General features: G+C 56.2%; 53 protein-coding genes, 4 tRNA genes and 2 pseudogenes (1 of these 59 cut by a window edge). 44 read left to right on the plus strand and 15 right to left on the minus strand.

Annotated features, from left to right (window positions below; all coding sequences use genetic code 11):
• Positions 1–80: 80 nt before the first annotated feature.
• The 6 genes and pseudogenes from F3G95_RS00005 to F3G95_RS00030 all read left to right on the plus strand — a co-directional run.
• Positions 81–1,403, plus strand: a pseudogene (locus F3G95_RS00005) (relaxase/mobilization nuclease domain-containing protein); the annotation flags it as partial.
• Positions 1,404–1,415: 12 nt separating this feature from the next.
• Positions 1,416–2,351 (plus strand): hypothetical protein, encoded by a 936-nt coding sequence (locus F3G95_RS00010; protein WP_149793262.1) that lies wholly within the window; start codon positions 1,416–1,418, stop codon positions 2,349–2,351.
• A 138-nt stretch (positions 2,352–2,489) separates the two neighbouring features.
• A complete protein-coding gene (locus F3G95_RS13915; protein WP_243130225.1) occupies positions 2,490–2,867 on the plus strand; it encodes a hypothetical protein in 378 nt (125 codons plus the stop codon).
• Between the two features lie 389 nt (positions 2,868–3,256).
• Positions 3,257–3,541 (plus strand): hypothetical protein, encoded by a 285-nt coding sequence (locus F3G95_RS00020; protein WP_015538118.1) that lies wholly within the window; start codon positions 3,257–3,259, stop codon positions 3,539–3,541.
• 164 nt (positions 3,542–3,705) lie between these two features.
• Positions 3,706–4,170 carry a hypothetical protein gene (locus F3G95_RS00025; protein ID WP_112120869.1) on the plus strand — a complete coding sequence of 155 codons (465 nt, stop codon included), beginning with the start codon at positions 3,706–3,708 and terminating at the stop codon, positions 4,168–4,170.
• A gap of 83 nt (positions 4,171–4,253) precedes the next feature.
• A complete protein-coding gene (locus F3G95_RS00030; RefSeq protein WP_243130226.1) occupies positions 4,254–5,891 on the plus strand; it encodes a recombinase family protein in 1,638 nt (545 codons plus the stop codon).
• Positions 5,892–6,080: 189 nt separating this feature from the next.
• Here the strand turns inward: F3G95_RS00030 and F3G95_RS00035 are convergent, their stop codons facing one another.
• The 3 genes from F3G95_RS00035 to F3G95_RS00045 form a co-directional block, all read right to left on the minus strand.
• A complete protein-coding gene (locus F3G95_RS00035; protein ID WP_149793264.1) occupies positions 6,081–6,638 on the minus strand; it encodes a hypothetical protein in 558 nt (185 codons plus the stop codon).
• A gap of 98 nt (positions 6,639–6,736) precedes the next feature.
• The gene (locus F3G95_RS00040; protein ID WP_149793265.1) at positions 6,737–6,967 is read right to left on the minus strand and encodes a DUF6061 family protein; all 231 of its coding nucleotides are present in this window, start codon (positions 6,965–6,967) and stop codon (positions 6,737–6,739) included.
• A gap of 152 nt (positions 6,968–7,119) precedes the next feature.
• Positions 7,120–7,197: transfer RNA gene (locus tag F3G95_RS00045), tRNA-Pro, on the minus strand.
• Between the two features lie 216 nt (positions 7,198–7,413).
• On the opposite strand from F3G95_RS00045, the gene spoIVA reads away from it, so the two are divergent.
• Positions 7,414–8,910: a stage IV sporulation protein A gene (gene spoIVA / locus F3G95_RS00050; protein ID WP_149793266.1), complete on the plus strand. Its 1,497-nt coding sequence runs from the start codon at positions 7,414–7,416 to the stop codon at positions 8,908–8,910.
• 45 nt (positions 8,911–8,955) lie between these two features.
• Here spoIVA and F3G95_RS00055 read toward each other — a convergent pair whose 3' ends face one another.
• Both F3G95_RS00055 and F3G95_RS00060 read right to left on the minus strand, forming a co-directional pair.
• Positions 8,956–9,507 (minus strand): DUF4364 family protein, encoded by a 552-nt coding sequence (locus F3G95_RS00055; protein ID WP_015564157.1) that lies wholly within the window; start codon positions 9,505–9,507, stop codon positions 8,956–8,958.
• A gap of 51 nt (positions 9,508–9,558) precedes the next feature.
• Positions 9,559–10,494 carry a S1 RNA-binding domain-containing protein gene (locus F3G95_RS00060; protein WP_015564156.1) on the minus strand — a complete coding sequence of 312 codons (936 nt, stop codon included), beginning with the start codon at positions 10,492–10,494 and terminating at the stop codon, positions 9,559–9,561.
• Between the two features lie 161 nt (positions 10,495–10,655).
• On the opposite strand from F3G95_RS00060, the gene F3G95_RS00065 reads away from it, so the two are divergent.
• The 6 genes from F3G95_RS00065 to F3G95_RS00090 all read left to right on the plus strand — a co-directional run bounded on the left by F3G95_RS00065 (position 10,656) and on the right by F3G95_RS00090 (position 15,913).
• The gene (locus tag F3G95_RS00065; protein ID WP_149793267.1) at positions 10,656–10,844 is read left to right on the plus strand and encodes a DUF951 domain-containing protein; all 189 of its coding nucleotides are present in this window, start codon (positions 10,656–10,658) and stop codon (positions 10,842–10,844) included.
• Between the two features lie 51 nt (positions 10,845–10,895).
• Positions 10,896–11,981, plus strand: a complete 1,086-nt coding sequence (gene prfA / locus F3G95_RS00070; RefSeq protein ID WP_149793268.1) for a peptide chain release factor 1 — start codon at positions 10,896–10,898, stop codon at positions 11,979–11,981.
• A 70-nt stretch (positions 11,982–12,051) separates the two neighbouring features.
• Complete coding sequence (locus tag F3G95_RS00075; RefSeq protein WP_149793269.1) at positions 12,052–13,077, plus strand: L-threonylcarbamoyladenylate synthase; 1,026 nt, start codon at positions 12,052–12,054, stop codon at positions 13,075–13,077.
• Positions 13,074–13,682 carry a dephospho-CoA kinase gene (gene coaE / locus F3G95_RS00080; protein WP_149793270.1) on the plus strand — a complete coding sequence of 203 codons (609 nt, stop codon included), beginning with the start codon at positions 13,074–13,076 and terminating at the stop codon, positions 13,680–13,682. The genes F3G95_RS00075 and coaE overlap by 4 nt, the downstream gene beginning before the upstream one ends.
• The gene (locus tag F3G95_RS00085; protein WP_149793271.1) at positions 13,670–14,254 is read left to right on the plus strand and encodes a lytic transglycosylase domain-containing protein; all 585 of its coding nucleotides are present in this window, start codon (positions 13,670–13,672) and stop codon (positions 14,252–14,254) included. The genes coaE and F3G95_RS00085 overlap by 13 nt, the downstream gene beginning before the upstream one ends.
• 255 nt (positions 14,255–14,509) lie before the next feature.
• Entirely contained in the window at positions 14,510–15,913 is a 1,404-nt protein-coding gene (locus F3G95_RS00090; protein WP_149793272.1) for an aminopeptidase, read from the plus strand.
• A gap of 63 nt (positions 15,914–15,976) precedes the next feature.
• Here the strand turns inward: F3G95_RS00090 and F3G95_RS00095 are convergent, their stop codons facing one another.
• Positions 15,977–16,828 carry a polysaccharide deacetylase family protein gene (locus F3G95_RS00095; protein ID WP_149793273.1) on the minus strand — a complete coding sequence of 284 codons (852 nt, stop codon included), beginning with the start codon at positions 16,826–16,828 and terminating at the stop codon, positions 15,977–15,979.
• Between the two features lie 183 nt (positions 16,829–17,011).
• Between F3G95_RS00095 and F3G95_RS00100 the strand changes: the two genes are divergently transcribed.
• Positions 17,012–17,095, plus strand: a tRNA-Leu gene (locus F3G95_RS00100).
• Between the two features lie 520 nt (positions 17,096–17,615).
• Here F3G95_RS00100 and F3G95_RS00105 read toward each other — a convergent pair.
• Positions 17,616–17,695, minus strand: a tRNA-Leu gene (locus F3G95_RS00105).
• A 106-nt stretch (positions 17,696–17,801) separates the two neighbouring features.
• Here F3G95_RS00105 and spoIVB point away from each other — a divergent pair.
• From spoIVB to F3G95_RS00200, 19 genes and pseudogenes are all read left to right on the plus strand, one after another.
• Complete coding sequence (gene spoIVB, locus F3G95_RS00110; protein WP_149793274.1) at positions 17,802–19,037, plus strand: SpoIVB peptidase; 1,236 nt, start codon at positions 17,802–17,804, stop codon at positions 19,035–19,037.
• Between the two features lie 116 nt (positions 19,038–19,153).
• On the plus strand, positions 19,154–19,912 hold the full coding sequence (spo0A, locus tag F3G95_RS00115; RefSeq protein ID WP_149793275.1) for a sporulation transcription factor Spo0A: 759 nt from the start codon (positions 19,154–19,156) through the stop codon (positions 19,910–19,912).
• Positions 19,913–20,201: 289 nt separating this feature from the next.
• Positions 20,202–20,936 carry a LytTR family DNA-binding domain-containing protein gene (locus tag F3G95_RS00120; protein ID WP_015564147.1) on the plus strand — a complete coding sequence of 245 codons (735 nt, stop codon included), beginning with the start codon at positions 20,202–20,204 and terminating at the stop codon, positions 20,934–20,936.
• On the plus strand, positions 20,936–22,204 hold the full coding sequence (locus F3G95_RS00125; RefSeq protein WP_149793276.1) for a sensor histidine kinase: 1,269 nt from the start codon (positions 20,936–20,938) through the stop codon (positions 22,202–22,204). The genes F3G95_RS00120 and F3G95_RS00125 overlap by 1 nt, the downstream gene beginning before the upstream one ends.
• A 125-nt stretch (positions 22,205–22,329) precedes the next feature.
• On the plus strand, positions 22,330–22,818 hold the full coding sequence (locus tag F3G95_RS00130; RefSeq protein WP_149793277.1) for a hypothetical protein: 489 nt from the start codon (positions 22,330–22,332) through the stop codon (positions 22,816–22,818).
• A 377-nt stretch (positions 22,819–23,195) separates the two neighbouring features.
• The gene (gene rpmE, locus F3G95_RS00135; protein WP_005926533.1) at positions 23,196–23,396 is read left to right on the plus strand and encodes a 50S ribosomal protein L31; all 201 of its coding nucleotides are present in this window, start codon (positions 23,196–23,198) and stop codon (positions 23,394–23,396) included.
• 204 nt (positions 23,397–23,600) lie between these two features.
• A pseudogene (locus tag F3G95_RS00140) lies at positions 23,601–24,221 on the plus strand (ABC transporter ATP-binding protein); the annotation flags it as partial.
• A 109-nt stretch (positions 24,222–24,330) separates the two neighbouring features.
• Positions 24,331–25,203: an ABC transporter permease gene (locus F3G95_RS00145; RefSeq protein ID WP_149793279.1), complete on the plus strand. Its 873-nt coding sequence runs from the start codon at positions 24,331–24,333 to the stop codon at positions 25,201–25,203.
• A gap of 13 nt (positions 25,204–25,216) precedes the next feature.
• Entirely contained in the window at positions 25,217–26,662 is a 1,446-nt protein-coding gene (locus tag F3G95_RS00150; protein ID WP_149793280.1) for a Gldg family protein, read from the plus strand.
• Positions 26,663–26,673: 11 nt separating this feature from the next.
• On the plus strand, positions 26,674–27,636 hold the full coding sequence (locus tag F3G95_RS00155; RefSeq protein WP_149793281.1) for a DUF4340 domain-containing protein: 963 nt from the start codon (positions 26,674–26,676) through the stop codon (positions 27,634–27,636).
• Between the two features lie 369 nt (positions 27,637–28,005).
• Positions 28,006–29,052: a spermidine/putrescine ABC transporter ATP-binding protein gene (gene potA, locus F3G95_RS00160; RefSeq protein ID WP_015564143.1), complete on the plus strand. Its 1,047-nt coding sequence runs from the start codon at positions 28,006–28,008 to the stop codon at positions 29,050–29,052.
• Positions 29,053–29,058: 6 nt separating this feature from the next.
• Positions 29,059–29,874 carry an ABC transporter permease gene (locus F3G95_RS00165; RefSeq protein ID WP_149793282.1) on the plus strand — a complete coding sequence of 272 codons (816 nt, stop codon included), beginning with the start codon at positions 29,059–29,061 and terminating at the stop codon, positions 29,872–29,874.
• A complete protein-coding gene (locus tag F3G95_RS00170; RefSeq protein ID WP_149793283.1) occupies positions 29,874–30,722 on the plus strand; it encodes an ABC transporter permease in 849 nt (282 codons plus the stop codon). Before F3G95_RS00165 ends, F3G95_RS00170 begins: the two co-directional genes overlap by 1 nt.
• The gene (locus tag F3G95_RS00175) at positions 30,719–31,951 is read left to right on the plus strand and encodes a spermidine/putrescine ABC transporter substrate-binding protein (RefSeq protein WP_149793284.1); all 1,233 of its coding nucleotides are present in this window, start codon (positions 30,719–30,721) and stop codon (positions 31,949–31,951) included. Before F3G95_RS00170 ends, F3G95_RS00175 begins: the two co-directional genes overlap by 4 nt.
• 57 nt (positions 31,952–32,008) lie before the next feature.
• A complete protein-coding gene (locus F3G95_RS00180) occupies positions 32,009–32,761 on the plus strand; it encodes an acyl-ACP thioesterase domain-containing protein (protein WP_149793285.1) in 753 nt (250 codons plus the stop codon).
• Positions 32,762–33,230: 469 nt separating this feature from the next.
• Positions 33,231–34,745 carry an IMP dehydrogenase gene (locus F3G95_RS00185; protein ID WP_149793286.1) on the plus strand — a complete coding sequence of 505 codons (1,515 nt, stop codon included), beginning with the start codon at positions 33,231–33,233 and terminating at the stop codon, positions 34,743–34,745.
• Between the two features lie 305 nt (positions 34,746–35,050).
• Positions 35,051–36,568, plus strand: a complete 1,518-nt coding sequence (locus F3G95_RS00190; protein WP_149793287.1) for a nicotinate phosphoribosyltransferase — start codon at positions 35,051–35,053, stop codon at positions 36,566–36,568.
• Between the two features lie 75 nt (positions 36,569–36,643).
• Positions 36,644–36,730, plus strand: a tRNA-Leu gene (locus F3G95_RS00195).
• 174 nt (positions 36,731–36,904) lie between these two features.
• On the plus strand, positions 36,905–37,156 hold the full coding sequence (locus tag F3G95_RS00200) for a DUF6061 family protein (protein WP_097774000.1): 252 nt from the start codon (positions 36,905–36,907) through the stop codon (positions 37,154–37,156).
• Between the two features lie 310 nt (positions 37,157–37,466).
• Here the strand turns inward: F3G95_RS00200 and F3G95_RS00210 are convergent, their stop codons facing one another.
• The 5 genes from F3G95_RS00210 to F3G95_RS00235 form a co-directional block, all read right to left on the minus strand.
• On the minus strand, positions 37,467–38,405 hold the full coding sequence (locus tag F3G95_RS00210; RefSeq protein WP_097774053.1) for a hypothetical protein: 939 nt from the start codon (positions 38,403–38,405) through the stop codon (positions 37,467–37,469).
• On the minus strand, positions 38,402–39,967 hold the full coding sequence (locus F3G95_RS00215; protein ID WP_097779153.1) for a relaxase/mobilization nuclease domain-containing protein: 1,566 nt from the start codon (positions 39,965–39,967) through the stop codon (positions 38,402–38,404). Before F3G95_RS00215 ends, F3G95_RS00210 begins: the two co-directional genes overlap by 4 nt.
• Entirely contained in the window at positions 39,939–40,373 is a 435-nt protein-coding gene (locus F3G95_RS00220; protein ID WP_097779154.1) for a plasmid mobilization relaxosome protein MobC, read from the minus strand. Before F3G95_RS00220 ends, F3G95_RS00215 begins: the two co-directional genes overlap by 29 nt.
• 685 nt (positions 40,374–41,058) lie before the next feature.
• A complete protein-coding gene (locus F3G95_RS00230) occupies positions 41,059–42,327 on the minus strand; it encodes a GHKL domain-containing protein (RefSeq protein ID WP_149793288.1) in 1,269 nt (422 codons plus the stop codon).
• Complete coding sequence (locus F3G95_RS00235; RefSeq protein WP_097774010.1) at positions 42,324–43,022, minus strand: LytTR family DNA-binding domain-containing protein; 699 nt, start codon at positions 43,020–43,022, stop codon at positions 42,324–42,326. The genes F3G95_RS00230 and F3G95_RS00235 overlap by 4 nt, the downstream gene beginning before the upstream one ends.
• 179 nt (positions 43,023–43,201) lie before the next feature.
• Between F3G95_RS00235 and F3G95_RS00240 the strand changes: the two genes are divergently transcribed.
• The 4 genes from F3G95_RS00240 (at position 43,202) to F3G95_RS00255 (ending at position 46,884) form a co-directional block, all read left to right on the plus strand.
• A complete protein-coding gene (locus F3G95_RS00240) occupies positions 43,202–43,789 on the plus strand; it encodes an accessory gene regulator B family protein (RefSeq protein WP_097774011.1) in 588 nt (195 codons plus the stop codon).
• 12 nt (positions 43,790–43,801) lie between these two features.
• Positions 43,802–43,972, plus strand: coding sequence for a hypothetical protein (locus tag F3G95_RS13710; RefSeq protein ID WP_005924488.1), 171 nt, complete (start codon positions 43,802–43,804; stop codon positions 43,970–43,972).
• Positions 43,973–44,331: 359 nt separating this feature from the next.
• Complete coding sequence (locus F3G95_RS13920) at positions 44,332–45,069, plus strand: DUF3658 domain-containing protein (protein ID WP_223386544.1); 738 nt, start codon at positions 44,332–44,334, stop codon at positions 45,067–45,069.
• Positions 45,070–45,267: 198 nt separating this feature from the next.
• Positions 45,268–46,884, plus strand: a complete 1,617-nt coding sequence (locus tag F3G95_RS00255) for a recombinase family protein (RefSeq protein ID WP_243130227.1) — start codon at positions 45,268–45,270, stop codon at positions 46,882–46,884.
• 67 nt (positions 46,885–46,951) lie between these two features.
• Here F3G95_RS00255 and F3G95_RS00260 read toward each other — a convergent pair whose 3' ends face one another.
• Together F3G95_RS00260 and F3G95_RS00265 are read right to left on the minus strand one after the other, a co-directional pair.
• Positions 46,952–47,818, minus strand: coding sequence for an ATP-binding protein (locus F3G95_RS00260; RefSeq protein ID WP_149793289.1), 867 nt, complete (start codon positions 47,816–47,818; stop codon positions 46,952–46,954).
• Positions 47,819–47,838: 20 nt separating this feature from the next.
• Positions 47,839–48,963, minus strand: a complete 1,125-nt coding sequence (locus F3G95_RS00265; RefSeq protein WP_149793290.1) for a cysteine desulfurase family protein — start codon at positions 48,961–48,963, stop codon at positions 47,839–47,841.
• Positions 48,964–49,321: 358 nt separating this feature from the next.
• On the opposite strand from F3G95_RS00265, the gene F3G95_RS00270 reads away from it, so the two are divergent.
• Together F3G95_RS00270 and F3G95_RS00275 are read left to right on the plus strand one after the other, a co-directional pair.
• The gene (locus F3G95_RS00270) at positions 49,322–50,683 is read left to right on the plus strand and encodes a uracil-xanthine permease family protein (protein WP_149793291.1); all 1,362 of its coding nucleotides are present in this window, start codon (positions 49,322–49,324) and stop codon (positions 50,681–50,683) included.
• 210 nt (positions 50,684–50,893) lie between these two features.
• Positions 50,894–51,445: an NADH peroxidase gene (locus tag F3G95_RS00275; RefSeq protein ID WP_149793292.1), complete on the plus strand. Its 552-nt coding sequence runs from the start codon at positions 50,894–50,896 to the stop codon at positions 51,443–51,445.
• Positions 51,446–51,529: 84 nt separating this feature from the next.
• On the opposite strand, the gene F3G95_RS00280 is transcribed toward F3G95_RS00275, so the two are convergent.
• Positions 51,530–52,156 (minus strand): nucleotidyltransferase family protein, encoded by a 627-nt coding sequence (locus F3G95_RS00280; RefSeq protein ID WP_149793293.1) that lies wholly within the window; start codon positions 52,154–52,156, stop codon positions 51,530–51,532.
• Positions 52,157–52,283: 127 nt separating this feature from the next.
• Between F3G95_RS00280 and F3G95_RS00285 the strand changes: the two genes are divergently transcribed.
• The 5 genes in view from F3G95_RS00285 to selD are tightly spaced (at most 10 nt apart) and all read left to right on the plus strand, a layout consistent with a single transcriptional unit that may run on beyond the window.
• Positions 52,284–53,066, plus strand: a complete 783-nt coding sequence (locus F3G95_RS00285; protein ID WP_149793294.1) for an FAD binding domain-containing protein — start codon at positions 52,284–52,286, stop codon at positions 53,064–53,066.
• 10 nt (positions 53,067–53,076) lie between these two features.
• A complete protein-coding gene (locus tag F3G95_RS00290; protein WP_149793295.1) occupies positions 53,077–53,550 on the plus strand; it encodes a (2Fe-2S)-binding protein in 474 nt (157 codons plus the stop codon).
• On the plus strand, positions 53,547–55,844 hold the full coding sequence (locus F3G95_RS00295; protein WP_149793296.1) for a molybdopterin cofactor-binding domain-containing protein: 2,298 nt from the start codon (positions 53,547–53,549) through the stop codon (positions 55,842–55,844). Before F3G95_RS00290 ends, F3G95_RS00295 begins: the two co-directional genes overlap by 4 nt.
• A complete protein-coding gene (yqeC, locus tag F3G95_RS00300; RefSeq protein ID WP_149793297.1) occupies positions 55,844–56,542 on the plus strand; it encodes a selenium cofactor biosynthesis protein YqeC in 699 nt (232 codons plus the stop codon). The genes F3G95_RS00295 and yqeC overlap by 1 nt, the downstream gene beginning before the upstream one ends.
• Positions 56,542–56,746, plus strand: partial view of a selenide, water dikinase SelD gene (gene selD, locus F3G95_RS00305; protein ID WP_149793298.1) — the 5' portion only. It continues 836 nt past the right edge of the window; 205 of the gene's 1,041 nt are visible here — the first part of the coding sequence; its start codon is at positions 56,542–56,544; its stop codon lies off the right edge, out of view. Before yqeC ends, selD begins: the two co-directional genes overlap by 1 nt.

A 56,746-nucleotide genomic window follows, 5' to 3' on the forward strand; every position in this document is an offset into this window, starting at 1 on the left:
TTAATGCTTTTTAGGCCTAGCGGAGTGAACAGTAACCAATCCTGACATCCAGTTGCCGTGTCATTTGTTGAATACTGTTTTACGAACAGTCTGCGGACGTGAAGACCCACCATTATATCATCAGCTTCGACCCGAAGGACGCAGTAGAGAACGGCCTGACCATGGAGCGGGCGCAAGCCCTTGGCTTGCAGTTCTGCAAGGACAACTTCCCCGGTCATCCTGCCATCGTCTGCACTCACCCCGATGGGCACAACCATTCGGGAAACATCCATGTCCACATCGTGATCGGCAGCGTCCGAACGCGAGAAGTGGAGCGCAAGCCCTATATGCAGAAGCCCCGCGATTGGCGCGAGGGCATGAAGCACTCCAGCACCGCCCAGACCATGCGGCACCTCCGTGTCGAGGTCATGGAGCTGTGCGAGGGTGCCGGATTGTACCAGATCGACCTGCTCAACGGCTCGAAGGAGCGTGTCAGCGAGGCCGAATATTGGGCAAGGCGGCGTGGGCAACAGAAACTTGATCTTGCAAACGCAGCCCTCACCGCAGCCGGACAGCCGCCCAAGCAGAAGAAGTTTGAAACCGTAAAGAACATCTTGCGGAAACAGATTTCTTCGGTGCTGTACCGTGCTACCAGCTTTGAAGATTTTTCTGATAGGCTTATGCAACAGTATGGCATCACCGTCAAGGAAAGCCGTGGACAACTCAGTTACTTGCCTTCCGGCAGAACGAAGTTCATCCGGGCGAAACATCTCGGTGACAAATTCGATAAGGCGGCAGTGCTTGCCACGTTGCAGGCAAATACTGAACGCAAACCCGAGGTGCAGTTCAAACAGGATACCATCGGGAAACTGATCGACATCCAGTCGAGGATGACCGAGGGCAAGGGCATCGGCTATAAGCGTTGGCTCACGAAACACAATCTCAAAGTTATGGCACAGACCGTGAAGCTTCTGCAGGAAAAGGGCTTGACCGACGAGGACGCCCTGAACCAGCGTATCGCCGAACAGGAAACCAAGTATCACAATGCACTGGCGGTGGTGAAAGACCTCGAAGGTCGCATGAAAGCCAACAAAGAGCTGTGCTATCACATCGCAGCCTACACCAGCACCAAGAATGTTGCCCAGCAGTTAAAGACCGCCAAGCGCCCCGCAGTCTTTGAGGAACAGCATCGTGCAGAGCTGACAGCGTACCGGGCGGCAGCAGCCTATTTCAAGGCAAACAACCTCACCAAGCTGCCCCGCCCGAAAAAACTGGAAGCCGAGTATGAGCAACTGGCATCCGAAAAGGCAAAGTTCTACGAGCAGTACAAGGAAGCCAAAGAAGAACTGCTCAAACTGAAAACAGCAAAGCAGAATGTTGCGTCCTATTTCCGGGAGGAAGAACCGACGCAGCAGGAGAGATAAAGGAGTGTGCGTATGATCAATCTGAAAATTGACCCGGAGTTCCAGTCTCAGATTCCCCCTCTGACCGATGATGAATTTAAGCAGCTTGAAGAAAATATCCTCAAGGAAGGCAAGCTACTCTCTCCTTTGATCGTTTGGAACAACACCCTTGTTGACGGTCACAATCGTTATGAAATCGTTCAGGAGCATCCCGAAATCTCTTTCTCTGCTATGCCGCTCCCGTTTGAAAGCAGAGAAGAAGTCCTCGCATGGATCTGCAAGAATCAGTTAGGGCGACGTAATCTGACCCCGGAGCAGAAGAAGTTCCTTATGGGTAAGCAGTATTCCTCTGAAAAGCGCACCGAAGCATTTCGCGGCAATCAGCATACTGCAAAGAAATCTGGCAGTGTTCAATCTGAACACAACCAGAAGCCCATGAAAACCTGTGAGCGCATTGCACAGGAAAATCACGGCAGCGCAAGTTCAGTCCGCCGGGCAGAATACTATGCCCACGGCGTTGACGTTGCGGATGAACTGTCTCCCGGTTTCCGTGATCGGTTCTTCCGCGAGGAACTGCACATTCCCGATTATCTTCTCGAAAATCTCGGCAAGGCCAAGCCCGAAGAACAGGCTGAAATTTTTGAGGAAATCAAGAATTATGTGCCGAAGCCGAAGAAAGTCAAGCCTAACAAAGTAACGGTGAAGCAGGCAGAGAAAGCCGCCAGCAACACCATTGATGAAAGCTATGATGTTCCCCAAAAGTTTCTCGAACTGTACTACCGGCTCCACAATGCTGAATCTCTCATGCGAAAGAGTTGGGAAGTTACGTTCGACTTGAACCCGAAACTTCTTACGCATCCGGAACAGGTCAAGGTTCTTCGCTTTGCCTTGAAACCTCACCTTGAATTTTTGAAAACGCTGGACGAAGTTCTTGCAGAATCCAGCGGTGAATCCTCTAAAACGGCATAACGACAGGCACTTGTAAGCCATCAACGAGCCACCAGCCGCAAGTGCAGGGCGGAAACTATCCGCGCCCTTGCGCCTGATATGAAATTGGAACTTTGATTTTCTCGCCCGGCTTTGCCACGGTGGGACGATCAAAGGAGCGTGCGTTTGAACAAAAAGAAAAAGTCCACAAACATTTCCCCTTATCCCGATGAAGTCATCGACCGTCTGGCACGGGCATTCTACCCGGCCATCCTTGCCTGCTGGAACAGCGAGGAAGGCCAACGAGAGTTTGCCGCATGGCAGGCGGAACAGGCTCATCATACCCCTAGCAAAGAAAAACAGAGCGTTCCCGACTGCTGGGTATCCGTAAAACAGTTTTCGAAAAATGACACGGCAACTGCCTGTCAGGATTGGTTACGGAGTACCCGGCTAGGCCGAGGAAGCATCAAGTCCCATGTCCGCACCGTCAAGGTGTTGGGTATGGGGCTTTTTGCATTTCAGGAACGTGTACATCTCTGGAAAGGTGTAACACACTAGACTTTGTACCAAAGTCGTGTGCCAAGGGTGCTGCGCCCCTTTGGAATCCCTGCTCACATCGCCTGTGGGCGATGTGGATTCGCCGGACAGAAAGCTCTCACAAAGGTGCACCGGGCTGTCTGCGGCGAGGAAAAGGCACTTCTGCGGAAGTGTAATAACCCACTATGACGCTTTCAGCCCTGCGGTCTGCAAAGTGTAGTGGGCTCTCCGAGTGGGAAACGGCTATATAGGGTGCGCTTCGGGCAAATCGCTGCGTACGTGCGTACCAATCTCTCGTACGCACGTACGCAGTAAAACGGCTAAAATCTCCTATATAGGGGTGTTCTTCTGGAAATCAATATGATATACTCAACTTAACCAACCATCAACTAATAGGAGGCGGTAATATTATGGGAAAAACTTTTGTGTGTAGCTTATGCCGTAATGGAATCATTGGCGGTGGTTTGTACATTGATGAACAGAGCATTACATATTCAACTCAAAAGCTCACAGTCAGTCCACTGTATCGCAACCTTGTATTGCCCATGAACGAGATAAGGGAGCTTTCATGGAGTCAGATGGTCGTTCCTGTTGCAGCAATTTCCATGAAAGATGGAGAATGTTATAAATTTATCATATATAACAAATCAGGATTTGAAAAGGCATATAAGCAATATAGCAACCACCAAGAATGAAATCACCTAGCAGGGTTTGGGGCAGGCACGCCCCAACAAGAAGCTGTCCCAAAAGGGCAAGAATTTTCAAGAATTGAAAATTTGTGGCCACGGGACGATTCTTGCTCTCACGAAAACCCATACTTTTTGAAAATCCGCTTTTCGCAGCCAAAGGAGGATGCACCATGAAAAAAGAGATCGAAGCCTTCGTCAACGCAGCCAACGAGCAGGAGTTGGAAGCCGCATGGAATAACCTCTCGGCAGAGGAACAGCGAGTTTTCGAGCAGCTCATGGAGGAAGAACCACCCGAAGATGCACTGGCATTTTTCGCACAGCTGTATGATGATGCCCCGAAAGAGCAGACCAGCGAGACTGTGAACATCTCCGAAAATGAAATCTATTTCAAGCGGAAGCCCTTGACCGAAGAGCAGAAGAAACACAGCTCTTATGTGGACGAGAACGGCAACCTCCATGTCAAGAACCTGTCCGCTTTCTGGATTCCAGAACTGACCACCACGGAGAAAGTCGGTCACACCACCTACACCGTGACCGGCAGCTATGAGGGCAAGGAGTCCTTTTTGAAGAAGCTGGAGCGCATTGTTGCCAAGAACGCCCAGCAAAAATTTGAAGATGAGGGTGCAGACGAATGACAACTGCGTCCAATTCTGCTATACTTGACCCGGTAACCAATCCTGTACCGACAGTTGCTCCACAGAGTAAGGAGGACACAACAATGTCTGGAGCAACGAATAAAATCACCGCACTTTACTGCCGACTGTCGCAAGAGGACGCACGGCTCGGCGAAAGCCTGTCCATTGAGAACCAGAAGGCTATTCTTCTGGAATACGCTAAGAAGAATCACTTTCCGAACCCGGTGTTCTTTGTGGACGATGGATATTCCGGCACGAACAATGACCGCCCCGGCTTTCAGAGTATGCTGGTCGAGATCGAAGCAGGGCGTGTAGGAATCGTTATCACAAAAGACCTGTCCCGACTGGGGCGCAATTCTGCCTTGACAGGTCTGTACACAAACTTCACTTTTCCCCAGTATGGCGTTCGCTACATTGCCATTAACGACAACTACGACACCATTGACCCGAACAGCGTAAACAACGATTTTGCGGGCATTAAGAACTGGTTCAACGAGTTTTACGCCCGTGATACCAGCCGCAAGATTCGGGCTGTTCAGAAGGCCAAGGGAGAGCGTGGAGTACCGCTGACGGTCAATGTGCCGTACGGCTATGTGAAAGACCCGGAGAACCTGAAACATTGGCTTGTTGATCCAGAAGCGGCTGCAATCGTGAAGCGCATCTTCTCCATGTGCATGGAAGGCCGTGGCCCGACCCAAATTGCAAACCAACTGTGGGTGGACAAAGTTCTGACTCCCACCGCCTATAAGTTGAGCCATGGCCTGAGTACGAACTCACCCGCCCCGGAAGACCCTTATCGCTGGGATAAAAGAGCAGTAAGTTTGATTCTGGAACGCCTGGAGTACACTGGCTGCACAGTCAACTTTAAGACCTATACTAACTCTATCTGGGATAAAAAGAGACATCTGAATCCCGTGGAAAATCAGGCTATCTTCCCGGATACACATGAGCGCATTATTGACGATGATGTGTTTGAAAAGGTTCGGGAGATTCGTAGCCAGCGTCACCGCATGACCCGGACAGGCAAGAGCAGCATTTTCTCCGGTATGGTCTACTGCGCTGACTGCGGTTCCAAGATGCAATATGGTTCGTCCAATCACAGGGACTTCAGTCAAGACTTCTTTGATTGCTCTCTGCACAAGAAGAACGGGAGCAAGTGCAAGGGACACTTCATCCGGGTAAAGGTTTTGGAGGGCCGTGTGCTAAGCCATGTTCAGCGGGTGACGGACTACATCCTCTGTCATGAGGACTACTTCCGCAAGGTCATGGAGGAGCAGCTTCGGGTGGAAAGCACCGAAAAGCTGACTGTCCTGAAGAAGCAGCTTGCCCGGAATGAGAAGCGGATCGCAGACCTCAAACGGCTGTTCATGAAGATTTACGAGGACAATGTTAACGGAAAGCTTAGCGATGACCGCTTCGACATGATGAGTCAGAGCTACGATGCCGAACAGAAGCAGCTGGAAGAGGAAGTTCTCTCCATCCAGCAGGAAATTGAAGTACAGGAACAGCAGATCGAGAATATTGAAAAGTTCGTCCAGAAAGCGCACAAGTACGTTCATATTGAAGAACTCACCCCTTATGCTCTCCGTGAACTGGTGTCGGCCATCTATGTGGATGCCCCGGATAAGTCCAGCGGAAAGCGGGTGCAGCACATCCATATCAAGTACGATGGGCTGGGGTACATCCCTCTGGATGAACTGGAAGCAAAAGAAAAGGCGTGACCGAAGTCACGCCAAATCTTCCCCATTTCGGGAGCTTTTGCAAATACTGTTTTATGGGAACTCTGCTACGGGGAACGCCCTGTTGTACATATCTCTGTCGTATGTGGATTTTTCAGGGTGCGTCCGGGTGGGCGCACCCTGTTTTTGTTTTATACCTTAATTGAAAAAAACTTCGTTTCATACTGCAAATCACTTTATATATTTAGTTATTGCTCGATACAGACTTTTGCAGCGAGCATCCCACAATCTAGCAGGTTCATGGATAGAGCATTGATCCACCCTAAAAAGTTTATGAAAGTCATCTAAAAAACCAACATAAACAGGAATGTTATAATACAAAAAACATTTTTGATTTGTGAACTGATCTCCGGTTATGTCAATAATAATAGAATCTTTTAAGTTATAGTATTTTCGCAGTAGCATTACATCATTATCTTCATTATAAACACTTATCAGACTTTTATACTTTCTGTCAGCATCTGAATTATCAGTTGTCACTGTTACAGTGTTTACAAGAACCAGCCATGCGTGTGATTGGGTACCTTTTTGACCACAGACATAATATGTGTAAATATCATGCTGTGCCAAATACTCAGCTAAAAGATCGCTTGTATCTCCACAGCATCCTTTGGGAAATCGAGGAAATGCAAAGTCATTATCAAATTCACCAGCATCTTTTGCTATCTCAATTGCACCACGGAAAGAAGTTGCCAAAACTTTTATTTTATCTAATTCATACGCTTCCATATGCTAATACCTCTTCTGAAACAAAATAAAGCCTGTTGCTATGATATCTAGTTTTCGCTACATTGTCAATTCTTCAGTAAAATCGCAGAATATTCATTTCACAAAATTTGTTTCAGATATTTCTCCGGGTCACCATTCAGAATCAAATCTGCATACGCCAGTGGGTCATTGTAGATGAGGTAGTCCAATTCTGCCCTCTGCGCTATGGTCACATCCAGCGCATCTTCAACCCCGGTGCAATTGATGGAAATTTTTCTTCCATCCCGGAGCAGCAGCTCCACACACCCGGTATCCATATTAAACTTGCAAACGCTTTCATCATACTTCATGTTCGTGTCCTCCTGAAATCATGTTGTAGCTTATGTCGGTCAATCTATGATTTCGGATTTCATCTTCCACGGACACCCATATTGAATTTTCCGAAGAAAACAAATAATCCGAACCCATCTCCTATCGGAAACAAGTTCGGATTATTTTTGTTTGGTCCGAGTGGCGAGAATCGAACTCACGGCCTCTTGAACCCCATTCAAGCGCGCTACCAAAACTGCGCTACACCCGGTCATCATCCGTTGCCTCCCTACCGAAGCACCGGCGACATAAGATATTATACTCGGATAAGGCAGTCTTGTCAACAGATTTTTGCAATTTTTTTGGATTTTTTTGAAGAAAGTATGATTTTGACGGTGATGCGCTGCTTTGCATCGTACTAATTCCTCCCGCCGTCGCATAAATTTCTTCCAAATGGCTTTCAAATGGGAAGAGAGGGGAGAGCATTTTGGCAAAGCAGGAACGAATCGAGCAGGCGGCAGTCTGCCGCGAGATAGGAGCCCGCACCGGCGGCGACATCCTCATTGGCGTGGTGGGGCCGGTGCGCACGGGCAAGAGCACCCTCATCAAGCAGTTTATGGAAAAGCTGGTGCTGCCCGCCATCGGCCCGGAGGACGCGAAGCTCCGCGCCCGCGATGAGCTGCCCCAGTCGGCAGCGGGGCGCACCATCATGACCACAGAGCCCAAGTTCATCCCGGAGGCGGCGGTGCCGCTGGCGCTGGAGGGCGGGGGAGAGTGCAGCATCCGGCTCATCGACTGCGTGGGCTACATGGTGGAGGGGGCCATGGGCCACGAGGAGAATGACAAGCCCCGGATGGTCAAAAGCCCCTGGTTCGACGAGGAGATTCCCTTCGACCTCGCCGCCGAGACCGGCACCCGCAAGGTCATCCGGGACCACTCCACCATCGGCATCGTCGTCACCACCGACGGCACCATCAGCGAGATCCCCCGCGAAAACTACATCCCGGCAGAAAAGCGGGTCATCGACGAGCTGGAAGCGCTGGGCAAGCCCTTCGTCATCCTGCTCAACAGCACCCACCCCGACGCCCCCGAGACAAGAGCGATGGCGGCAGAAATGGAAGAGAGCTATGGCCGGACCGTTCTGCCTGTGAGCTGCCTCGACCTCGACGAGGCGCAGCTGGGCGAAATTTTGCAGAAGGTGCTCTACGAGTTTCCGGTGAGGGAGCTGGATTTCGCCCTGCCCCGCTGGGTGACGATGCTGGACAAAGGCCACTGGCTCCAGACCGAGGTATACACAGCGGCTATGCAGCTCTCCGAGAAAATTTCCCGGATGAAGGACATCTCCGACTCCGGCCGGGCGGCGCTGGACTGCGAGGCGGTGGAAAACGCCGCCCTCAGTGGGATGAACCTCGCCGACGGCGTGGTCCGCATCACGGTGCTGCTCAAGCCTGAGGTGTTTTATAAGGTGCTCAGCGAGCAGACGGGCCTCGAAATCGGCGACGAAGCAGGGTTGATGCCCTGCATCATCGAGCTGGCCAAAGCCAAGCGTGCCTACGAGAAGATACGCAGTGCGATGGAGCAGGTGGAGGCCACCGGCTACGGCATCGTGATGCCGTCCATCGACGAGCTTTCGCTGGAACAGCCCGAGATCGTCCGGCAGGGCGGGCGGTACGGCGTCCGTCTCGAGGCCAGCGCGCCGTCCATCCACATGATGAAGGCGGTCATCCACACCGAGCTGAGTCCCATCGTGGGGACGGAGAAGCAGAGCGAAGACCTCGTGCAGAGCCTTTTGAAGGATTTCGAGGACGACCCCGTCCGCCTGTGGGAGTCGAACATCTTCGGCAAGAGCCTCCACGAGCTGGTCAACGACGGCCTGCAGAACAAGCTGCTCCATATGCCGCAGGAGGCCCGGGGCCGTTTGCAGGAGACGCTGGAACGGGTCATCAACGAGGGCTGTACCGGACTCATCTGTATCTTGATCTAACAAAAAGCCCGCTGCACGTTGGTTTCGTGCAGCGGGCTTTTTGTGCTATTTCTCTTCTTCGGTCAATTTGGTAATGAGCATCTGGTAAATCTCATTGCCCTTCAAAATGAATTGCTTTTTTACCATCTCGGCGCTCAGCCGGTCGGGTGTGCCGATGTCCAGACAGAACAGCTCGCTGTCCAGTGCCTTCACCTGACAGCGCACGGAGCAATGGCCGTCGGCCTTTTCGCTGATGCGGGCGCTGTACTCGGCTTCCTTGCGCGCCCAGGTCTGGCTGCGCAGCACGGCGGCGACCGCCTTTTCCCGCACACTGCGGGGCAGGTCGTAGGCCAGCTCCTGCGCCACTTTCCGGCCCTTGTCGGTGATGGTGTACCGGTCGCCGTCCGCCGTCACGAGCTGCTGCCGGGCGATGTCGTCCAGGCAGGAGCCGATCTCAAAATAATTCACCAGTGCCTCTTCCATCAGGGCGTTTTCGATCTCCGTCCGTGTGATAGGCCCGGCGTTCTTGACAAGATAACACAGCAGCAATCGTATCTCGGTGCTGTTGGTCAGCCCACCGGGACGCACACCGGCGGTAAAAGCATCGTTGGCGGCCATTGTTACTCCCATCTCCCGTGTTCTATAGTATTAACTATAGTATAAAGGGTTTCACGCCGGATTGCAAGCCATGACCGAAAAATCCGTCTCGATGCGCTTGTGGCTCTCGGGGGTGGAGTAGAGCCAGTGGTCGAGGTGGCCCTCGGTGATAAAGTACCGCAGCTCGAAGCGGTGGCTCTGGCTGAGGGCATGGTTGACGATGACGAGCTTTATCTTCATCTTCTCGGGCAGGATGTTCTTGATGTAGACGCTCACGGCCTGCCCGGGCCGCAGGTCGGGGCAGCTCTCGGCGAGGCCCGCGAGGTTGGGCGCGATCTCGATGAAGGTGCCGTACTCCTCCACGCTCCGCACGATGCCCACCACCGTTTCGCCCACCGTAAAGGCGGCAGCGTTCTCGGCCCAGGTACCCAGCAGCTCCCGGATGGTCAGCACGAACCGCCCCTGTGCGTCCCGGCTCTTGATGGCGCAGAGTATCTGCTGCCCCACGCTGACCCGGTCGGCAGGGGAGGAGATACGGCTCACTGACATGCAGTCGATGGGCAGCAGGGCGCTGATGCCGCAGCCTACGTCACAGAACGCGCCGAAGGGCTCGATGTGGGTCACGATGCAGGGCAGGATGTCGCCGGGCTGGAGCTGGTCGAGGTATTCGGCCTTGCACATCCGCTGGGCTTCAGCGCGGGAGAGGCGGTAGACAGTCTGTCCGTTTTCGTCGGTGTCGATGCCCTCGATGACAAAGCAGGTGGGCCGGCCTACCCGCGTCAGTACGGCGATGTCCCGTACGCTGCCGGTGTCGGCCCCGTCGGCGCACTGCCCGAAGGGCATTACAGCCCGGCAGCCGCCCAGCTCGAACCGGAGCTGACGCTGGGTGTCGAAGGCCAGCGCCGTGCTCTGCAAGATCTCGCGGCTGGCCATCGCGGCCCGCAGTTCAGCGGCGCTCAGGCGGGAAGCATTGCGGTAGTTGTTTTCGGTACGAAACGCTTGCATCATCTTTCATTCCTCTTTCTCTGTTTTTTGGGGTAGCATTGCAGCTTCTAAACCATATGCAGCTGCATTTGCATTTTATACGAGTTTGGATTATACTATAGATGTGTGTCTCTCTTTTGGACACACGGCCTGTACTATAAATGTGCAGACAGGAGGGATTCAATATGGACATTGCAGTCGGCGATACCATCCTCACCCGCAAACAGCACCCCTGCGGAGCAGCAAGCTTCGAGGTGCTGCGGGTGGGCATGGATTTCAAGATCCGCTGCACGGGCTGTGGCCGCGAGGTCATGCTGCCCCGGGCGAAGATCGAGAAGAACATCAAAAAGGTCATCAAACCGGGCCAGGAATAGCCCGGCGGCACAGCACATTCAGAAACTGTTTTGTAAGGAGAACTGCCTGATATGCCGAATCTGACTTCCCAAATGGAGGCCGTCTGCCGCCGGTTCGAAGAACTTTCTATCCGTCTCAATCAGCCCGAAACTGCCGCCGACCCGGCGCAGTTCCGCCGCCTGATGCAGGAGTACCATGAAGCACAGCCGGTGGTGGACGCTTACCACGCCCTCACCACTGCGCAGGACCACCTGGCACAGGCGAAAGCCCTGCTGGAAGGGGACGAGCCCCTCGACGCGGACTTTAAGGCTATGGTACAGCAGGAACTGAGCGAAAAAAGTCAGGATGTGGCAGAGCTGGAAAATAATCTCAAAATTTTGCTGCTGCCGAAGGACGCAAACGACGAGAAAAGCGTCATCATGGAGATACGCGCCGGTGCCGGCGGCGAGGAAGCTGCGCTGTTCGCCCACAGCCTCGTGCGGATGTACACCATGTACGTCCAGAGCCGGGGCTGGGAGATGGAGCTGCTGAACCTCAACGAGACGGAGCTCGGCGGAACCAAGGAAGCCGTCTTTGCAGTCAACGGCCGGGGCGCCTACAACCGCCTCAAGTACGAGAGCGGCGTCCACCGGGTGCAGCGTGTGCCCGAGACGGAGACGCAGGGCCGCATCCATACTTCGACGGCCACCGTGGCCGTGATGCCGCAGGCCGAAGAGGTGGATTTTGCGCTGGACATGAAGGACCTGCGCATTGACACCTTCCGCTCTTCGGGTGCGGGCGGCCAGCACATCAACAAGACGTCCAGCGCCATCCGCGTCACCCACATCCCCACCGGAACCGTGGTCGAGTGCCAGAACGAGCGCAGCCAGTTCCAGAACAAGGACAAGGCTCTGGAGATCCTGCGCAGCCGCCTGCTGGCCCAGAAGCAGAAGGAGCAGCAGGACGCCATCAACGCCGACCGCGCCGGTCAGGTGGGAACAGGGGACCGCAGCGAGAAGATACGCACCTATAACTTCCCGCAGGACCGCTGCACCGACCACCGGATCGGCCTGACGGTACACAACCTCGACAAGATCATGGACGGCGATCTGGACGACATCATCGACGCCCTCGCCACCCGTGAGCAGGCCGAGAAACTGCAAAAGCTAAACGCATAAACTTGCGCAGAATGCGCACGAAAAACTGTAAAGAATAATTGCTTTACAGAAGAAAAGAGCGATGATTCGTATGAGTATCAATACTGAAGTCCGCCCGGCTGACGCTGAGGGCATTGCCCGCGCAGCCGAGCTTCTGCGGCAGGGCGAGCTGGTAGCCCTGCCTACCGAGACAGTCTACGGCATCGCGGCCGACGCCCGCAACGGCGAGGCCGTGAGCAAGATCTTTGTGGCGAAGGGACGTCCGCAGGACAATCCCCTCATCGTCCACGTCACCGGCCCTGAGATGCTGCACGGCCTCGTCAGCGAGGTGCCGGAACGCGCCCAGCTGCTGATGGCGGCGTTCTGTCCCGGCCCGCTGACCATTATCATGCCCCGCGGCCCCGAGGTGGCAGCGGAGTGCTGTGCCGGTCTGGACACCGTGGGCATCCGGATGCCCAGCCACCCGGTGGCACGGGCTGTCATCGAGGCCAGCGGCTGCGCCTTTGCGGCCCCGTCGGCCAACCTCTCCGGCAAGCCCAGCCCCACCAACGCACAGGACGTCTTTACCGATATGGATGGCCGCCTGCCCCTCATTCTGGACGGCGGCGAGTGCGACTGGGGCGTGGAGTCCACCGTCGTGTCGGTGGTGGGCGAAAAGCCCACCCTCTTCCGTCCCGGCCACATCACGCTGGAAGACCTCGAGCGTGCGCTGGGCGAGGAAGTGGAAGTTTCCAAGGCCATCCTCGAGAAGCTGCCGGAGGGCGCGGTCGTCCGCAGCCCCGGCATGAAGTATAAGCACTACGCCCCCAAGGCAGATGTGACCCTTCTGGACGGCACCTTCGAGCAGTTCAAAGCCTATGTGGATGCCCACGCCGCCGAGAACCCCAGCTGCCTCTGCTTTACCGGCGAGGCCGAAAAGCTGGGTGTACCCTGTGTGGAGTATGGCCGGGAGGGGGACGGAGCCGACCAGGCAAAGCACATCTTCCGCTCCCTGCGTGCGCTGGATGAGCAGGGCGATGCTGTGGTCTACGCCCGCTGCCCCCAGAAAGACGGCCTGTCCATGGCCGTCTATAACCGCCTCATCCGTGCGGCCGCGTTCCGGGTGATAAAGCTATGATGACGCTGGGCATCACCGGCCGCAGCGGCTGCGGCAAATCGACGGTCACGGCGGTGTTCGCGGCCCGGGGCATCCCGCTGGCAGACGCCGACCAGCTCTCCCGCGAGATCCTGCTTCCGGGTTCACCGCTGCTGCCCCGGCTGGCTGAGCGCTTCGGGGCAGATATTATAAAGGAAGACGGCACCCTCGACCGCCGCCTGCTGGCCGACCGCGCCTTTGCAACGCCCGAGGGGAAAGCTGCGCTCGACGCGCTGACCCACCCGGAGATCGTCCGACGCATCCGCGCCGCCAAACAGGCCGCGCAGCAGGCGGGGGCGAAGCTCTTTGTGCTGGACGGCGCGGTCATCATCGGCACGGCGGCAGAGGCCGAGTGCGACAAGCTCTGCGTGGTCACGGCACCGTTTGAAGTCAGCGTGGAGCGCATCGCGGCCCGGGACGGCATCTCGCCTGAGATGGCCGCCCGCCGCCTCAACGCCCAGACGCCGGAGGCTGTGCTGACCGCCAGGGCAGACTACATCCTGCCCAACACCTCCACCCGCGAGGCGCTGGCGAAGGCAGCAAACGAGCTCTGTGACGCTCTCATCGGGGAGGGATGCTGCGCTTGAAAACGCTGTTCCGACTGCTGCGCAGACTGGTGGTGCTGGTCTGCATCGCGGCAGTGCTCCTGATGGCTCTGCCGCCCCTCGCCCGGGAGGCCGACCGGCTGCTCTACCCCCGTAAATACAGCCGGCAGGTGGAGCAGTGGGCCGCAGAATACGAGCTCGACCCGCTGCTGGTCTATGCGTTCATCCGGACGGAGAGCGGCTTCGACCCCGCCGCCACTTCCAGCGTGGAGGCTCGGGGGCTGATGCAGATGACCGAGGAGACCTTTATCTGGCTGCGCAGCAAGATTGCGCCGGATGAGGACCTGACCTTCGATGAACTCTACGACCCTGACGTCAGCATCCGCTTCGGCTGCTACTACATCCATCTCTGCATGGAGCGGTACGGCGGCGATGTGGCTACCGCTGCCGCCGCCTACCACAGCGGATGGGGGACAGTAGATAATCTGCTGCGGATGGAAGAGCATTCCTCCGACGGGCAGACCCTGAAAGGCTTCCCCTATAACCAGATGCACCATTACGTCGAAAAGATAACCGCCAGCTACGCCGTCTATACCCGGCTCTACGGCGGCTGAATCTCAACCAATGAAGAAGAACCGACAGGCCAAAAACCTGCGGGTCTTTGATAGATGAAGCTGTTTTCATGGCCAGAGTGTGCCGGATGAACGAGGATTTTTGCTTGCAGGCAAGGCGATTTTTCGCAGCGATCCTGACGGATCGCAAGAGAAAGCAACGCAGTCTGCGGGCAAAAAGGCCGTTCAGACGGTGTGCAATGGCCGTGAAAACAGCTTCCAACAAGTGTAAGAAAACAGAAAGGCAGGAGAGATCCTATGGCAGAAAAAACTCCGAACCAGCAGCTGGCTGAAAAGCTGCTGTTTAAGCCCGCTTACGTCGGCGACAAGTCCGCCGCTGTCAAGCAGGAGGCCCACGCATTCGCTGAGGGCTACAAGAAATTCCTCGACGCAGGCAAGACCGAGCGCGAGGTGGCCGCTGAGAGCGAGCAGATGCTCAAGGACGCAGGCTACCAGCAGTTCGACCCGAAGAAGACCTACGCCCCCGGCGACAAGGTCTACTTCAGCCAGCTGGGCAAGGCCATCGTGGCTTCCACCATCGGCACCCGCAGTTTCGAGGACGGCTTCCATCTGGTCATCGCTCACACCGACAGCCCCCGTCTGGACCTGCGCCCGACCCCGCTGTACGAGTCCGACCACTTCAGCTACTTCAAGACCCACTACTACGGCGGCATCCGCAAGTACCAGTGGGGTACCATGCCGCTGGCGATCCACGGCGTGTTCTCCCGCGCTGACGGCACCACTGTCTCTGTGAACGTGGGCGAGGACGAGAACGACCCCGTCTTCTGCATCACCGACCTGCTGCCCCATCTGGGCGCTGAGCAGGGCGAGCGCAAGCTGAGCGACGGCATCCGCGCCGAGGAACTGAACATCCTCATCGGCTCCGACGCTGTGGACGACGAGGAAGTGAAGGAAGCTGTCAAGCTGAACACCATGATCCTCCTCAACGAGAAGTACGGCATCACCGAGAAGGATTTTGCACGCGCTGAAATCGAGATCGTCCCCGCTTATAAGTCCCGCGACGTCGGCTTCGACCGCTCCATGATCGGCGCCTACGGCCACGATGACCGCGTCGATGCATACCCCGCTCTGATGGCCGAGATCGCCACCAGGAATCCCGCCTTCACCACCGTCTGCGTCCTGACCGATAAGGAAGAGATCGGCTCTGACGGCGTCACCGGTATGCAGAGCATGTACGTCTTCCACTTCATGCAGGAGCTCTGCCGTACCGCTGGTCAGGACGACATCATTGCTTTCCGCAACAGTGTCTGCCTGTCCGCCGACGTCACCGCTGCTTACGACCCGAGCTGGGCCAGCGCTTTCGAGCCGATGAACGGCACCTACGCAGGCCGCGGCATCGCGCTGTTCAAGTACACCGGCAGCCGCGGCAAGAGCGCTGCAAACGACGCTTCTGCAGAGCTGGTGGGCTATGTCACCCGCATGATGGACGCCGACGACGTTGCATGGCAGATCGGTGAGCTGGGCCGCCTCGACCTGGGCGGCGGCGGCACCATCGCAAAGTATGTTGCCAACCGCGGCATCCCCGTCATCGACATCGGTGTGCCTGTGCTGTCCATGCACTCTCCCTTCGAGGTCATCCACAAGACCGACCTGTACATGGCTTATCGTGCCTTCGTCCTGTTCAATCAGGCCGCTGAGTAAGCTGCTCCTACGCACCAAAGCCCCGGAAAGTCTGCCGTCTGGCAGGCCCTCCGGGGCTTTTTGCTATGTCGTGGGCAGGGGGACGGCCTGCTCTACCGTGAGGAAGGCAAAACCGTTGTCCTTGTACCACTGGATGATGTCGGGCAGGGCTTCGGAAGTGGTGCGGGTGGTGGCCGAGTCGTGCATCAGCACGATGCACTGGGTCTGCTCGCCGGTCTCCCGCACGATGTTGCGGAAGATGGTGCCTGCACTGGGCTTGCCGCCCACGGCGTCCTCGGCGCAGACGTTCCAGTCTACATAGGCGTAGCCTTTTGCAGTGACTTCTTCTTTGAGCTGCTGCATCAGCCCGCGCCCGCCGTAGCGGCGGCTCACGGTGTTGGTACTGCCGCCCGGGAAGCGCAGATACCGCAGACCGTCGGCCCGGACGTAAGGGGAGAGGCGTTCCTTTAACAGGTCGATGTCCTTCCAGTAAGCGTCCGCGCTCTGGTAGATGTCGCTGTACTCGTGGGAGGCGGAGTGGAGCGCGATCTGATGTCCGGCGGCAGCAGCCTCAGAGATGAGGGGAAGATATTTGTCGTTGTTGCCGGTGGCGACTACAAAGAAGGTCGCCTTTACCCCGGCACGGTTCAGCGCGGACAGAACATCCGGCGTCGTCTTGCTGGGGCCGTCGTCGAAGGTCAGACAGACCCACTTCTCGGGCATCGGCTCCGGCTCCGGGGACGTTTCTACGGAGGACGCCGAGGCAGGGGAGACGAAGCTTTCGTCCGGCACCGGGGTCAGGTCGCTCTCCCGGCAGCCTACGGGCGGCTCTGCACCGCAGAATATCCCCAGTCCGAACCCCGCCGCCGCCCCGACAGAAAGCAGCAAAAGGCTCCACAACAATCTTTGATGTTTGCTGGATTTGAAAAAAGTCATTTCCAAAAACCTCCTTCTTAAGTCATTTCTGCACGGAAACTCCATTTACAAGATATGAATGGCAAAAAAATCTATGAAAACGCTTGACATCGTCGGGGGAGTATGGTATTATACTTGAGCAGTCAGCGATACGGCTTAGACCTCAAGGCCGAGAGAAATCAAGATTGCATCAAAACTTCATATGCGAGGGTGGCGGAACTGGCAGACGCGCACGTTTGAGGTGCGTGTGGTTTATCCTTGGGGGTTCAAATCCCCTCCCTCGCACCAAGAAGTATCCACGGGATGTCGGTGAAAAGTCGATGTTTCGTGGATTTTTTTGTTATCTGCGTCTGTCGGATACTGCCAGATACTGCGCGATACTGTCTGCTTTTGCCGGGTACTTTGTAGTCAGGATCGTAGTCAGAAAAAGTAGGTCATAGCAGGATTTTTCCGGGGGTTCCCCGGGACAAAAAGTAGTCAAAAATAATGCATCAGGCCGCCGTCTCCGTAAAACAGAGACGGCGGCCTGATGCATCAAAGGGATTATTTGTCCATATCATGGTACGAACCTGCGGGCGGCCGTGCTGTTCGACCCCTCTTCTCTGCAAGATAAAAAATGACCCCAAGCCTGAGCTTGAGGTCATCAGCGGCTGCGGTCCCCGTAGACATTCCTGACTCGTGGGACCCGCGCACTAAGCAACAGCCCACCGGGCTGATTGCTTGCCGCCTGCGGGCGGCCGTGCTGTTCGACCCCTCTTCTCCGCAAGATAAAAAATGACCTCAAGCCTGAGCTTGAGGTCGTTTTTTATGCGGGAGAAGGGGGTCGAACCCTCACTCCGTTGGAACTGGTGCCTAAAACCAGCGCGTCTGCCATTCCGCCACTCCCGCACGGAAACTTTATTTATAGTAGCAAGATTCGCCGCAAAAGTCAACTGCCGAAGGATAATTCCCTCTTTGCGTCCGCATAATAACCCCAAAAACAGCGAGGGAGGCCATGGGCGTGAAGAGAATGCAGCGGGCAAAGCTTGCGGCGGCATATCTGCTGCTGGCTCTTGCGGCAGCTTTGGGCTGGCTGTACAGCTGTCTGCCGGACCGGGTCTATCTGGAGCCGGGACAAGCCTTATATCTTCCCCGCTTTGCATGGGTCGAGCCGCAGCGCGGCCATGGAAGCCGGAATGTCGCCAGCACCCGGGCGGTGGGCAGCTACCAGACGACGCTGACGCTGGGCGGGTGGCTCCCCATCAAGACCATCCGGGCGGTGGTGACAGAGCGGCCCAGAGTGACCGTCTGCGGTACACCGTTCGGCGTCAAGATGTTCTCCGAAGGAGCGCTCATCGTGGGATTTTCGGAGATCGGGCAGGCTGGCGGCGGGACATCGAATCCCGCCAAGGAGGCCGGGCTTCGCCTCGGTGACCGGGTCATCTGCATCGGGCAGACCCGCACCGAGAGCAATGACGCCGTAAAGGAGGCCCTGGACGCTGCCGAGGGGCAGTCCGTAGAGGTCGTGTATATCCGCAGCGGTGAGCAGAAGCTGACTGCCCTGACCCCGGTGTGGGACGGTGCCGCCGGGCAGTGGCGGGCCGGAATGTGGGTGCGGGACTCCTCCGCCGGTGTGGGTACACTGACCTTCGCCGACGAGGAGCTCGGCGTATTTGCGGGACTGGGCCACCCCATCAGCGACAGCGACACCGGCGAAAGCGTCGCCCTGCGCAGCGGCGAGATCGTTCCCTGCGAGATAACCGGCTGCAGTGCCGGAACGGCCGGAAGCCCCGGTGAGTTAAAGGGCCATTTCCTGAGCGCCCACGCCATCGGCACCATCCGCATCAACGGCGAGAACGGCGTCTACGGCACGACGCGCACCCACTTCTCGGGCCAGCTGCGGGAGATCGCGTTCGCGCAGGAAGTCGTCACCGGTCCCGCTGAGATATGGGCCACCATCGAGGGGGAAACGCCCCGCGCATACCGCATCCAGATCGAGCGGGTCAGCGACGCCGACCCTCGCCGGAATCTGGTCATCCGGGTGACCGACCCTTCGCTTCTGTCTGCGACCGGCGGCATCGTGCAGGGCATGAGCGGAAGCCCCATCCTCCAAAATGGGCGCCTCGTGGGTGCTGTGACCCATGTTCTGGTCAATGACCCCACTCGTGGCTACGGGATTTTCGCCCAGACGATGCTCGAACAGGCAAAAAACGCCGTTCAAAACGGTGCCGAAGCGCAGACCGCAGAATGAACAAGAAAATTTTTGCGAAAATTCCAGAAAATGTAAAAATTTCCTGTTGCAATCCATGGTAAATTATGGTAAAATCTAGACTGTAAAGGGAACTGCACACATTGGAGGATAGTACGATGGATAAAGTAAGATTTTTGATGTCGGATACCAGCGCAGATGTTACGGCAGCCTGCCGAGAGGCGCTGGAGCAAAAAGGCGTAGAAGTGACCGTCGTGGAAAAAGACGGCCTTCAGATTTTGCAGAAGATGCTTGTGGTGCGGCCGCAGGTGGTTTTGCTGGATGCCTTCATGCCCGGGCTGGATGCTCTGGCCGTCAAGCAGAAATATGTCGCCGCCGGCGAAACGCACACCACGTTTTTCGTCACCGGCGCCTTCCAGAGCGAGGAAATGGTCCAGGAGCTGCTGGATGAGGGCTTCGCCTACTACTTTGTCAAACCCTTCGACGAGAATGTCCTTGCCAGCCGGGTGCTCAAAGTCGCCCACGGCCACCAGAAGCGGCTTATCACGGCCAGCGTGGACAGCGACGAGCTGAAGGTCACGGACATTCTGCATCAGATCGGCGTCCCTGCCCACATCAAAGGCTACCAGTTCCTGCGGGATGCCATCCTGCTCACCATGAACGAGCCGGAGTACATCAACGCCGTCACCAAGCGCCTGTACCCGGAGATCGCCAAGAAAAACGGCACCACCGCCAGCCGGGTAGAGCGGGCCATCCGCCACGCCATCGAGGTGGCATGGGACCGTGGCGATGTGGACACCCTGAACAGCTACTTCGGCTACACCATCCACAACCTGCGCGGCAAACCGACCAACTCGGAGTTCATCGCGATGATCGCCGACAAGATGCGCCTGGACAAGCGGCAGCAGGCGGGTTGAAAAGAATATTTTTCTGCGTCATTTTCCTGTGGCATGTTTCATTGATTGCCGGGTGCGAAATTATAAATTACGGTTCCCTCATAATATGGTAATAACAGGCCTCCTGCATCGATTTTCCAATGCAGGAGGCTCGTTTTCTGTGCAAAAGGGATCGTTGGCGGATCAGCACGGCCGCCCGCAGGCGGCAAGCAATCAGCCCGGTGGACTGCCATCACAACTTGACGAAAAAAGCAAGAATCTCTATACTATAGAAGAGAATAAACAAAGAAGGGAATGGATCGATCCCCTTATGCTGAAGATCGCATTTTGTGACGACGAGACCCAGGAGACCAGACGGCTGGAAGCTCTGCTGGAAGAATATGCGGCTGACCGCGGGCAGGACTTTGCCCATACGTCTTATCAAAGCCCGGTCGAGCTGATGGCGGAGGTGGAGAAGGGAACGCGCTTCGACATCATCCTGCTGGATGTCCTGATGCCGGGCGAAAACGGGATGGCTGCGGCCCGGGAGATACGGGAATATGACTCGAATGTGAAGATCATCTTCCTTACTTCAAGCACGGAGTTTGCGGTGGAATCCTACGCGGTGGATGCATGGTATTACCAGCTCAAGCCCATCCGGAGAGAGGACTTTTTCCGCCTGATGGACTCGGCCTGTGCGGCCTGCACCAGGGAGCAGAAGCACAGCCTCATCCTCCGGAGCAAGAGCGGCATCGTCCGCCTGGAGCTGGAAGAGCTGGTCTACTGCGAGGTGATGGGGCGGACGCTCACGTTTCACCTGAACAACGGCGTCGTGCTGGAAAGCATGGGCCGGCTGGACGACCTCTGCGACCAGCTCGTGGAATACCCGAATTTCCTCCGTCCCCACCGCTCCTTCCTTATCAATATGGAGTATATCGCCAATATCGCAGCCCGCTCCATCACGATGCAGGACGGAGCCGTGGTGCCGCTGCCCCACGGGAAGTATTCGGAAACGAAAGACCGCTACCTGAGCTATATTTTTGACCGAAAGCAGGTGGTCATGTAGTGAACGCTCTTACTGTACCAAACGGCGTTGCCGTGGCGCTCTTTGGCATCGCACTCTCGGCGGCGTTCTGCGACATCCACTGGACGAAGAAGAACTGCATCATATTGGCGGTCGGCTCAGCAGCCATGCTCTTGATGCAGGCGCTCATTACTTATATGGATAGCTGGACGGCGATGCAGGAGACGTATCCGCTTATCACCCATCTGCCGCTTGCCATCATCCTCAGCGTCCTCAGCGGAAAATGGCTCTGGCCCACCATCTCGGTGCTGGCGGCATATCTGTGCTGTCAGCTCCGGCGCTGGGTGGCACTGCTGGTCATTGCGATGGTGCCGGGCATCGACTGGCTGCAGCCCGCCGTCGAGATTGTGGTCACGCTGCCGCTGCTGGCAGTATTGCTGCGCTATGTTGCCCCGGCGGCCCGCAGCTTTGCCCGGTATCCGCGCTCGATGCAGCTTCTGTTTGGCGTAGTGCCGCTGGCAGGCTACCTTTTCGATTATGTGACCCGTATCTACACCGACCTTCTCGCCCAGGGCAATCAGGCGGCGGTGGAATTCATGCCCTTCGTGTGCAGCGTGGCGTATATCGTCTTTGTCCTCCGGGTCTCGGCAGAGGAGCGCACCCGCGGCCAGCTGGAACAGACCCGGAACAACCTCAAATTGCAGGTCGGCCAGGCGGTGCGGGAGATCGAGGCCCTGCGCACCTCCCAGCAGCAGACCCGCGCCTACCGCCACGACCTGCGCCACCATCTGCAATACATCTCCGCCTGCATCGAGAACGGCAGGGGAGAGCAGGCGCAGGAGTACATCCAGAGCATCTGCTCCGAGATAGAGGCCAGCAAGGTGACGACCTACTGCGAGAACGAGGCTGCGAACCTCATCTTCTCGTCCTTTGCAGGCCGGGCGGAGAGCTGCGGTGTGCCGCTCAACATTCAGGCTCATATCCCGCAGCTTATCTCGGTGGCCGAGACAGACCTCTGCGTGCTGCTCTCCAATGCGCTGGAAAATGCGCTCCGGGCCTGCCGCAGGATGAAAGCAGAGAATGGCCCTGCATACATTGAAGTTACTGCCCGGGAAAAGAACGGGCATCTCTTTTTGCAGTTCGTCAATCCCTGTCCGGAGGGGATACAGTTTGAAAACGGCCTGCCGGTGACCCACGCCGAAGGACACGGCATCGGTGTGCGCAGCATCTGCGCGATCGTGGAAAAATATAAAGGGCTTTCGGATTTCTCGGTGCAGGACGGCAGATTCATCCTCCGCGTTTCCCTGTGAGCCGGGTCGATTGAGCGCAGTTTCGGGGCGAATCGTGTCAAACTGTCCGCCGCAGGGGCAGAAAAGAGTATACTGGAACTAGACAAAATGTGCTCTCCGAATATCGCACAAGGAGGAAAAGTTTTATGAAACGTATTACTTCTCTTGCACTCAGCGCGGCACTTCTGGCCTCGCTTTCGACACCGGTGCTGGCCGCGCCGGCCATCTCTGTGGATGCGGCCCCTACGGCAGCTGTGCTGGAAGAGGAAAACTCTTTGTGGGAGCTTCCGCAGGCAGACACGCCGGACATGAGCAACACGGTCTGGTCGTTTGCCGGCGGCTACATCGACGGCGGCGAGATGACTCAGGCCGAGATGGACGAGTCTCTGGCGGCATACGGCGGTACGCTGCAGTTCACCTTTGACGCCGCAGGCGGCGCAAAGATGATCCAGGGCGGCGGCACGCTGAACGGCACTTACCAGTATCTCGACGACGGCAGCGTGGGCGTCATCTTCGACTACAACGGCGAGGAGCTGCGCTACGCCTGCATCTTTACCTGGACGGACGAGGGCGAGCTGCTCATGGTCGCCATCTCGGATGTGGAGGGTGCCGACGGCATTTACTTTGTCCAGTAAATTCGTTTCATCGTGTCTTTCGGATGCGATGCAGATAAGCCTTGTCCTGGAGCTTTGGCTCTGACAGCTGCTTTTGCGGAAAGCAGCTGTCCTGCGGGAGCCGGAACGCCCATTCCTAGGTGAGGCTGGAGGAATCAGAAACGGCCCGGCAGAGTTTTCTGCCGGGTTTGTTCGTTTTCCGGAGCGGAGAGAAGGACTTTCCAGAAAAAAGTGCAAAAAAGTCAAAATATCCTCTTGCAATTTTTCCGGAGAGTGATATAATATTAAGGCAATCGTTTCCAAGGCCGCTCGAGGGGGTAGCCGATATTGAAGGTTGTGATGGGCACATACATTAAATATGGCCCCAATAAGTCAGAACCAGAAATGAGGTGAAAAGAATGAAACAGGGTATCCATCCGAACTACGTTGACTGCACCATCACCTGCGCATGCGGCAACGTCATTAAGACTCGTTCCACCAAGCCCGAGATCCACGTCGAAGTTTGCTCCAAGTGCCATCCTTTCTACACTGGTAAGCAGAAGCTGGTCGACACCGGCGGACGTGTTGAGCGCTTCAACAAGCGTTTCGGCCGTAAGTAATTGCAACAATTACAAGGCTTCCAAGAGCGTCGTTCCCTTTGCGGGGAGCGGCGCTCTTTTTGCGTCCGGCCGCGAAAACTGCCGCATCAGCGCAAAAGAAACAATATTTGGAAACGCACACAGGTTTATCTTATTTCTGACACATTTTCGGGCTAAAATGATGCAGATATTCCCGGGGACACCCGCAGAGAAGGAGCGTTTTTTGTGATAGAAGTATCCCACCTCACCAAGAAATACGGCAGCCGCCTTGCAGTGGACGACATCTCTTTCACGGTGGAGGACGGCGTCATCTACGGCCTGCTGGGGCCGAACGGTGCCGGTAAGTCCACCATCATGAACATCCTCACCGGTTATCTTGCCGCCACGGAGGGGCAGGTGACGGTGGCGGGCCATCCGCTGCCCGAGGAAGCCGACGCCGCCAAAGCCTGCGTGGGTTATCTGCCGGAACAGCCGCCCCTTTACCCGGAGATGACGGTGGCCGAGTACCTCGACTTTGCCGCCGAACTGAAAGGTGTCAAGAAAGCCGACCGCCCGGCACAGGTGCAGTCTGCCGCCCGCCGTACCGGTCTGGAAGATGTCCTGCCCCGGCTCATCCGCAGCCTCTCGAAGGGCTACCGCCAGCGGGTGGGCGTGGCGCAGGCGCTGCTGGGCAGTCCGCAGCTCATCATTCTGGACGAACCCACCGTGGGTCTCGACCCGGCGCAGGTCATCGAGCTGCGCCGCCTCATCCGGGAGCTGGGCCGCACCCACACGGTCATCCTGTCCAGCCACATCCTCAGTGAGGTGAAGGCCGTCTGCGACAAGGCACTCATCCTGTCGCAGGGGCATCTGGCCGCCGTCGTGGACCTTGCCGCCGAAGAGCGCGATTTGGAAGAGCTCTTCCTTGAGCTGACGGCTCCGGAAGAGACTTCGGATAAAAAGGAGGACTGATTCGATGCTTGCCATCTACAAGCGGGAGCTGCGCAGCTTTTTTCACGGCATGATGGGCTATCTGCTCACGGCCTTTCTGCTGGCGGCTTCCGGCATCTATTTTCTGGCCCTGAACCTCGGTTACGGCCTGACGGATTTTGGCTATTATACGCTCTACCGCACGATCTTCATGCTGCTGCTCTATTTCCCGGTGCTGGCCATGCGTTCGCTGGCCGAAGAGCGCCGCGCCCGCACCGACCAGCTCCTTCTCACCAGCCCGGTGTCCGTGTGGGGCATCGTGGTGGGCAAGTATCTGGCCCTCTGCACCGTGTTCGCGCTGCCCTGTCTGGCCGACGGCATCATGATCGTCGTGCTCTGGCTTCTGGGCGGCACGGCCTCGGCCTGCGGGGCGAATTTCGCCGCGCTGCTGTGCTATTTCCTGCTGGGCTGTGCGGCCATTGCCGTCTGCGAGTTCTGCTCCGGCCTCACGGAGAACCAGATCATCGCGGCAGTCATGGGCTTTTCGGCCCTGCTGCTGGCCTATATGATGCCCAGCCTCCGCAGCATGTTCAACGCCGGAAGCGCCGTGGCGCTGGTGGTCTTTACGGCTCTGTCGGCGGGAGCCTCCCTTGCAGTTGGTCTGCGCACCCGGAGCTTCACGCTGGGCTGCTTCTGCTTTGCGGCCCTCTGTGCCGGGCTGAGCGCCCTGTTCCTGCTGCGCAGCGCATGGCTCACCGAAGCGTTCAGTGCTGTCTTGAGCGCCCTCTGCCTGTTTGCGCCCTTTGAGGAGTTCGTCAACAACAGCTTTTCCATCCCGACGCTGGTCTATTATCTGACGGTGACGGTGCTCTTCCTCTTCTTTACGGCGCAGGGCATCGAGAAGCGCCGCTGGAACTGAGAGGGGGCAGACTATGAAGAAATTTGAGAAAAAGAGCGCAGGCCCGCTGGAACGTCTGCGGCTGCGCAGCGGCATCTATGCCTCGGCGGTCACGGTGCTGGTGGTCGTGCTGGCCGTCCTGCTCAACCTCATCGTCCGGGCCGTTCCGACGAAGTACACCGAGTTCGACCTCTCGGAAGCCGGGCTCTACACCCTCAGCGACAGCTCCAGGGACATCGCCCACGCCCTGACGCAGGATGTCACCATCTATTATCTGGCCGAGACGGGCAGCGAGGACGCCATCATCACAAAGCTGCTGGACCGCTACGCCTCCGAGAGCAGCCACATCAAGTGGGAGACGAAAGACCCCGCCGTCTACCCGACCTTCGCCGCCCAGTACGGCGTGCAGTCGGCTGAGAACGGCAGTCTCATCCTCGTCTCGGGGGAGAAGAGCGCCGTGCTGGCGGCGTCCGACCTCTACGATTATGACTACTCCGATTACTACACCACCGGCAGCTACAGCGTGACCTTTGGCGGCGAAAATAAGCTCACCGCTGCCATCTACCGCATCACCAGCGGCGAAGAGCTCCACGCCTACTACACGACGAACCACGGCGAACAGCGCCTCACCGACACCCTGACCGACGCGCTGGAGGGCCAGAACCTTTCGGTCAGCCTCCTCGACCTGTTGACGGACACCATCCCGGACGACTGCGACCTGCTCATCATCAATGACCCGCAGCAGGACGTTGCATCGGCGGGCGGCCTCGTGGATGAGATGTCGGCCCTGCGCGCCTACCTGAAAAACGGCGGACATCTGATGCTCACCACCGACAGTTATTACTCCACCCCGAATCTTGACGCCCTGATGGCCGAGTTCGGACTGACCCGCACGACCGGCCTTGTGGTGGAAGGAGACAGCGGCCATTACCTGAACGGTTACCCCTACTATCTGCTGCCGGATTACGCCACCGACACCGAGAGCGGCACGCTGGACGGCATCGACACCAGCCGCCGCGTCCTGCTGCAGATGGCGCAGGGCATCACCATCACCGAGACGGAGGGCGTCGCCTCGGAAGCTCTGCTGGTCAGCACCGAGAGCTCCTACAGCAAGGCGGCGGGCTATGAGATGACCACCGCCGAGCAGGAAGACGGCGACCCCGACGGCCCCTTTGCACTGGCAGCCTATGCTTCCAATAACAGCACCGGCGCAGAGGTCATCTGGGTCAACTGCGGCAACATGGACAACGAAGCCGTCTACCAGACTGTTCCCGGCAACGTGACCTTCCTGCAGGGCTGCGCAGCCTCTCTGGCCGGGCAGGAGGGGACCACCCTCGTGGAGTCCAAGGCGCTGGAAGCTGCGCCCATCACCATCTCGGGCCACACCGCCGCTGTGCTGGGTCTGGTGTTCGTCCTCATCCTCCCGGCGGCTGTGCTGGCCGTGGGCGCAGTGGTGGTGCTGCTGCGCCGCCGCAAGTAAGGAGGCACGCCATGAAAGCAAAACAGCATACCCTCATCGTTTTGCTGGTGTTCGTCCTCGCCGCCGGGGCGGCGCTGGCCCTGCTGACCCACGCGAACCAAAAGGCCGAACAGGCCGCCAGCGAGGCCGAGGACGGCAGCATCCCGCTGCTGGATGTGACCGCCGCCACGCTGGAAAGCGTCTCCATCCAGTATGGCGGTGAGACGCTGACGCTCCGGCCCTCTGACGACGGCTGGACGCTGACCGAGGACCCGGCCTACCATCTGGATGATTCGGCCTGCAGCACCATCCGGACCGCGCTGGCAGGCATGAAGGCTAGGCGCCAGCTCGAGGCGCAGCCCGGCGAGGACTACGGTTTCGACGCGCCCCAGCTTGTCGTAAATGTTTCGGCGGCGGGGGAGAGCACCACCCTTACCGTGGGAGCGGAGAACCCCGTCACCGGGGATGTGTACGTCCGGCGGGAGGGCGACGACGCTGTCTATGCCGTGGACGCGGCCAGGTTCCGCTGCATGGAGCAGACGAAGGCGGAGCTCTTTGGGGCATTCAGCCCGGCAGGCATCACCGTCTCGGACATCGAGGCCGTGCGCTATACCCTCCAAAGCGGCGAGACGATCAAGCTGCAATCCGTATCCCAGCCCACGGAGGCCGACAGCACCACCTACCAGACCGTCTGGCAGCTCACAGATGAACCGAATGCTGCGTTGGACACCGACAAGACGGACGCTCTGCTGGCCGCACTGGCCAGCTATGTCACCGGGCAGGACACTGCCGCCGACCCTTCCGCCTGCGGCTTCGACGCCCCGCTGGTGACAGCAGAGGTGACGACAGCTGACGGCACTGTCACCCTGACGTATGCCATCGGCACCGACGGCTATTATATGATGGTGTCGGGCGACAGCTCTGTCTACACCGTGGACGGCCAGACCGTGCAGGCCCTCTGCCTGACGGCCCGGCAGCTGAAAGCCGACACCTGAGAATTTATCCCAAAAGCACCCGCAGTTCTGCACTGCAGGTGCTTTTATGCTGTATAAGGAAACGCTATATGCAAAATTGATGTAAAACCCGGGAGGGAAAAGCCCTCTCGGAGTCAAAGTTTCGGCAAACATCAGCAGAGTGATTGACATTTTGACAAAGATTGTTTAAGATAGACAAGACAGGGCAGAATAACTGCGCAATATTACGGTCGTCATGGATGTTGTGCGGGGATGAGTCTGCTCCCACAGCCAGCACAGATTGGATGGGCGAGGGAGCAGACTCAAAGTCACCCTAATGCGATGGAAGGATGGGGGAGTAAACCCCTGTCTTTTTTCGTATCTGAGTTACAAGGAGGATATAGGAAAGAAATGAACAACTCGGTGATCGTTTCGCTGCGAGACATCGTAGTGGAATTTGACGGTCAGCGCATCCTGGATGGGCTGAACCTCGACATCCATGACAAAGAGTTTGTGACGCTGCTGGGATCCTCCGGCTGCGGCAAAACCACCACCCTCCGCCTCATCGCGGGCTTTCTGGAACCGACGTCCGGCAAAGTGCTGCTGAAAGGAGAGGACATCACGGGCGTACCGCCCTACAAGCGTCCGGTGAACACCGTGTTCCAGAAATACGCGCTGTTCCCCCACCTGAACGTCTTTGAGAATGTGGCCTTCGGCCTCCGCCTTAAGAAGATGGACGAAGAGACCATCCGCCGCAAGGTGCGGGATATGCTGGAAGTCGTGGGCCTGAAGGGTTTCGAGCGCCGCAGCATCGGCCAGATGTCCGGCGGCCAGCAGCAGCGCGTGGCCATCGCCCGCAGCCTGGTCAATGAGCCGGAGATCCTGCTTCTCGACGAGCCTCTGGGTGCCCTGGACCTCAAGCTGCGCAAGGAGATGCAGCTGGAACTCAAGCGCCTGCAGCGCGAGATGAACATCACCTTCATCTACGTCACCCACGACCAGGAAGAGGCCCTGACCATGTCCGACACCGTTGTCGTCATGAACGGCGGCAAGGTGCAGCAGATCGGCACCCCCGAGGACATCTACAACGAGCCCAAGAACGCCTTTGTTGCTGACTTCATCGGCGACTCCAACATCGTGGACGGCGTGATGCACCGCGATTTCCTCGTCTCCTTCTCGGGCGTCGAGTTCCCCTGCGTGGACCGCGGCTTTGCCCGGGAGGAGAGCGTACAGGTGGTCGTCCGCCCCGAAGATATTGAAGTGGTCTCCCCGGTGGAAGGCCAGCTGGTGGGCGTCGTCAATGACGTCATCTTCAAGGGCGTCCACTTCGAGATGCATGTGGAGTGCGAGGGCCGCGAGTGGCTCATCCATTCCACCCGCGCCTGCACGCCCGGTGAGACCATCGGTATGCGCATCGGCCCCAACGAGATCCATATCATGTCGCGTTCGGAGGGGTGAGGCCGCATGAAGATTTACGATAAGAAACTGGCCTATCCGTACTTTGTATGGATGGTGCTGTTCACGGTGGTGCCCTTGTTCATCGTGGTGTATTACGCCCTCACCGACTCCGCCGGCAGCTTTACGCTGGACAATCTGGTGACTGTCAGCGGCTATGGCTCGGTGTTCGCCCGCAGCCTGCTGCTGGCCATCATCTCCACCGTCGTCTGCCTCATCATCGCGTTTCCGGTGGGCTATTTCCTCTCCCGGCTGCGCGTCAACAAGCAGCACATCATGCTGATGCTGGTGATGCTGCCCATGTGGATGAACTTCCTGCTCCGCACCTACGCATGGATGGGTCTGCTGAGCCTCAACGGCCCCGTGAACGCTGTTCTGGGCGTCTTCGGCCTCGGACCCTACAACATGCTGAATACCTCCGGCGCTGTGGTGCTGGGCATGGTGTACAACTATGTGCCGTATATGATCCTGCCCCTCTACACCAGCATGACCAAAATCGACCAGAGCATCGTGGAGGCGGCGCAGGACCTGGGCGCTTCCACCACCAAGACGCTGTTCCGGGTGCTCATCCCCATGAGCATCCCCGGCATCAGCACCGGCATCACGATGGTGTTCGTCCCGGCGGTGTCCACCTTCGTCATCAGCCGTATGCTGGGAGGCGGTTCCAACCTGCTCATCGGCGATTTGATCGAGATGCAGTTCCTCGGCAACAGCTACAACCTCAATGTCGGCTCTGCCATGAGCCTCGTGCTGATGGTCATTGTGCTGCTCTGCATGAGCTTTACGTCCAGCTTCGACGAGGATGAGATGGAGGGTGTGTCCTGATGAAAACGAAACATCTGCGTCTGATGCAGCGCGCCTACGTCATCCTGTTCTTCTGCTTCATGTACCTGCCCATCGCGTACATGGTCGTGTTCAGCTTCAACCAGAGCAAGGGCTACGCCCTCTTTACCGGCTTTACCTTTAAGTGGTACGCCAGCCTGCTCCACAATGAGTCCATCCTGCACGCGCTGTGGGTGTCGCTGTATCTGGCACTGTTCTCGGCGGTCATCGCCACCGTGCTGGGGACTGCGGCGTCTCTGGGCATCGCCTCCATGGGGCGCAAGAGCCGCCTGCTGGTGACGAATATCACCTATATCACCACGGTCAACCCCGAGATCATCACCGGTATCTCCCTGATGATGCTCTTTGTGGCATACCAGCGCTTTGCGTCTGAGCTGGACTTCCTGCCCGACAACATCATGGGCTTCCCCACGCTGCTCATCGCCCATATCGCGTTCAACGTGCCGTATGTCATCTTCAATGTCACGCCCAAGCTCAAGCAGCTGGACATCAAGCTGTTTGAGGCGGCGCTGGACCTCGGCTGTGACCCCCGGCAGGCATTTTTCAAGGTCATCCTGCCCGAGATCAGCCCGGCCATCCTGTCGGGCTTCCTCATCAGCCTGACCTACTCCATCGACGACTTCATGATCTCCTACTTCAACTGCGGTACGGTGGAGACGCTGCCCATCGCCATCTACTCCATGACCCGCAAGAAGGTCAGCCCGGAGATCTACGCGCTGTCCACCATCATGTTCGTGGTCATTCTGAGCATCATCCTCATCTCCAACGCCATGGAGAGCTGCGGCTACCGCCGCGACCAGCGCGCACTGAGAGGGGGAGATGTCAAATGAAGCGTTTCGTCATTCTTCTGCTGACGGCTGTGCTGGCGCTGACCATGCCGCTGTCGGCTCTGGCCGCGGGACAAATCGAGGTCACGGAGGACATTTCCGTCTCGGATGACTACGACTGGACCCGCTTCAAGGGCCAGAACGTCACCCTGAACGTCTACAACTGGGGCGAGTATATCTCCAACGGTTCCGACGACAGCGTGGACGTGGTGGCGGCCTTTGAAAAGCTGACCGGCATCAAGGTCAACTATACCACCTTCGATTCCAACGAGTCCCTCTACGCCAAGCTCAAGTCCGGCGCGGCCAACTACGATGTCATCATCCCGTCGGACTACATGGTCGCCAAGATGATAAGCGAAGGGATGCTGATGCCGCTGGACTACAGCAACATCCCGAACTTCCAGAACATCGACGAGGAGTACCGCAACGGGGACTATGACCCCGAGAATGCCTACACCGTGCCTTACACCCTCTGCACCACTGGCATCATCTACAATACAAAGATGGTAGACGAGGCCCCCACCAGCTGGGCAGACCTGTGGGACGAGAAGTATGCAGGCAACATCCTGATGTTCAACAACAGCCGCGACGCCTACGCCATCGGTGCGTTCAAGAGCGGCAGCAGCGTCAACCCCCAGACCACGGAGGAAGTGGATGCTGTGGTGGACGAGCTGAAAGCCCAGAAGCCTCTGGTGCAGGCCTATGTCATGGACGAGATCTTCGATAAGATGATCGGCAGCGAGGCGGCCGTCGGCGTCTACTACTCCGGCGACGCCATCACCATGATCGACGACAACCCCGACCTGGCCTGGGTGTTCCCTGAGGAGGGAACGGTGCTGTCGGTGGACAGCATGGCCATCCCCGCCACCAGTGAGCACGAGGAAGCTGCAGAGATGTTCATCAACTTCATGTGTGAGCCGGACGTCGGCAAGGCCAATATCGAGTATATCGGCTACACCACCCCCATGCACTGTGTATGGGAGATTCTGGATGAAGACCTCAAGTACAGCGAGATCGCGTACCCCTCCGAGGACATTGCGGCCAAAGAAGAGGTGTTCACTGCCCTGAGCGATGAGGTCAACAGCGAGCTGGACGTGAAGTGGAGCGAGATGAAGAGCTACGACGAGGGCGGCAGCGGGTATCTGTTCCTGATGCTGCTGGCGGCGATGCTGGCTCTGGCCTGCTTCAATATCTGGCGCAAGGTGCGCAGGAAAACGCGCAATATGTATTGAACCTGAGGGGGCTGTGCGGAGGCGTACAGCCCCTTTTTATAAGGAAAGGGAAAGAATATGAGTGAATACAGAAGCTATACAGAGCAGATGACCGTGCTGGACGGCGACAGCGACTTCCGCCGCTGCCTGAAGCCCAGCGCCCTGTTCCGGTATGTGGAACAGGTGTCGGCGGACCACGCCCGGGCTTACGGCATGGACCACGCCTTTTTCAGGGAGCGCCGCAGCGCATTCCTCGTGGGCAAGCAGGCCCTCAGGGTCTGGCGGATGCCGGGCCGTGCGGAGAAGATCAACCTGACCACGGCCTGCGAGGCGTTCAAGAAAGGCACGATGAAGCGGCTGACCACCATCACCAGCGAAACGGGGGAGAAGCTGGCCCTCGTGGACTGCCGCTGGATGATCGTGGACACTGAGGCAGGGCGCATCCTGCGCACCCCCGGCTGGACGATGCCGGACTTCCAGAACGACGACCTGCCCGAAGAACTGCCCCAGATCGTCCACAAGAGCCAGCCGCTGACGGCGGCAGGGGAGCGCCGCGCCAGCTACTCCATGTGTGATCTCAACGGCCATATCAACAACTCCCTCTATCTGGACATCGCCTGCGACGCTCTGCCGCAGGAGGTCGTGGAGGCTGCGCCGCTGTCCTTCGCTTCCATCAAGTACCACCGTGAAGTGCCGATGGGCCAGACCGTGCAGGTGTTCTATGCCCCCTCAGGAAACGGCTGGTATCTGCTGGGCCGGAGGGAGGAGCACGCAGCTTTTGAGTGTTATCTGGAATTCGGAAGCGCTGTCACAGAATCTTTACAAAAATAATTACAAAGAAATTACAAAAAGCTATTGCAAAAGTCCTTCAAAAGAGTTACAATATGGTTACAGAAAGGGCAAGACCCTTCTGGATCATGAAATCTTTTTCTTCTTGTTTTTTTGGAATATCGGGTGTCCGCCATCCTCCTCCGGCTGTTCTCCTTCACAGCTGTCGGCCGACACCGCACAGGCGATATTCCGCTTCGTGTGCAAAAGAGCCCGTCTGGTTTCGGACGGGCTTTTTTGCGTCCAAAAATCTGGAGAAATCGACCCACAGCGAGGGAAAGTATGACCTTAGGTCAATTTGCCTGTTTTTCTGCAAAGGACATTTATAAAGTTTGGCGGGGCAGGGGTTTGTATTCCGCGTGGGTTTGTGGTAAAGTATATACAATCAATTCCTAAGTCGAAAACATGAAATTGTTTTGATGTTGTTTGATATGATCCGCTGCGGATGCGTTAAGAGAAAAGGAGTTTGAATATGGCTTATTTTTACGAAGAACCCTCCCGTACCTTTGGCGAGTACCTGCTGGTGCCGGGCTACTCTTCTGCTGAGAATGTCCCCACGGCTGTCAGCCTCAAGACCCCGCTGGTCAAGTACCGCAAGGGCGAGGAGAGCTGCCCGCTGGAAATGAATATCCCCATGATCAGCGCCATCATGCAGTCTGTCTCCGGCGATAAGCTGGCCATCGCGCTGGCCCGTCAGGGCGGCGTCTCCTTCATCTACGGCTCCCAGAGCATCGAGAACGAGGCCGCTATGGTCCGCCGCGTCAAGAGCTTCAAGGCCGGTTACGTCGTTTCCGACTCCAACCTGGCCCCCACTGCCACCCTGCACGATGTGCTGGAGCTGAAAGCCCGCACCGGCCACTCCACCATCGCCATCACTGCTGACGGCACTCCCAACGGCAAGCTGCTGGGCATCGTGGCCTCCCGCGATTACCGCGTCAACCACACCCCTGATGACGCTCCTGTTACCACCTTCATGACCCCCATCGAGAAGCTGGTCACTGCCCCGGAGAACACCTCCCTGCACGACTGCAACAACATCATCTGGGACAACAAGATCAACACCCTGCCTCTGGTGGATGCCGAGGGCAACCTGAAGTATATCGTCTTCCGCAAGGACTACGATTCCCACAAGAAGAATGCCAACGAGCTGCTGGACAAGAACAAGAGCTATGTCGTCGGTGCCGGCATCAACACCCGCGACTACGCCCAGCGCGTGCCTGCTCTGGTGGAGGCCGGTGTGGATGTCCTCTGCATCGACTCCTCTGAGGGATACTCCGAGTGGCAGAGCCGCACCATCGGCTGGATCCGCGAGCACTACGGCGACACCGTGAAGGTGGGCGCCGGTAATGTCGTGGATGCCGAGGGCTTCCGCTTCCTCGCAAAGGCAGGCGCTGACTTCGTGAAGATCGGCATCGGCGGCGGCTCCATCTGCATCACCCGTGAGACCAAGGGCATTGGCCGCGGTCAGGCTACTGCCGTCATCGAGGTCGCCAAGGCCCGTGACGAGTACTTCAAGGAGACCGGCATCTATGTGCCGATCTGCTCCGACGGCGGCATTGTTCACGATTATCACATCACCCTTGCACTGGCTATGGGCGCTGACTTTGTGATGCTGGGCCGCTACTTCGCCCGCTTCGACGAGAGCCCCACGAACAAGGTCCGCATCAATGGCCAGTATATGAAGGAGTATTGGGGCGAAGGCTCCAACCGCGCCCGCAACTGGCAGCGCTACGACCTCGGCGGCTCCACCAAGCTGAGCTTTGAGGAGGGCGTGGACAGCTATGTTCCTTACGCCGGTCCGCTGGCCGACGGCGTCCAGACCACCCTGTACAAGGTCAAGAGCACCATGTGCAACTGCGGCGCACTCTCCATCCCCGAACTGCAGCAGAAGGCCAAGCTGACCGTCGTTTCCTCCACCTCCATCGTGGAGGGCGGCAGCCACGACGTCGTGCTGAAGAATGCCACCCCCAGCATCATGAACGGCTGAATCTGAAATATCAAAACACCCGCAGCACGGAAAGGCGCTGCGGGTGTTTTTGCATATCCGGGACGGCATCGATGCCCGTGATTTATCCGAGGACAGAAGAGCACTGCCGGAGGTGCTGGTAAAGATTCCGCAAAAAACATTTTTCTTTCGTCGTCATTTTTTGCCAAAACCTCTTGCGTCTGCCCGACAAAGATGCTATAGTGGTACAAACGTCCTGTCATGACAGGGTAAAACGCGCGGCAGCGCAGAGTTTGTTTGGCTGCACCCGCCGCAGGGGTGCGCGGAAAAAAGAGAGGAAACTTTTCATGAGCGAGATCAAAGTTGTGCCGTATATCCCGGATGAGGACTACGACAATCCGGCAATGGTCGTTGATTTTTACGAATTCACTATGGCCAACTGCCTGTTTCTGAACGGCTTTAAGAATACGACCCTTGTGTTTGATATGTTCTTCCGCAAGAACCCGGATAACCAGGGCTACTCCATCAGCGCCGGCCAGCGCAAGCTGACCCGTTTCCTGCTGAACTACCACTTCAATGATCAGGATGTCCACTGGCTGCGCACCAAGGGCATGAGTGAGGAGTTCTGCGAGTATCTGCGCACGTACCGCTGGAAGGGCGATATGTACGCTCTGCCCGAAGGCACGGTCTGCTACCCCCATGTGCAGATGGTGCGCATCGAGTGCGACCTCGTGGGCGCTATCCTCATCGAGACCTACCTGCTCCAGACCATGAACTTCCACAGCCTCATCGCCACCAAGGCCACCCGCATCACCGGCCTCAACACTCACACCCCCCGCAGCGTCATGGAGTTCGGCACCCGCCGCGCACAGGGCGAGAGCGCAGGCAACGACGGCGCTTATGCTGCCGTTCTGGGCGGTTGCATCGGCACGGCCAACTGTCTGGCCGAGATGAAGTACGGCTCTGAGGTCAAGGCTGTGGGTACTGTGGCCCACAGCTTCATCGAGTTCTTCCCGACCGAGTTCGATGCCTTCAAGGCCTTCGCCGATACCTACCCGGATTCCGTCAGCCTGCTGCTGGATACCTACAACATCATGGAGAGCGGTCTGCCCAACCTCATCAAGCTGGACGACTACCTCATTGAGAAATATCCTGATGACCCCAACCGCCGCGTCAAGAGCGCCCGCATCGACTCCGGCGACCTGGCCCGCGGCTCCAAGCGCCTGCGCAAGGCACTGGATGCAGCAGGGAAGTCCTACATCAAGCTGGTGGCCTCCAACGGTCTGGACGAGAAGAAGATTGCCAACATGGAGCTGTACGAGCACGCACACTTCGACTCCTACGGCGTGGGCGAGAACCTCATCACCTCGGCCTCGGACCCCGTGTTTGGCGGCGTGTACAAGCTGGTGGCGGTCAAGCGCCCCGACGGCAGCTATCAGCCCAAGATGAAGTGCTCCGACTCCGCCAGCAAGGCCATCATCCCCGGCAAGAAGATGCCGTGGCGTCTCTACGATGAGAACGGCCAGGCGCAGTGCGACCTCATCGCCATGGACGGCGAGGTCATCGAGGCAGGCAAGCCGGTCACGATGGTCAACCTCGACTCTGATGCCATCGAGCGCACCGTCACCATCGTTCCCACTCGCGTCAAGCAGCTGCTGGTGCCGCATATCCTGAACGGTGAGCTGGCCATCGAGCTGCCCTCCATTGCGGAGAAAAAGGCCTATATCGCCAAGCAGCTCACCGAGGAGACCTGGGAGAGCGAGCTGCGCATCGAGATGCCCCACAAGCACTACGTCAATATGACCCCTGCTGTGGCTGAGTGCCGCTCCAAGATGTACGCAGAGCTGCACGGCGGCAAAGTGTAAACTTGACAAAACAGCATTTCTATTGTATTATATGAGCTGCCGCTCGCAGGATCGTGAGCGGCAGCTCATTCAGAAGCCACTGTGGTGAAATTGGCAGACACGAGGGACTTAAAATCCCTTTCTGGAGACAGAGTGCGGGTTCAAGCCCCGCCGGTGGCACCAAACCATGAAAATCCGAACCTTTTCTCGATAGGAGAAGGGTTCGGATTTTTTGTTTTCTTCGGAAACGAGAACAACGGCTCTTCCCTGACGGCTGTGTGCCCAAAACCTTATCAGAAAGACCGTATCACGAAGGTCACAACTGTAAGAGTGCCGTAAGGCAGGAAGGACACGATTATGAAGTACGATGCAAGAGCCTGTTCGTTCAACATGGATACCGGCTGTGTGGAGCTGCTGCTCCGGGATGGCAGAAAAGTTTCTATCGACTGCACCGGGGTCGAAGATGCACTGGATGTTACCATGGCACAGCGGACTGAATTGGACTATCTCATCTACAATGACCCGCTGGCGTATGCCGAACTGATCTTGAACGGTGAGCCGGACGAGTATCTGAGGAATGTAACAGGTAGTCACGGATTAGAGGATTGAACGCAAAAACAGGGTGCGCCCTGCCGGACGCACCCTGCAAAAATCCACACACGATAAGTAAGGCAGGGAGTTCCCCAGTGGGAACTTCCTGTTTTTCTTTGGTTGCAATATGAGCCTGCTCCGCCTGCCATGCGGCAAACTCCCGTTGACCTTCCTCGCTGTTCCAGCAGGCAAGGATCGCCGGGTAAAATGCCCGTGCCAGACGTTCGATGGCTTCATCGGGGTAAGGGGAAATATTTGTGGACTTTTTCTTTTTGTTCAAACGCACACTCCTTTGGACTTCTGTTGACAGCATACAATGTGCCTGTTGTTATGCTGTCTGCTCATCCTCTGCGAGCGCAGATTCCAGAGAAGCAAGGTACTCCTTGTGCTTGTGGATGATTTCGAGAATGACTTCTCGCTGTGCTGTGTCTGGCATAGTTCTCAGAAGATAGTCAAACTCTGTGCGGAAACGTGTTGTAACGTGTTCCAGTGCGACATAATCATGCCGCACTTCTTCCGGGTAAGCATCGCTGTCATAGACCGATTCGATTTTCTGAAACGGCATTACAGGTGCCTTTCCCGGTTCCCGGATGATGCCATCGGCATCCGGTTTCGGTTCAACTTTCAGTTCCGGGTGCAGGATTTCCTGCAAGGTCTGTGCGCGGGCATCATAGTTGGCTCGTGCAAGGCGGTGCATATCAGACTTGCTGACTTTTACCTGTTTGTTCAGAATCTTCTCCCGCATACCGGGAATCAGGGATTCAGCAATTTCAACACCTTTCATGTACTTCGATGCGCGAAGTACAGTTGCCTTGCTTACACCATTTTCCTCTGCGATTCGTTCGCAGGTTTTCATGGCTTCACCGGAGTTATCAGTTTGAGAACTCCGGTGAAATCGGCCATTTTCATCATGCGATTCTTTGCGGGCTTCGCCATGAGAGGATTTTTCCGCTTCATATTGCTTCCCGATGAGGAACAGCTTCTGCTCCGGGGTGAGGTTACGCCGCCCCAACTGATTCTTGCAGATCCATGCGAGGACTTCTTCTCTGCTTTCAAATCGGAGCGGCATGGTGGAAAAGCAAATCTCCGGGTGCTTCTGGAGGATGGCATAACGGTTGTGTCCGTCAACAAGGGTGTTGTTCCAAACGATCAAAGGAGAGAGAAGCTTGCCTTCCTTGAGGATATTTTCTTCAAGCTGCTTGTACTCATCGTCCGTCAGCGGAGGGATCTGATTCTGGAACTCCGGGTCGATTTTCAGATTGATCATACGCACACTCCTTCTCTCTCATGATGTTGCGTCTGCTTTTCCTCCCGGAAGAACAGGGCAACATTCTGTTTTGCATCTTTCAGCTTGAGCAGTTCAGACTTGGCTTCCCTGTACTGCTCATAGAACTGGGCCTTTTCAGAAGCAAGAGCGCAGTATTCCGCTTCCAGCTTGTTCGGACTGGACAGGCTGGTGATGTTGTTTGCCTTGAGATAGGCTGCTGCCGCCCGGTATGCTGTCAGCTCTGCACGATGCTGTTCTTCAAAGACTGCTGGGTGTTTGACAGTTTTCAGCTTCTGTGCAAGCGGTCGGTACTGCTTGTAGTCAGCAGCGTGGCTGCGCAGCTTCTGATTGTCTGCCATGCGGGTTTCGAGGTCTTTCACTACGGCCAGCGATTCATGGAACTTGGTGTCAAGCTCTGCGATTCTCTGGTTGAGTGCGTCCTCATCGGTCAAGCCCTTTTCTTCTAAAAGAATCAAGGTCTGTGCCATGGCTTTGAGGTTGTGCTTCTTCGCCCAACGCTCATAGCCGATGCCCTTGCCCTGCTTCAGCTTCGCCTGAATGTCCACCAGCTTCTTGATTCGGTCGGGTTCTTCCTCAAGATTGCTGTGGAGGATAATGGGCTGGCTCTTGGCATTTTCTTTCAAGGTGGCAAGCACGAGTTCTTTCTCAAACTTGTCACCGAGGCTGTGTGCCCGGATAAACTTCTTTCTTCCGGCTGGCAGGTAGCTGAGCCGCCCACGGCTTTCCTTGACCGTGATGCCGTACCGCTGCAAGAGCCTGTCCGAGAAATCTTCAAAGCTCACTGCATTGTCCAGCACATCCGAGATCTGTTTCCGCAAAGTCTCCTTTGCGGTTTCAAACTCCGTTTGTGTGGGCTGCTGTCCGGCGGCAAGCAGGGCTGCGTTTTCACGGTCGAGTTTCATCTGACCGCGCCGTTTCATCCAGTACTCGCGCTCACTCACACGCTTTTTCGAGCTGAGCAGGTCGATCTGGTACAGCTTGGCATCCTGACACATTTCCATGACCGCGACACGCAAGTGCCGCATGGTCTGGGCTGTGCTGGAATGCTTCATGCCCTCACGCCAGTCACGGGGCTTCTGCATATAGGGCTTGCGCTCCACTTCTTGTGTCCGGACGCTACCGATCACGATGTGGACATGGATATTTCCCGAATGGTTGTGTCCGTCCGGGTGGGTGCAGACGATAGCAGGATGGCCGGGAAAGTTCTCTTTACAGAAGTTCAGGCCGAGGGCCTGTGCCTTTTCCATCGTCAGTCCATTTTCGACTGCATCCCGTGGGTCGAAGCTGATGATATACTGGTGGCTCTTGATATCATCCGGGTTGTTGTTCTTGTCGTACTTCCGATTTGCCAGCAGACAGGCCGTTGCAAACGAGGCTTCGCCGCATTCAAGGGTATCCAGAATGTACGATTCCCGCAGCTTGGGTCTGCCCTGTTCGTCCAGAATCTTCTTGCCGGAAAATTCATCGTGCTGGTAAACCAGATAGGTTTCGGCAGCGGAGTAGTCCGAGTTTTTAGAGGCGATATGCTTCAGCGTTGCCATACAGTTCACCCAGAACTTTCTCGGCGTTGAGCCGGAAGGTGGTCAGGTCTGCAAGTTCGTCCAGAAGTTTCGCCCGGAGCTGTTCGGTGTCGGCTCCGCCGGAGTTGAAGTGTCGTGCGAGTTGGTTCAGGTTGCCGCCCACCCTGCTGCACTGGGCAAGCAGAGTAGAAACGGCAGCGAGGGTTTCTTCTCCGCCGCCGGCAACGACAACGGTGCGCTCAATCTTCGCATTGTGCAGCGCACGGCGGATGAGGGTGGACAGGGAGAGATGAAGGAGTTTTGCTGTGCATTGGAGTTCCATCTTTTCAGTTTCCGTCACACGGAACTTGATGATGTGCGTTTTGTTGTTCGGCGTGTCGTGGCGGTGGGTTGTGCTGGGATTCGCTTTGACATTCGTTTTGTTCATTGAACCTCCTGTCGTCTTGCTGGCTCCTCGGTGGAGCTATGTAAGCACGACACGCCGTTCTTTCGCACCGAAAGGTGCGAATATGAGCAGGGTTTGGGGCAGGCACGCCCCAACAAGATCACATCAAAACTCGCAAGAGTTGCAGATGTGAAGTCCCGGTGGAGCACAAGATTTTCAAGAATTGAAAATTTGTGGCCACGGGACGGTTCTTGCTCTCCACCGCTGCGCTCAAAACGCATTTCCGAAAGTTGTTTCCGAATTGTTAAGACGCAGAAATAAGTAGAAAGTTCCACTGCTCGTGTATGCGAATCGCCGTTTGACCCGAACGAAGTTCCTGCCCTTGTTTTGCAGCGGCGTTGGCCGGAAAGCCGGTATCACGTTCGGACGGCTCATGAAATTTTCAAGGTACGGCTTCCCGGAAAAGAAAAATACCGCCCACGCAGTACAGGCGAAGGATTTTGTCGGGTGAAACAGACGGCAAAATGATCGGGTGTGTTGCGGGGCGGTAAATCTTCGCAGGAAATAAAACCGCACAGAATCGTTTCTTTACAGAAATCTCTGTGGATTTGTTGGGAATGATAACATAAGTACGAATGCGTGTCAACACTTCAGGATAATGAATACATCAGATGAACGAAACACACAAAGCACAAGCGAAAGCAAGGCTGCGTTTTAGAAGAATGTTTTAATTTTCGCAGTTCAGGCGGACTTGGACGGTAAACACACCGTCCTTCTTCTTTGTGTAGAAGTCGCCATGGTTCTCTTGAACGATACGATTTATGTTCTTTAGTCCGTAACCGTGATACTCTCCGATGCGGATGCTGCGAGAAGTATCACTGTATGGGTTTTCCAGCCGATAGAAGAGGCTTCGATACTGTTTGCGCAGCTGTAAATGAATGGTTCGCTGCTCCGCTGGCAGACTGCAACAGGCTTCAATGGCATTGTCGAATGTATTTCCGATGATGATGCTCAAAGACAGTGATGAAATCGTCAAAACTTCAGGAATCGTCACATCCAGTTTGACCTTGATGTTATTCTTCTCTGCGATTCGCAGGTAATAATTCAAAAGAGCATCCACAACAGGGTTTCCGACAGCAGAAACATTTGTGGAACGCTCAAAAATATCCGTGGCAGCTTGTGCAATCTTGTGAAGTTCTTCGGTATCGCCGTGTTCTGCAACTGCCTGCATCGCCAGAATGTATTTCTTCACATCATGCCGTAGAGAACGGACTTCTTCCTGACGTTCTTTGAGCTGCTGGTAGTATTCCATTTGAAGATTGTACTGCTGCTCGTTGAACTTGACTTTGAATTTTTCTAGCTCATTTTCCCGGAGAGCTTCCACATAGAACACAATCAGGATGTTTATAAGGAGAAGCACCGCCATAAGACCGACCATATAATCCGGGAAATACTCATCCGCAGCATGATACTGTGCCACATAACAGACAGCAATACTTGCGATTTGAATCGCAATGATCGGCAGCAGCCATAGGATGCGCAGAGCATTTCCTTTTCGGCTAAAAAAATGTGAGATCAGGACTACGAGTGGAATTTGAATCAGGTTTGAAAAAACAACATAGACCAACCGTGCTGCCCCAGCCTGCATCAGAATGTCGGTATCCGGGATGCGCAGCCCAATCAAAAGCATTGCAAACACTTCAACCAAAGCAGCCAGTGTAAAGAAGGCTCCGCTTGCGAAAACTGCCTGCCATGGGCGCACCTCATAGAACAGCAATGCAAGGAGAAATCCGCCAACTAAAAGATAGATCGTGCGCTGCGTTACCCAATCCGGGAATAAGCTCAAATCACATTGCCCCGCGACAAAAAGTACAACATATAGATAGAACCATCTTGAAACAGGTTCTTTTTTAGAAAACAGCCGACCGATAAAAAGCAGCAACAGGGCAATGTTGGCAAAGCTCCCTGCAAACTCAACGAAATAATATAGCATCATCTTCCCAAATAAGCGTTGAAGTTCTGATTGAACTCCTGACGCTTCCTCCTGCTGATCGGCAGCTGATGTCCGCTGGAAAGAAAAACAGCGGTTCCCGTAGCGTAAACAATGTGTTCCATGTTGACGAGATAACTTTTGTGTGGTGACACAAAGCACCGTTTTGGAAGCTGCTCCAAGGCTTCAGGAATGCTCATTCGCAATGTAAGGTCTTGCTCCTTGCAGTGAATCAGAACTTTATGTCCGTGGCTTTCCAGAAAGTAAATGTCCGATGTTTCCAAGGATATGGTAACACCATCGTATTCGATTGTAAAATGTTTGGAGTTCAGTTCCTGAAGGACAGCATCCATTGCCGCAGCGAACAGAGTCTGATCCAAAGGTTTGACAAGGTAGCGGAATGCAATGCCATATCCCTGCACAGCGTACTCATGCCGCTTCGTGACAAATACCACCAAAGGATGCTTCTCCATTTGGATCAAAGACTGCGCCAACTGAAAACCGTTGGATGGCATCTCGATATCGAGCAGAAGCAGATCAAAGGATTTCTTCTGCATCTGCAATTCGCTCAGAAGTTCATTCCCGTCCATGTAAGTCTCAATGTCAAAGCAGCCTTGCACATCGTACTGCTGGACGCTTTGAACAATGCCATCAAGGTCTGATTTCTCATCATCGCAGACTGCAACGTGGTACTTCAGCATTTTGACAACCTCCACAAAATAATGTCCTGCTACCATTATAGGCTGTGTAAAGGCTCCTTACAAGTAGCCTGACCTACCACTTTTGTCACCAGAACGACCAGTTTTGCCAAACCTCTTGATTTTGCTGAAATTTATGATACAGTGAAGCAAAAATCAGAAGATAAGGTGGCGCAACTGCAATGTGGGAACGCACGCTGTCTCAGAAATTAGTCCGTCTTTTCTGCGAGCAAAAAGTGATAGATGAAGCAAAAACGGATGCGTATGTTTATGGGTACGAGTTGCTTATATCATCTATCGTGAGCATTCTGCTTGTTATTCTCATCGCTGCTGTGTGTGGTGATGTGCGATACTCGCTTTCATTTTTAATTGGTTTTATCCCACAGCGAATCTACATTGGTGGATACCATGCAACATCGCACACCAAATGCTATTTGGCATTCTCCGGACTGGAACTTATCTGCATTTTGTTAAGTAAGACAATTGTGGCAAATCACCTTTTTCGTATCCTGACAACAGCAGCTCTTTTGGGCATCTCTATCATTCTCTCTCCTATCGAAGCAAAGAATAAGCCTTTGAGCGAAAAGAAGCGATCAAGTTACAAGATGGTCGCATCTGTTCTTTCGTCAATAGATTTCCTGCTTGCCATTTTTAATGTGCTTCCGTATACACGTCATGTAGTTTGCTACTATCTCTCCAAATGGGTATTGATTGTATTCTCAACAATTCCTTTGGTTCAACAAAAATTTAATGCCAACTTTTGTAGATAGGGAGGTGATAACATGAAAAAAAACAAATGGGTGCTGCTTCTTATCGCTTTTGTTGCATTTTTGGTATTGGTTTATTTTATTGGTGCTTGCCTTAATGCAACGGCAGAGGCATTGACAATTATTTCTCTCTGCATCGGCATACTGGTCATTTATTTAGTCGTAAAAGCAATCAAATCAAAATAAGGAAAGGAAAATGTGATCATGGAACATGGAGAGTTCTTTATACAAAGGCCAATGGATTGGGCTTTTATATGAGTGGAACTACCGTCGGTATTGGCCCGGATTTAATAAAAAATGTTTCAGGAACGGATTACTACACGAGCTATTCCGATAACATCGAACGAAGCTGCCCATTTTCAACGACAGCACTAGTTCCAGAACAAAGTATATATAATACAACCTATACATATGACTTCTATGATGTTGGAACTTATCTTGATTGCAGCGTTGGGTGTTATTTTGGAGTGGTTGGCTCAAGCAAACCAATCTATTGGAGTGCAACTACACAAGTCACTATCCCGAAATTATGATTCTGACCAGCTATGGATGAAATTGTTTTTGAACCCAGTGATGTCAATATGTTAGCAGCTTTAGGCATCGTCGAAAGTGTAAAGTTGTTTCCGTTTATGTTATCAATGGGAGAACTTCAATATGCTTGCGATTCAGAATATCGTTGCAAACAATTCGTGAATTGCCTTTCAGAATATTATCCTGACAGCCAAATTGAAGCTAGACAACTGTGGTCGAAATATCATGGTACAGCGAATGCGGTTCAATGTGATATGATAAATCATAAGCCACTGCGTGTTTGGGTCAGGAGTTCTGCCGATTGTTGGTGCGGCATTTATTATATTTGTTACTATGCAGCAAAGTATGGTACAAATAGAATTTTGCTTGCATCCAGAGAAGGTCTGAAAGAATTTATGGAAGGGAAAACCGATAAGATCTCACAAAAGTATTTGACGGAAGAAACTATTACCGAGTATGCCAAAAGATGGGGAAAGTTATTAAACGAAAACACCTCCATGCGTATTTGGCATGCGAACGATGTTAAAAGCGTTAACATAGATTATTTCGACCAGAGAATTATTAGTTTAGTATCGAGAATTCCTATTTCGGTTGGTGAACTTACCGCAGACGCATTAAAAGCGATTTCTGCGCCGGTAAGTGACTGGTATGTCATGAAACGCATAGAAGCACTTTTGAAAAAGGGTGTTCTTCAAGTCGTTATTCCAAACAAAATCTTTTATAATACCATCGTCCAGCTAAACGAAGAATAAAGGAATCCGAGCAAGTCGGCCCAACAGTCACCTCATTTCAACGAGAGGGGTGGCTGTTGGGTCAATTGTTCAAAAAGAAAAACTGAAGATAATAAAAAGTCTTGATTTCTCCATCAAAACATGGTATATACATTATACGAAACAATGCTTTGAAAGAACGTTTCACCGTTCAATGATGTGGAATGAGAGGTGTCCGCCATGACCGCCGTGATTTACGCCCGCTATTCCAGTGATAACCAGCGCGAAGAATCCATTGAGGGTCAGATTCGTGAATGTACGGCGTATGCCGAGAAAAATGGCATCACTATCGTCAAGCACTACATTGACCGTGCCATCTCTGCTAAGACGGACAACCGCCCGCAGTTTCAGCAGATGATCAAGGACAGCGACAAGAAGCTGTTTGATATTGTACTGGTCTGGAAACTTGACCGTTTTGCCCGGAATCGCTACGATAGTGCCCGGTATAAAACCCAGCTGAAGAAGAACGGTGTCAAGCTCATGTCAGCTACGGAGATCATCTCCGAGGGGCCAGAGGGTATCATTCTGGAATCGGTTCTGGAGGGCTATGCAGAATACTACTCTGCCGACCTTGCCGAAAAGGTTGTCCGTGGACAGACAGAGAACATCCTGAAAGGCCGCTGCAACGGTGGTCGTGGAACGTTTGGATATACGCTGGATTCCGAGCGGAAATTTCACATCGACCCGCTTGCCTCCCCTTTCGTGCTGGAATCGTTCACGAAGTATCGGGATGGCCTTACGATGAAAGAGATTCGGGACTGGTTGAATGAAAACGGCATCAAGAACCCGGTCGGAGGCGAATTTACTTACAACAGCGTGGAGCACATGCTCAAAAACCGGCGTTATATCGGAGAACTGAAATTCCGGGATGTGGTCGTGCCGGATGCGATTCCGCCCATCGTGCCGCTGGAACTGTTCGATGATGTGCAGGAAAAGATTGCCAAAAACAAGAAAGCCCCTGCCCGGAGAAAGGCAGAGGACGATTACCTGCTGACAACCAAGCTGCACTGTGGCTGCTGCGGTGCGCTGATGTTTGGCGAAAGCGGTACGAGCCGGACGGAAGAAGTCCACCGCTACTATAAATGTGCCACTGCCAAAAAGAAGAAGGGCTGCAAGAAGAAAACCGTCCGCAAACAGTGGCTGGAAGATCTGGTGGTCAACCAGACCATGCAGCTTGTCCGGGACGATGCCGCCATGGAATCCATCATCGCCAAAGTCATGGAACTGCAAGACCGGGAGAACACCAACCTTCCCCTCTATGAGAAGCAGCTCAGGGATGCGGAATCAGGTATCCAGAATATGCTCAACGCGATTCAGGCCGGAATCCTCACCAGTTCCACCAAGGAACGGCTGGAGCAGCTCGAAGAAACCAAGCGTGAGCTTGAAGCCCGCATTGCAGAAGAAAAGCTGGCAAAGCCCAAGATCAAAGAGGAATTTATCCGTTTCTGGTTGATGAGGTTCCGTAAGCTGGACATGAGCCTGAAAGACCAGCGGCAGGCGTTGGTGGATACGTTCATCAATTCGATTTATCTGTACGATGATAAGGTTTTGATAACCTTTAACTATAAAGAAGGTACACAGACCATCACGTTTGAGGAAGCGGCTCAAGCCGCATCAAAAGAAAATGGTTCGGATTTGGATTGCTTTACTGCATGGAAAAGCCCCGGTAAGTGCAGAAATGCATTTACCGGGGCTTTTTTGCGTATTATTATAACAATTCAACTTTTTAATGCAGCAGCAACAGCGTTGGATTGCATATCGCAGATATGCTGTTATCAGGCTGCGTTATTTTCTTGACTTGCGATAAAACGGGAAGAAAACGATACCGTCAACCGGTATCCACTCCATCCGAGGGGGTATTATATTACTCTTCGTTGAATGCTTCTTCCTGCGCATGGAACCGCTCGAGGAAGCTGTGCTCCACACCCTCGGACTTGTAGCCGGGCATGGTATCCAGCGCCACTGCGTGGATGCTGCGGAAGATGCTGTTTTCAATGTTGGGGTTATCCCGCTTGAGGCGGCGGAGCAGAATTTTCGTCTCCTGCCGCTTGGAGCCACCGCCGCCGTTGTCGCACATGGTGCAGTTCTCGGTAAAGCGGCAGGCGCACTGGATGAATTCCAGCTCATTGTAGCGCTTCCACGCCAGAATATCTTCCTCGCGGATGCAGTACATCGGGCGGATGAGGGTCATGCCTGGGAAGCTGGTGCTGTGGAGCATGGGCGGCATGGCCTGCAGCTGGGAGCCGTAGAACATACTCATAACGGTCGTCTCGATGACGTCGTTGAAGTGGTGGCCCAGTGCGATTTTATTGCAGCCCAGCTCCTTGGCCTTGCTGTAGAGGTGGCCGCGGCGCATCCGGGCGCAGAGATAGCAGGGGTTCTTGTCGGTGTTGTTGGCCACAGAGAAGATGTTGCTCTCGAAGATGGTCACAGGGATGTGGAGCAGCTCGGCGTTGGACTCGATCTTCTGGCGGTTTATCTCGTTGTAACCGGGGTCCATCACCAGAAAGACCAGCTCGAACGGCACATCGCTGTGGCGCTGAAGCTCCTGCATCAGCTTTGCCATCAGCATCGAGTCTTTGCCGCCCGAGATGCAGACGGCGATCTTGTCACCGGCCTTGATGAGCTCGTAGCGCTTCACCGCTACGATGAAGGGGGTCCACAGCTCCTTGCGGTATTTTTTGATGATGCTCCGCTCAATGAGCTGGTAAGGTTCCATTTCGCGTTTCATGGCTCTGTCCTTTCTTTTTCTCACAGCTGGGTCAGCCGGGTGCAGCAGGCGTCAAAGGCGCGGAGAAAGCCGTCCAGCTCCTCCTGCGTGGTCAGGTGGCTCAGACTGATGCGCCACGAGGAGAGGGCATTCTTCCGGTCGCGGCTGACGGCGAACACCGCCCGGGAGGGCAGGCCGTCCGACGAGCAGGCCGACTTGACCGAGACGCAGACGCCCTCCGCGTCCAGCTCCCGCTGGAACACGGTGCCTTTGACGTTCTCAACGCTCAGGTTCAGGATGTGGGGGATGGCACTCTCCGGGCTGTTGATGCGGACTTTTGGGTACTTGCTCAGAGCAGTGCGGAGATACAGGTTTGCCTCTTTCACCCGGGCAGAACGCTCCGGCAGCTCATTTACTGCAGAGTTCAGGGCCGTCTCGAGGGAGGCCGCCAGAGCTACTGTAGGGGTGCCGCTGCGGTAGATGGTGGTGCTTTCGCCGCCGTGGATGAGAGGCTCGAGAGCCAGCCGCCGCCGCTTGAGCAGCAGGCCGATGCCGTTCAGGCCGTAAAACTTGTGGGCCGTCAGGCTCATGGTGTCCACGCCCTCGAAGGAGACGGGGATCTTGCCCACGGCCTGGGTGGCATCTACGTGCAGGTGGCAGTTGGGCCATGCCTGCAAAATTTCCGAAATTTCTTTCACCGGCTGCACGACGCCCAGCTCACTGTCCACCAGCGTCACCGCCACAGCGATGGTATCGGGGCGGAGAAGCTCTTTCAGGTGCTCGAGGTCGATGGTGCCGTCCCGCCTGATGTCCACGAGGTCGATTTCATAGCCCTGCTCCTGCAGAGCGGTCAGGGTGCCGCTGACGGAGGAGTGTTCCAGCGGGGTGGAGATGATGTGCTTGCCCAGATGGCGGGAGAGTTTTGCCAGCCCCTTGAGAGCAAAGTTGTTGGCCTCGCTGGCTCCCGAGGTGTAGATGACCTCGGCGGGCTGTGCGCTCAGCAGCCCCGCGATGCTCTGGGTAGCGTGGTCAATGACCAGTTTTGCGTCCCGGCCTGCCTGATGGCGGGAGTTCGCGTTGCCGGGGCAGCTGCGCTCTACCTCACAAAAACGCCCCAGCACCCGGGAGTCTGCGGGGGTGTTGGCCGAATAATCCAGATATATCATAAGTGTCCTTCTATAATAAGTGGTACAACTGCTGTCGTTTCGGATGCCGCCGGCCCAGTGACCAACTGCGGCAATAGGTTATATTATAGTGCGGAATGCGGCATATTTCAAGGCCGTACGGCCTCCGCCGACAGAAAATCGCCGCAAAATACAGGAAAAAGGTTGTCAGCGTCCTTCTTTTATGCTATACTATGCCGAAGAATGAAAGGAAAGGGGAGAGCGAGATGCTGAAAAAGAAATCGTCTTTTGCACGCATCGGCTGTATTTTCCGTTTCCGATTTGGTCCCGATTTTTGAGGCATTGCCGCTTTCCCGCGGTAGTGCCTCTTTTTTTGGGCCGCAGATAGAAGGAGGAAATAATGAGTCAGAATATTGATTACTCCAAGGGCATTTACGACGCCCGCCAGCTGGGTGCCGGACGGATGCTGATCCTGGGTGTCCAGCACATGTTCGCCATGTTCGGTGCCACCGTGCTGGTCCCCCTGCTCACCGGTCTGAGCGTTTCGACCACCCTGCTCTGCGCAGGTCTGGGTACGCTGCTGTTCCACTTCATCACCAAGGGCAAGGTCCCGGCCTTCCTCGGCTCGTCCTTTGCCTATCTGGGCGGCTTCTCCATCGTGGCCCCCATGCTGGCTGACGCCGACGGCAATCTGACCATCGCCAACACCCAGATGCTGCCCTACGCCTGCGCAGGCGTGGCCTTCTCGGGTCTGGTCTATCTGGCCGTCAGCCTGCTCATCTCCACCTTCGGCATCCGGCGCATCATGCGCTTCTTCCCGCCGGTGGTCACAGGCCCCATCATCATCGCCATCGGCCTCATCCTCGCCCCCTCGGCCATCAACAACTGTCAGGCAAACTGGCTGCTGGCCTTTGTGGCTCTGGGTACGGTCATCGTCTGCAACATCTGGGGCAAGGGCATGGTCAAGATCCTGCCCATCCTGATCGGTGTTCTCGTCTCCTACACAGTGGCCCTTGTGACCGGTGCCGTGGACTTTGAGCGCATTGCCTCCGCCGCATGGTTCGGCATCCCTCTCCACAAGGAAGCCATGGGCCTCTTTGCCATCGACGGCAGCCCCGAGTTCATCAGCGCCCTGTTCACCATCATCCCCATCGCTCTGGCTACCATGATGGAGCATGTCGGTGACATCGCCGCCATCAGCGCCACCGTCGGCCACAACTATATCAACGACCCCGGCCTGAACCGCACCCTGATGGGCGACGGCCTCGCCACCACTCTGGCCGGCCTGCTGGGCGGCCCGGCCAACACCACCTACGGTGAGAACACCGGCGTCCTCGCTCTGAGCAAAATTTACGACCCCCTCGTCATCCGCATCGCCGCTGTGCTGGCCATCATCCTGAGCTTCAGCCCCAAGTTTGAGGCCGTCATCAACACCATCCCCACCGGCATCATCGGCGGTATCAGCTTCGTGCTCTACGGCATGATCTCCGCCATCGGTGTCCGCAACGTGGTCGAGAACCGGGTGGACTTCACCAACAGCCGCAACCTCATCATCGCCGCTGTCATTCTGGTGTCTGCTCTGGGCTTCAACTCGGTGGGCGGCCTGACCTTCGCGGTCGCCGGTGTGTCCATCAACCTGTCCGGTCTGGCCATCGCTGCTATCGTGGGCATCCTGCTCAACGCCATCCTCCCCGGCAACGATTACGAGTTCGACTCTGCCGATGGTGCCGACGCTCCTTCCAGCGGCAATCTGCAGGTCTGACCTCGACAGGGAAGCCCCTTCTTCGGCAGAAGTGACAGCTTTTTGAAATGTTCTTTGGACAATGTGCGAGACTTCAAAATAAATGAGAATAATTCTTAAAATAAGCCTTGACTAACTAGGAATTATTCGCTATAATAGAGTCACAAACAAGGTCTGCTGTACCAGAGCAGACCCCTAAAAAAAGAACAAACCAAATGGAGGATAAATCTTATGAAGAAGTACGTTTGCACCGTCTGTGGCTACATCGCTGAAGGCACCATCCCCGAGCAGTGCCCCGTCTGCAAGGCTCCCGCTTCCGCATTCGTCGAGAAGACCGGCAACACCTACGTCACCGAGCACGTTGTGGGCATCGGCAAGGCTGAGGGCGTTCCTCAGGAGATCGTCGATGGTCTGCGCGCCAACTTCGAGGGCGAGTGCAGCGAGGTCGGTATGTATCTGGCAATGGCTCGTGTGGCCGAGCGTGAGGGCTACCCCGAGATCGCTGAGGCTTACAAGCGCTATGCCTACGAGGAGGCAGACCATGCTTCCCGTTTCGCCGAGCTGCTGGGCGAGGTCGTCACCGACAGCACCAAGAAGAACCTGATGATGCGTGCAGAGGCCGAGTGCGGCGCCTGCGCCGGCAAGATGGACCTGGCCAAGAAGGCTAAGGCTCTGAACCTCGACGCTATCCACGACACCGTCCACGAGATGGCAAAGGATGAGGCCCGTCATGGCCGCGGCTTCGAGGGCCTGCTGAAGCGTTACTTCAACACGGAAGTCTGAGCAAGGGTACTCCAGTCATTGTAATACGCCGCCCCGGCAGCAGTTTGCAGCTGCTGCCGGGGCGGCTTTTTTGTGGTAAAGTATTTACAAAAGTCTTCGCAGTCGCTCCAGCTCTTCTGCGGTATCTGCATCTTCCAGCTCTTCCTGCCGTGCCGCATATACCGCCCGCACAGACTCCGGATGCCGGCGGATGACCACGCCGCCGCCCTTGCCCTCGGGCAGGGAACACAGGGCGCCGAAATAACTGCTTCCGAACAGAACGGGACTTCCCAGCCGCTCCGTGCCGTCCTCAGCACGAAAGCCCAGCCGGAGGATGGCCCGTTCTTTTTCGTCCAGCGCTGAGAAATCGCGCACCATCGCCTCAATGCTTTCTTTCCGCAAGAGCGGCTGATCCCCGGGCAGGAAGATGCATCCCGCAAGGCCGGGCAGCTCCGAAAGCAGCGCTTCAAGGCCGAGGCGCACCGTGTCGTTCCGGCCCGGCAGGCTGTGAAGGATGGTTTTCACGCCCGCCTTACAAGCGAGTTCAGCCACTTCCGGTGAGCGGGTCACCACCACCCGGGCCGCGAGGGCGGGCGTCTCTGCTGCGTCCAGCGCCCGGACGATGAGGGGCGCGCCGCCGAAGTCGGCCAGCAGCTTATTGGAGCCGAACCGCACCGCCCGCCCCGACGCCATGATGACGCAGCCCACCGCCGTGTTTTCTGTGTACTCCATCCCGCAGACCTCCCGAAATTTCCGTTGTTGTTTGTTGCCGAATTGATGCTTTCTGACGGTAGTATTATAGCGGATTTTGTGATAAAATAAAAGAAAAAGGTCACAGGAAAAAGAGAGGATACTGCATATGATGACCATTCGGGAATACAAGCGGGCTGAAAGCCTCGAGGAGGCTTGGCAGCTCAACCAGAAGCGCCCCAACCGTGTCCTCGGCGGCATGATATGGCTCAAGATGGAGAATATCAATGTCGGCACGGCCATCGACCTGTCGGGCCTCGGCCTCGACACCATCGAGGAGACGGACGAGGGCTTTTCCATCGGAGCGATGGTGACACTGCGCCAGCTCGAGCTGCACCCCGGCCTCGCCGCCTATACGGACGGTGCCGTGCGGGAGTCGGTGCGCCACATCGTGGGTGTCCAGCTGCGCAACCTCGCCACCGTGGGCGGCAGCATTTACAGCCGCTTCGGTTTCTCCGACGTGCTCACCATGTTCCTCGCGCTGAACGCTTCCGTAGAGCTTTATAAGGGCGGCGTCGTGCCGCTTGCTGAGTACGCCCAGCGCCCCTACGACCGGGACATCCTCGTGCGTGTCCTCGTGCCGAAGGAGCACGCCCGCTTTGTCTACCAGTCGGTGCGCAACAGCCAGACGGACTTCCCGGTGCTGACCTGCGCCGCCGCAAAATTGGCGGACGGCAGCATCCGCGCCGCCATCGGTGCGCGTCCGGGCAAGGCTGTGCTCTACACCGCAGCGCCTGAGGCGGGGGAGACCGCCGAGGAATTTGCTGCCCGCTTTGCCGCCGAGGTAAAGGCCGACATCAAGACCGAAAGCAATCTTCGCGGCGGCGCCGAATACCGCCGCCATCTGGCCAGCGTGCTGACGAAACGCGCCGTCTGTCGTCTGGAAGGCTGAGGAGGACACCATGCAGATAACACTTACATTGAACGATAAAAAGCTTACCGCCGACGTGGCCCCCGACACTCTGCTCATCGACTTCGTGCGCAGCCACGGCTGCCTGAGCGTCAAGCGGGGCTGTGAGACGTCCAACTGCGGCCTCTGCACGGTCTTCCTCGACGACAAGCCGGTGCTGTCCTGCTCCGTTCTCGCGGCCCGCGCGGATGGCCATAAAGTGACCACGCTGGAGGGTCTGCAGGACGAAGCCGCTGAATTCGGGGCTTTCATCGCGGATCAGGGCGCAGAGCAGTGCGGCTTCTGCAATCCGGGCTTCATCATGAACGCCCTCGCCCTCTTCCGGGAAAAGGAGTATCCCACCGACGAGGAAATAAAAGAGTATCTTTCCGGCAATCTCTGCCGCTGCTCTGGTTATGAGGGTCAGCTGCGGGGCATCCAGAACTTCCTCGCGTGGAAAAAGGCGAAAAAGGAGGCGGCAGAATGAACACAGTCAACAAACCCTTCCGCAAGAAGGATGCCATGCAGCTGGTGACGGGCCAGCCCGTCTATATGGACGATCTCGTCCCCGCCGACTGCCTCATCGTGAAGCTCCTGCGCTCTCCCCACGTCAACGCCATCGTGAAGAGCATCAACACCGCTGTGGCGAAGAAGGTGCCGGGCATTGAGGCCATCTTCACCTGGGAGGACGTGCCGCAGGATGCCCGCCGCTACACCCAGGCCGGCCAGACTTACCCCGAGGCCAGCCCCTATGACCGCCTTCTCATCGACCGCCACGTCCGCTTTGTGGGCGACGTGGTGGCCATCGTGGCAGGCAAAGATGATAAATGCGTCGATAAGGCGCTGAAAATGATAAAGGTCGAGTATGAGGTGCTGGAACCTGTGCTGGACTACCACACCGCAAAGGATAACCCCATCCTCGTCCATCCGGAAGACAACTGGGAGAGCCTCTGCCCTGTGGGGGGCGATAACAAGCGCAACCTCTGCGCCCACGACGAGTGCGGCAGCGGCGACATCGACGCCGTGCTGGCCGACTGCGATGTGGTCATCGACCATGTCTACCATACCAAAGCCTGCCAGCAGGCCATGATGGAGACCTTCCGCACCTATTGCAGCATCGACCTCTATGGCCGGCTGAACGTCCTGAGCTCGACACAAATCGTCTTCCACGCCCGCCGCATCATTGCAAATGCGCTTCACATCCCGAAATCCATGGTGCGTGTGACGAAGCCCCGCATCGGCGGCGGCTTTGGCGCGAAGCAGACCGCTGTCTGCGAGGTCTACCCGGCCTTCGTGACCTGGAAGACCAAAAAGCCTTCGAAGCTCATCTTCACCCGGGAGGAGAGCCAGATCGCCTCTACGCCCCGCCATGAGATGGAGATCCATCTTCGCCTCGGCGCAAATAAGGATGGCCGCATCCGGGGCCTCGACCTCTACACCCTCTCCAACACCGGCGCTTATGGCGAGCACGGCCCCACGACGGTGGGCCTTTCGGGACATAAATCCATCCCGCTCTATAGCAACGCTGAGGCTTTCCGTTTTACCTATGATGTGGTCTATACCAACCATATGTCGGCGGGCGCATACCGCGGCTATGGCGCGACCCAGGGCCTGTTCGCGGTGGAATCCGCTGTCAACGAGCTGGCCGCGAAGCTCCATATGGACCCCTTCAAAATCAGGGAAATGAACATCGTCCACGAGGGTGACGTCATGCCCGCCTACTACGGCGCGGTGAACACCAGCTGCACCCTCGACCGGTGCCTTGCAAAGGTCCACGAGATGATAAACTGGGACGAAAAGTATCCCCGCCGCGACATGGGCAACGGGAAGATCCGTGCCGTCGGCATGGGCATGGCGATGCAGGGCTCCGGCATCTCGGGCATGGACGTGGGCAGCGCGACCCTGAAAGTCAACGACGAGGGTTTCTACACCCTGCTCATCGGTGCCGCTGATATGGGTACCGGCTGCGACACCACGCTGGCCCAAATTGCTGCCGAGGTGATGGAATGTGACCTCGACAATATCACGGTCTTCGGTGCGGACACTGACACCTCGCCCTACGATTCCGGCTCCTACGCGTCCAGCACCACCTACATCACCGGCAAAGCCGTTGAGAAGTGCGCGCTGAAGCTGCGGAGCCAGATCTGCAAGCTGGGCGCACAGCTGCTGGATTGCAGCGAAAATGACGTAGAATTTGACGGTAAAACGGTATTTACCTCGGCTGACCCGTCTAAATCTGTCTCGCTGGGTGATATTGCTACGGCCTCCATGTTCGGCCACGACATCCCGCTGGAAGTCACCGAGACCCACATGTCGCCCCTGTCGCCTCCGCCCTACATGGTGGGCGCTGCCGAGGTGGAGGTGGACACCGAGACCGGCGAAGTGAAACTGCTGGAATTTGACGCCTGCGTGGACTGCGGCACCCCCATCAACCCGAACCTCACCCGGGTGCAGGCCGAGGGCGGCATTTTGCAGGGCATCGGCATGACCCTCACCGAGAACGTCACCTACGACCAGCGCGGCTGGCCCATGGAGAATTCGCTCATGCAGTATAAGATCCCCACCCGTGTGGACGTGGGCAAGGTTCGGGTCGAGTTCGAGAACAGCTATGAGCCCAACGGCCCGTTTGGTGCGAAATCCATCGGCGAAGTGGTCATCAACACGCCGCTTCCCGCCATCTCGGACGCCATCTACAACGCCATCGGCACCCGTTTCTACGAGCTGCCCATCACGCCCGAAAAAATCGCAATGGCAGTGGCCGAAAAAGAGGGCGCGGTCTGATGACCGGCCTCGAGGCTCTGCCATTCCTCGGAGAAACTGGACATGTCATCTCCCTCGTGGGCAGCGGCGGAAAGACAACATTGCTCTATGCGCTGGCCCGCCATTATTCGGCGCAGGGACAGCGGGTGCTCGTCTCCACCACGACCCACATCCGGCGTCCGGACGCAAACTACGCCACTGATGAGGCGGCGCGGGACGCCCTCTGGCAGGCTGGTACTTACGCCGTGGCGGGGGTGCCTGCCGAAGGCGGGAAGCTGACCATGCCGCCCTATCTGGCCGACTGGATGGCCGAGGCCGACACTGTTTTGCTTGAGGCTGACGGCGCGAAGCACCATCCCTGCAAGGCCCCGGCCGCTCATGAGCCGGTGCTCCTGCGGTCAAGCGACATCGTGCTGGCGGCAGCCGGGCTGTCGGCGGTGGGAAAACCACTGCAAGACGTCTGCTTCCGCCTCGAAGCGGCATGCACCTTGCTGGCCGTGCCGCCCGAGACGCCCCTGACGCCCGCTCTGCTGGCAAAACTACTGGTAAGTGAAGCAGGTGGAAGAAAGTGCGTCGGCACGCGGAAATTCTACGCCGTCCTCAACCAGGCCGACGACGCAGCCCGCCGTGCAGCAGGGGAACAGACACTTGCCATCTTGAAAGAAAAATACGATGTAACAGGATATTTGACACACTTCGAGGAAGGGGAGAGAGCCTGATGGCAAAAGAGGACAAAATCGTCTTCTGTACGGGCGGCGGCTGTACCGCCAAGCTCGGCGCGGGAGTGCTGAGCCATATTCTGGAAAAGCTGCCCCGGGGTGAGAAAGACCCCGACCTTCTCGTTGGCTACGACAGCCGGGACGATGCGGCCGTCTACCGCATCACCGACGACATCGCGCTGGTGCAGACGGTGGACTTCTTCC

The organism is Faecalibacterium sp. Marseille-P9312, assembly GCF_902497445.1.
GTDB classification, from domain to species: Bacteria; Bacillota; Clostridia; order Oscillospirales; family Ruminococcaceae; genus Faecalibacterium; species Faecalibacterium longum.

Excerpts from the sequence above, each read along its gene's own strand:
- F3G95_RS00220 (WP_097779154.1), bottom strand. The coding sequence starts at position 40,373 with ATGAACAAAACGAATGTCAAAGCGAATCCCAGCACAACCCACCGCCAC.
- F3G95_RS00020 (WP_015538118.1), top strand. The coding sequence starts at position 3,257 with ATGGGAAAAACTTTTGTGTGTAGCTTATGCCGTAATGGAATCATTGGC.
- F3G95_RS00155 (WP_149793281.1), top strand. The coding sequence starts at position 26,674 with ATGAAAGCAAAACAGCATACCCTCATCGTTTTGCTGGTGTTCGTCCTC.
- F3G95_RS00235 (WP_097774010.1), bottom strand. The coding sequence starts at position 43,022 with ATGCTGAAGTACCACGTTGCAGTCTGCGATGATGAGAAATCAGACCTT.
- F3G95_RS00255 (WP_243130227.1), top strand. The coding sequence starts at position 45,268 with ATGACCGCCGTGATTTACGCCCGCTATTCCAGTGATAACCAGCGCGAA.
- F3G95_RS00065 (WP_149793267.1), top strand. The coding sequence starts at position 10,656 with ATGGACATTGCAGTCGGCGATACCATCCTCACCCGCAAACAGCACCCC.
- F3G95_RS00040 (WP_149793265.1), bottom strand. The coding sequence starts at position 6,967 with ATGAAGTATGATGAAAGCGTTTGCAAGTTTAATATGGATACCGGGTGT.
- F3G95_RS00120 (WP_015564147.1), top strand. The coding sequence starts at position 20,202 with ATGCTGAAGATCGCATTTTGTGACGACGAGACCCAGGAGACCAGACGG.
- spoIVB (WP_149793274.1), top strand. The coding sequence starts at position 17,802 with ATGGGCGTGAAGAGAATGCAGCGGGCAAAGCTTGCGGCGGCATATCTG.
- F3G95_RS00145 (WP_149793279.1), top strand. The coding sequence starts at position 24,331 with ATGCTTGCCATCTACAAGCGGGAGCTGCGCAGCTTTTTTCACGGCATG.
- F3G95_RS00085 (WP_149793271.1), top strand. The coding sequence starts at position 13,670 with ATGCTGCGCTTGAAAACGCTGTTCCGACTGCTGCGCAGACTGGTGGTG.
- F3G95_RS00290 (WP_149793295.1), top strand. The coding sequence starts at position 53,077 with ATGCAGATAACACTTACATTGAACGATAAAAAGCTTACCGCCGACGTG.
- F3G95_RS13920 (WP_223386544.1), top strand. The coding sequence starts at position 44,332 with ATGGATGAAATTGTTTTTGAACCCAGTGATGTCAATATGTTAGCAGCT.
- rpmE (WP_005926533.1), top strand. The coding sequence starts at position 23,196 with ATGAAACAGGGTATCCATCCGAACTACGTTGACTGCACCATCACCTGC.
- F3G95_RS00130 (WP_149793277.1), top strand. The coding sequence starts at position 22,330 with ATGAAACGTATTACTTCTCTTGCACTCAGCGCGGCACTTCTGGCCTCG.
- F3G95_RS00055 (WP_015564157.1), bottom strand. The coding sequence starts at position 9,507 with ATGGCCGCCAACGATGCTTTTACCGCCGGTGTGCGTCCCGGTGGGCTG.
- F3G95_RS00210 (WP_097774053.1), bottom strand. The coding sequence starts at position 38,405 with ATGATCAATCTGAAAATCGACCCGGAGTTCCAGAATCAGATCCCTCCG.
- F3G95_RS00060 (WP_015564156.1), bottom strand. The coding sequence starts at position 10,494 with ATGATGCAAGCGTTTCGTACCGAAAACAACTACCGCAATGCTTCCCGC.
- F3G95_RS00270 (WP_149793291.1), top strand. The coding sequence starts at position 49,322 with ATGAGTCAGAATATTGATTACTCCAAGGGCATTTACGACGCCCGCCAG.
- F3G95_RS00170 (WP_149793283.1), top strand. The coding sequence starts at position 29,874 with ATGAAAACGAAACATCTGCGTCTGATGCAGCGCGCCTACGTCATCCTG.
- prfA (WP_149793268.1), top strand. The coding sequence starts at position 10,896 with ATGCCGAATCTGACTTCCCAAATGGAGGCCGTCTGCCGCCGGTTCGAA.
- F3G95_RS00075 (WP_149793269.1), top strand. The coding sequence starts at position 12,052 with ATGAGTATCAATACTGAAGTCCGCCCGGCTGACGCTGAGGGCATTGCC.
- F3G95_RS00200 (WP_097774000.1), top strand. The coding sequence starts at position 36,905 with ATGAAGTACGATGCAAGAGCCTGTTCGTTCAACATGGATACCGGCTGT.
- F3G95_RS00010 (WP_149793262.1), top strand. The coding sequence starts at position 1,416 with ATGATCAATCTGAAAATTGACCCGGAGTTCCAGTCTCAGATTCCCCCT.
- F3G95_RS00260 (WP_149793289.1), bottom strand. The coding sequence starts at position 47,818 with ATGAAACGCGAAATGGAACCTTACCAGCTCATTGAGCGGAGCATCATC.
- F3G95_RS00185 (WP_149793286.1), top strand. The coding sequence starts at position 33,231 with ATGGCTTATTTTTACGAAGAACCCTCCCGTACCTTTGGCGAGTACCTG.
- F3G95_RS00090 (WP_149793272.1), top strand. The coding sequence starts at position 14,510 with ATGGCAGAAAAAACTCCGAACCAGCAGCTGGCTGAAAAGCTGCTGTTT.
- coaE (WP_149793270.1), top strand. The coding sequence starts at position 13,074 with ATGATGACGCTGGGCATCACCGGCCGCAGCGGCTGCGGCAAATCGACG.
- F3G95_RS00175 (WP_149793284.1), top strand. The coding sequence starts at position 30,719 with ATGAAGCGTTTCGTCATTCTTCTGCTGACGGCTGTGCTGGCGCTGACC.
- spo0A (WP_149793275.1), top strand. The coding sequence starts at position 19,154 with ATGGATAAAGTAAGATTTTTGATGTCGGATACCAGCGCAGATGTTACG.
- F3G95_RS00165 (WP_149793282.1), top strand. The coding sequence starts at position 29,059 with ATGAAGATTTACGATAAGAAACTGGCCTATCCGTACTTTGTATGGATG.
- F3G95_RS00095 (WP_149793273.1), bottom strand. The coding sequence starts at position 16,828 with ATGACTTTTTTCAAATCCAGCAAACATCAAAGATTGTTGTGGAGCCTT.
- F3G95_RS00025 (WP_112120869.1), top strand. The coding sequence starts at position 3,706 with ATGAAAAAAGAGATCGAAGCCTTCGTCAACGCAGCCAACGAGCAGGAG.
- F3G95_RS00295 (WP_149793296.1), top strand. The coding sequence starts at position 53,547 with ATGAACACAGTCAACAAACCCTTCCGCAAGAAGGATGCCATGCAGCTG.
- F3G95_RS00240 (WP_097774011.1), top strand. The coding sequence starts at position 43,202 with ATGTGGGAACGCACGCTGTCTCAGAAATTAGTCCGTCTTTTCTGCGAG.
- F3G95_RS00190 (WP_149793287.1), top strand. The coding sequence starts at position 35,051 with ATGAGCGAGATCAAAGTTGTGCCGTATATCCCGGATGAGGACTACGAC.
- F3G95_RS00180 (WP_149793285.1), top strand. The coding sequence starts at position 32,009 with ATGAGTGAATACAGAAGCTATACAGAGCAGATGACCGTGCTGGACGGC.
- F3G95_RS00230 (WP_149793288.1), bottom strand. The coding sequence starts at position 42,327 with ATGATGCTATATTATTTCGTTGAGTTTGCAGGGAGCTTTGCCAACATT.
- F3G95_RS00150 (WP_149793280.1), top strand. The coding sequence starts at position 25,217 with ATGAAGAAATTTGAGAAAAAGAGCGCAGGCCCGCTGGAACGTCTGCGG.
- potA (WP_015564143.1), top strand. The coding sequence starts at position 28,006 with ATGAACAACTCGGTGATCGTTTCGCTGCGAGACATCGTAGTGGAATTT.
- F3G95_RS00285 (WP_149793294.1), top strand. The coding sequence starts at position 52,284 with ATGATGACCATTCGGGAATACAAGCGGGCTGAAAGCCTCGAGGAGGCT.
- F3G95_RS00265 (WP_149793290.1), bottom strand. The coding sequence starts at position 48,963 with ATGATATATCTGGATTATTCGGCCAACACCCCCGCAGACTCCCGGGTG.
- yqeC (WP_149793297.1), top strand. The coding sequence starts at position 55,844 with ATGACCGGCCTCGAGGCTCTGCCATTCCTCGGAGAAACTGGACATGTC.
- F3G95_RS00030 (WP_243130226.1), top strand. The coding sequence starts at position 4,254 with ATGTCTGGAGCAACGAATAAAATCACCGCACTTTACTGCCGACTGTCG.
- F3G95_RS00280 (WP_149793293.1), bottom strand. The coding sequence starts at position 52,156 with ATGGAGTACACAGAAAACACGGCGGTGGGCTGCGTCATCATGGCGTCG.
- F3G95_RS00215 (WP_097779153.1), bottom strand. The coding sequence starts at position 39,967 with ATGGCAACGCTGAAGCATATCGCCTCTAAAAACTCGGACTACTCCGCT.
- F3G95_RS00035 (WP_149793264.1), bottom strand. The coding sequence starts at position 6,638 with ATGGAAGCGTATGAATTAGATAAAATAAAAGTTTTGGCAACTTCTTTC.
- F3G95_RS13710 (WP_005924488.1), top strand. The coding sequence starts at position 43,802 with ATGAAAAAAAACAAATGGGTGCTGCTTCTTATCGCTTTTGTTGCATTT.
- F3G95_RS00275 (WP_149793292.1), top strand. The coding sequence starts at position 50,894 with ATGAAGAAGTACGTTTGCACCGTCTGTGGCTACATCGCTGAAGGCACC.